This is a genomic window from Embleya hyalina (genome assembly GCF_003967355.1).
Taxonomy (GTDB): domain Bacteria; phylum Actinomycetota; class Actinomycetes; order Streptomycetales; family Streptomycetaceae; genus Embleya; species Embleya hyalina.
Window position 1 is genome coordinate 837129 of record NZ_BIFH01000013.1, and the last position, 56074, is coordinate 893202.

Consider the following 56074-nt stretch of genomic DNA (forward strand, 5'->3'; position numbering starts at 1 on the left):
GCCGGTCGTTGCCGAACGCTCCGTGCAGGCCGAGGTCCAGGGCGCTCCTGAGCAGGTGGGAGAGCAGGTACATGTTGATCCGCAGCTTGAGATCCCCGGCCTCGGCCACCCGCAGATAGGTGTCGAACTCGCGACTCGACACCTGGGCGTCACCGATCGCGGTGACGCCACCGCGCAGGAAGTCGTCCTGTGCGGCCACCAGTTGCCGCATGTGCTCGGCGGGCGCGTCGGCGAGGTGGAAGTTCGGTCCGTGATGGCCGATCTTGACCCCACCCACCCCGGTGAGCACGTTGCACGCGGCGTCCGAGATCTCCCCGGTCAACTCGCCGTCCGCGTCCCGGAAGAACTCCCCGCCCTCGGGATTCGGGATGTCGCGGGTCACGCCGTGGACGGCGAAGGTGTGGCTGTTCACCACGCCGCCGTGGCCCGAGGCGTTCATGACGTACACCTCGCGGTCGACGGCGACCCGGTCCAGCTCGAACCGGGTCGGATGCCGCCGCTCGCGCAGATTCCGGTGCTCGTAGCCGTAGCCGCGTACCGGAAGGCCGCGCGGTGTGCGGGCCGCCGCCTCACGGAGCAGCGCCACCATCGCCGGGATGTCGGCGGCCCGGTCCGGGCCGCAGTCGACCCAGGTCATCAACTGGCCGTGCATCAGCGGATGCGCGTGCGCGTCGACGAACCCGGGGACGACGACCCCGGAGAGCCGCCGTCGGTGCGCCACGGCGCCGAATCCCAGCTCGGCGAGGTGGGCCCGGCACTGCTCGACGGTACCGACCGCGACGATGTCGGGCCCAACGACCGCCAGCGCCTCGACGACGGGATGTCCGGCCTCCATGGTGTGGATACGGTCGGCGGTCACGATGACGGGCTCGAACGAGCGCACATCGGGGTGGAACGTGTTCGGCTTGCGCATGGAATATGTCCTGGGTGTGTGTACGGGGTCGAGGTCAGGCGCCGCGTGGGGCGATGGGTTCGGGCCGCGCCCGGCGGACCGGGACCCAGTCCGGCTGGTTGCCGTCGACGACGTAGGACGGCTGCGGGACGAACCGCGCGACGGCCACCGAGAGCAGGAACGAGGAGCCGAGTGCCACCGCGATGCTGATGTCGGTGCCGCCGACGAGGGAGGCGAACGGTCCGACGAAGTGGCCGGGCAGGCTGACGAACATCAGCGACAGCGCCGCGGAGATCAGGTACGAGGCCGTGGTCGGCACGTTCCAGCCGTGCCGGTACCAGTAGACGCCGCCCCGCTGACGGCGGTTGAAGACGTGCAGGTCGTCGACGGCGTACCAGCCGCCCCGCGTGACATAGCCGACGATCATGACGACCATCCAGGGCACGGTGCAGATGACGACCAGGGTGGAGAGCGTGGAGACGGTGCCGACCATTTCGAAGGCGAACTTGCCGACGAAGATCAACACCGTGGCAAGCGCGGCGATCACCAGCGTCGACGCGACCCGGCCGAGCCGGGGCACGATGCTGGAGAAGTCCAGGCCGGTGCCGTACAGCAGGCTGGTACCGGTGGACAGGCCCCCGGCGACGGCGATCACGCCCAGCGGCAGGAAGAACCAGCTCGGGGCCAGGGCGATCAGACCGCCCACGTAGTCACCCGAGGCGATCGTGTCCGGTTGCCGCGTGGCGATCGCGCTCGCCGTGAACAGGCCGAAGCCGAAGGCCACCAGGGGAGCCACACCCGCGCCGAACACGGCCCCCATCAACCTGCGCGAGGGGACGTTCTTCGACACGTAGCGGGAGTAGTCGCCGAGGAACGCGCCGAAGGAGATCGGGCAGGACATCGCGATCAACACCGAACCGATGAAGGCGCCCAGGAACGACGGGTCCGACCAGCGATCCGCGCCGGACCCGAAAGAACCTCCGACGCCGCCGTCGAACCCGGGGGCGTAGGCCGCCACGCCCAGGACGAACAGAACGCCGACGACCGCGGGGACGATCCGGTTCAGCATGACCAGCAGGCGGTAGCCGAAGACGCAGATCGTGATGGTCATCAGCGTCAGCAGCGCGTACGAGACCGCCGTCAGCCACGTCGACGGTTCCGCACCGGTCAGCCGGGACACGGTGCCCGCCAGCGCGTCGCCCGCGGTCCACACGGCCAGCGCCAGGAAGGTGAAGGCGGTCAGCAGCGACAGGAACGATCCGATGATCCGGCCGTGCACACCGAAGTGCGCGGACGACGCGACGGCGTTGTTCGTGCCGGTCTGACGGCCGAACAGCACCATCGGCGCGAGCACGAGGGAGCCGAGCAGCACCCCCGCGCACACGGCCACGAGCCCGTCGGCGAAGCTCAGCCCGAGCAGGACGGGAAAGCTGCCGAGCAGGGCGGTCGAGATGCTGTTCGCACCCCCGAAGACCACCGAGAAGACGTCCTTCGGCCTCGACCAGCGTTCGTCGTCGGGAACGGTGTCGATGCCGCGCGACTCGACGGTCAGCGTGGCGGGAGTGGCGGGCGCGGGCGGGACAGGCCCGGGCGTCCGCGCCGCGTGCTCTTGCAGCATGGCACCACGTCTTTCTGGGACTTTCCGATCTGGGGAAGATCGGCACAGGGTACGCACGGGTCGCGGCGCGCGACAACGGCGATATATTCGCCGGAACACCAGGTCATGGCGTTCTTGTACGCCCAGCCCATCAAAATGGAACGACTGGGGTGCACAGCCACCCCGCGACTGATTTTTCGTTCAAGGATCGAACCGAAGAATCCTTGGGATTCCCGACGGAAGGCGCGTCGATGTTGTCGGACGCCGAACTGGACACCCGCCTCTTCGGCCTGCTCCGCGAGGACGGCAGGGCCGGATACACCCACCTGGGACAACTCATCGGCGTACCGAGGGCGCGGGTCGCCGACCGGGTACGCGCGCTGCTCGCCTCCGCGGACCTGCAGATCGTCACGTCCGTCGACCCGGCGATCCTCGGCGTGCGCACCATCGCCCATCTCTCCCTCACCCTCGACGTGGCGGTGCTCCCCTTCCTCGACGCACTGCGCCCCGCACCCGAGGTGGTGCTGGCGTCGGCGGTCGCCGGTCGCTTCGACGCCGTCGTCGAGGTCCGGGTGCCGACGCCGGAACATCTCGCCGAGACGCTCCGCCGCATCCGCGCGAAGCCGGGAGTTCGCACGGTGGAGGCGCTCATGTACCTCGGCGCCTCGCGCGGCTACCGGCACGTGCGCCCGGCCGGGCCGCCTCCCGTGGTCGACGATCTCGATCTGGCCCTCATCGAACTGCTGCGCCGCGACGGCCGTCGCTCGTATCGCGAACTCGCCGAGGAGGTGGGGCGGTCCGCCGGAGCCGTCCGCACCCGTGTCCGGGCACTCCTGGACCGGGGGGCCATCCGCATCGAGGCGATCACCGGAACCGCCGACAGCTCCGGCCGGCTGGCCGGTGTCGGTCTCCGACTCGGCGACGCCGACCCGGAGGAGGTGGTCGACCGCCTCGCCCTGCTGCCCGGCACCCACTTCGCGGTGCCCACGCTCGGCCGGTTCGACGTGGTCGCCACCATCCGCGGCGATTCGGCACGCCTTCTCCAGGCGCGCCTCGACGAACTGCGGTGCACCACCGGGGTCCGTGCGATCGAGTCCTGGATCCACCTCGACGTACGCAAGGAACGCTACGAATGGCCGGTCGAGCCGTGAAGAACATTCGGGACAAGTCCCGAACGGATATGCAGCCGAAGCCTTTCACCGAAGACTCTTCGGATTGTTTTCGCGCATTTTCTCGACGAAACGGCATCACGGCCTCGTCCGCGAAGCATGATCCGATCGCCGGACTCGTACCCGGAAGCTAGACTTCCGCCCCACCGTCCCAACATCCCGACATCCTGGAGGAGTCATGTCGCTGTGTGCCCGTGCCGCCGTGCACCGCGGAGGTGCCGCGGTGACCGTCGAGACCGTCGAGGTCGGCGACCCGCGTGCCGGGGAAGTCCGGGTCCGGGTCCGCGCATCCGGCATCTGTGGATCGGACCGCCATGTCCTGGACGGCGAGTGGCATGTCCCCTCGCCGACGGTGATGGGCCACGAGGGTGCCGGTGTCGTCGAAACGGTCGGCCCGGGTGTCACTCACCTGACCCCCGGCGATCACGTCGTCCTGGTCTGGAACCAGGGCTGCGAACGCTGCTCCGACTGCCTGTCCGGCCGGCCCTGGGCATGTCGCCGGCTGCGTTCCAACGACTGCCTGATGCCGGACGGCACCACCCGGTTGCGTCAGGGCGACTCGGAGCTGTTCGCCTACATCGCGGTCGGATCGCTCAGCGAATACGTCGTGGTACCGGCCTCGGCGGCGATCAAGGTGCCCGAGGAACTGCCTTTCGAGGTCGGGGCGCTGATCGGCTGTTCGGTCGCCACCGGCGTCGGCGCCGTCCTGAACAACGCGCGGGTCGGCGCGGGTGACTCGGCCGTGGTGATCGGCTGCGGCGGCGTCGGGCTCTCGGTCGTGATGGGACTGCGGCTGGCCGGAGCGGAGAAGATCGTCGCCGTGGACGTCTCCGAGGAGAAACTCGAACTCGCCCGCTCACTCGGCGCGACGCACACCGTCCTCGCCGGCGACGACAGCGTCCGACGCGTCGTCGAACTGACCGGCGGTGGCGCCGACCACTGTTTCGAGGCGATCGGTAATCCCCGTACGATCGCGCAGGTTCCCTCCTACCTCGCCCCGGCCGGGACCGGCGTCTTCGTCGGTATGCCGCCGGAAGGCACCCGGGTCGGCTTCGACGTCCTGGACCTGTGCTACGGCGGCAAGACCCTGATCGCGTCCAACTACGGAGGCTGCGTCCCGGCCCGCGACTTTCCCCGATACGCGGCGCTCTACCTGGCCGGACGGCTGCCGGTGGACCGTCTCGTCACGGAACGGATCGAACTCGACGAGGTCAACGCCGCCTTCGAGCGCATGCGCGGCGGCGAGGGCGCACGCAACGTCGTTCTCCTCTGAGCCTCCGTCCGGGTACGGACGCACGGATCACGAAGTCGCCGTCATCGGGGCGCGGGTGCGTCGTCGTGCCGCGGGGCGGGCAGCCGCACGCGCACGACGAGCCCGCCGCCCCGGGGCGACGGGCGTCACGCCCGGTACCTCCGGCACCGGGTCGAATACGACGCGGTGTGGGGGAATTCGGCGCCGTCTTCTACGACTTCATCGGCGGGGACGAGGGCCGGAACACGATGCCGCGCGAACATGCCGTGCTTCGGACCCGCGGGGATGACCATTCCGCCCGGCGAACGTCGGCGTGTGCACCGTATGCATGCGATACACCTGCCACGCCCGCGCCCCCGCGGATCGCGCGCCGGCGCGATCGTCGCGGCCCGTGTCGAACCGGTGTGCGGCCGGACCGTGTTGCCGTTGTGCCCCGTCGTCGGTCGTCGACCCGCCCGGTACGTCCACATTGGCTGTGGGGCGCGTTCCTGGGTGATTCGCGCGGGGCGCGTGCGCTCGTGCGCGGCGTGCGAACGTCCGCGTTCGGCGTGTATTTCCCGCAGCGGGCGGGCGGAACGCTTCCATCGATCCGGCACCCGGAGTGTTCAAACCAACCCGATGGGTAGCCAAGGTATGTGGTGCTGTTTTCGGCCACATCGAGGTCCTTCACCGAACTCCCCCGCCCGGCCCGCCACATGGCGGTCGGCAAGGGGAGTGGCATGGACCATACCGCCCATGAGCGACGGAGAACGGAGCGAGGCATGCTCGAATCGCCTGCCAACCGGCTGTCCGACACGGGAGATTCCGGCCACGCGGTGGTGCGCCGGCTCTCGTGGATGGAGTCGTACGTGAAGACCGGGTTCCACGTCGAGTTCACCGGCCCGAACGGCGCCGGCCCGGACACCCGACGCCGCGCCCGGGTCGTGGACGTCGAACGGCCCGCCGGTGACAAGCCGGCCGTGGGGTGCGCGCCGACCGGGAACGACATGACGGAGACGGACGTGTGCACCCTCTTCCCGTGGAACGGGGGCCTGTTCGTCGGTCGCGTGACGTGTGCCTCCCGGGGCCCCGTGACCCGTGGTCGACGCGACCGCGGTCAGGAGCGGGTACGTGGTCACCCCGACTGGCATCACCGACGAGCGCTGCGTACGCGCGTCGGCGACGGGAAGCACGAGACGCACGCGACCGAGGCCCCGGCGGCCACGCCCGCAAGGATCAACGCGGCATGTCGCTCGGGGACATGCCGACCGTGGTCGAAGGCCGAAGAGCCCCGAAGGGTGAGGGAGAGGACGCGCCGATCCCCGACGAGACGTCCCGGTACGTCGGGCGAATCGGGTGAATCGGGCGAGTCGGGTGAGTCGGGCGAGCGACAAGAGCGCTGACCGCGCGGGGTCGCACAGGTTCCCGTCATCGCCACGGCCCCGTCCGGGAGTTCATCACACCGGGCACATCGACGGCCGCGCCCGTCGCCCCGGGTGGCCGCCGTTCCTGCCTCGACCCGCCCACGACGATCACGTGCACGACCATTCTCCGAGCGTCCGGACGCCTTTGCGTCCGGGATCGCCGACATCCATCCCGCGTTCGAAGACCGCCGACGGCACAGTCGGCAACACCCTTCCGGATCATGATCACCCTCAAGCGCGCACCCCAGGTACCCCCGACCCGCCTCGCGACCGTCAACGGCACGGGCGGGTGGAGGTGTTGCCGGTCGGAGTGGGCGACGCCTCCCACCGGGGATGGACCGACCGGGGACCGCCCGGGGGAGGACCGCGACAGTGCGGGCGAGCCCGGGCACGCCGCCGAACCGCCCCTCGAACGCGGCGGCGACGGCCCGAACGACATCGGGATCGAGCCCGGTACACCGCTGCCGCCCGCCGCCGATGCCGACCGCGTCCGTGCCCGCGACTGCGCCCGTGACCCGGAGCGGGCCCCGGCCGCCGGCCGCGATCCGCGCACCGGCGAGCAACCGGCCGCCCGCGAAGAGGAATCGGATCCGCGCGGCAGGCTCCCCGCACGCGCGTTCGTCGGCGCGATGCGCACGGCCGGTGCCCTCCCGGCCGGGCCGCTCGGCCACGACACCGCACCCACCCCACGCCTGCGGCGATGCGCCCGGCTCGGACGCGGCTCGGCCCGCGAGAGCGACGCCCACGACATCCCGGTGAAGACACCCGGCGCACCCGCCCGAGCGGCCGACGCGAGCCCGGACACGACGTATCGGGCCGAGCCGGCGACCGAGACACACCGGTCGCCCGGCGCGAAGGTGACCGCCGGCAACCCCAGCTTCCACGGCGCTTCCGAATGCCCGCGGCCGGGCCCGGGGTTCGGTCGTGCGCGGCGCGCGCACCACCGCCGTGACCGCCGGGAACCCGCACACCGAGACCGGGATCGCCAACCGCGCCCCCACCCCGTGGCGGACGGCCCCGGACAGCGGCGAGGCGGGTGCCGACGTCGATACCTCGATCGTGGACGAGGCCGCGGCCTGCTCGGCGGCGAGGCCGTGCGTGCCCGGGCCGACGCCGACCGGGAACGAGCCCGGGCCACGCGCGAGGAGGCCGAACAGCGCGCGGCCGTGCGCGCCGATCGGCAGCGTCGGGACGAACAGCGGCGACATCGCCGGCCGCCGACGCCCGCCGGGCGAAACGCGACAGCGAGGCCACGGGAATCACCACAGGAAACGCGATCAGGTATGGCGATACACAAGGCCGAGGCAGCAGAAAGGGCAACTCCGGCGCCCGAGAAGTCGATCGGGGTTGTCCACGACGAAATTCCCCGTACAGGCCGCCCGTTCGGCCGGGTGCGCCAAGTCCGGCCGACGGCGATCGGACCGGGGATCGGGGCATCGTCTCCAGCGAGGAAGGGCCGGGCGACGCCCGGCGCGACGACAGCGCGGGAGACCCCCCGGACGACTGCGAGGCTCGCCGGCCCGAATGGCGGGCACCGCCCACCGCCCTACTCCACAACCCCCCTCGACAACCGCCGTACCCGCCGCCGCCGCGACCGCCGGAACATCCGGTGGACCGGACCGGCGACGAGGCCGCCATGCCCGAAAGGTAGCGTCCCGTGCAGGCCTCCAACCCCTTCCCCCCTCTAGGTCTCGGGGCCGGTTCGCTGGTCGCCGCGCTCGCCGGTGTACCCACGTGGATGGCCGTGGGCTTCCTTGTCCTGGCCGTCCTGTGGATCCTGGCCGCCGCCATCCCGGCCTTCACCGCCTGGACCAACACGCGGAGTCGCTGCGCGGACCGCCGGCGCCACTTCACCGCGCTGGAGAACGCCGCCGGCTCCCTCAGCCCCCAGGAACGTGCCGCCGCGATCACCGAGGCGATCCGGATCCAGGACGCCCCCGAGCCCCCGACACCCGAGCAGCCACCGTCGACGGCGGGCGACCGGACGAACCCCTGAAGAAGGCGCCCCGAGCGGGAAGGCCCGACGCGACGGCCACGGGTCCGTCGATGCGGCTACGGCTTCGTTCGGGGCATGTTCGGTTCGCCGTGCCGGACGGCGATGGTCGTGCCGAAGTCGTGGGCGGTGTTGTTGTGTTCGTAGTGGATCGGTCGCCGATCGATCGGCAGCGCGTCGGCGATCTCGCGGGTGAGTCGGGCGAGTTCCTCGCGACCGGCGGAGTCCCGGCGGAGCAGTTCGGTCAGTTCCACGGACCAGAGGGCCGGCAGTGCTCGCCGCACCTCGTCCCGGACCGTCGCGCCACGCACCAGGGCGGCGCCGCGAGACCTCCACCGCCGACGATCTGTGGCACGCCGCGCACGGTAGGCCGCTGCTCCTGCTGCGCGCGGCCGGATCATGCTGCCCAGGCCGGGGACGATCGCCGATCTGCTGCCGCCGCTGCTCGACCGGCTCGACGCGGCGGCGACGAACGCCCTGCGGCTGCCGGCGAGTCTGGGCGACGCCGAGATGGGCGCCGCGCACATCGGCGCCCTGGTCGGGCTGCCGGATCCGGTCGGTCTGTGTGATCGACTCGCCGAACCGGGTCTGGTCGAGGCCACCGAGCACGGGTATCGCTGTGCCTCGGACGCCCTGCCGGTGCTGCGCGACCGGCACACCAGGCCCTTCCCCGTCGAGACGCTGTGCGAATACTTCGCCGGTCGGGTCGCGCTGCCGACCACCGAGCCCGCCGAAGTCGCGTGCCATGGAAGGGCGTTGGAGGTGGTGGCGGAACTGGCCGAGTGGTCCGGTCGCCCGGATCTCGCGGTCCGGCTCGCGCGGGCCGCGTCGCCGACGCCGGCCCGGTCGTTGCGGTTCGGTGTGTGGGGTCGGATCCTGAGCAGCGGCTCGCTCGCCGCCGAGCACGCGAAGGATACGAACGCCACGGCGTACTTCAAGCACGATAAGGCATCCGGGCCCTGCTGACCGGCCGTCGCATCGCCTCGGCGGCGCTGCCGGCGGAAGCAGTGCTCCTGTGGCGCCGGTTGGGTGATCTCCACGGTGCGCACGCGGCGGCGCAGGCCGGGCAGTGCGTGCCCGCCGCCGAGCAGGTGATCGCCACGCCGGCACCCGCTCCGGGCGGCGGTACGACGGCCGGCGTGCACTCCACCGGGCCCGGGAGCGTCGCCGGCGCGGGAGTCGGGGCCGGCGCGGGCACCTCGGGCCCGACCGTGCTGCTCGCGGTGGCCGCCGTCGTGGGGATCGCGGCCGTCGGGGGCGTCGCGTACGTGCAACACGAGCGGTCGTCCCGAAGCGAGCCGTCGTCCCGGACGGGGAGTACGAGTTCGGTCACGCCGAGCCCGAACGCCGAGACGTCGTCGGGCCTCGCGGGGACGTGGCGGGACGGCCGGGGCGACATCATCCGGGTCTCCGCGTCCGGCTCCGGCTCCTACGCCTTCACGGTGCAGTCCACGTGCGGCACGGAACTCGTACACGTCACCCGGTCCGGTGACTCGTACACCGGCACCGGACCGCTCTACGACATGGGCGGCGAGGCATGCCGCAAGGCCGTCGGCCGGGTGGACTTCACCATCACCCTCGCCCCGACGGGAAGACCGCCGTGGCCGTGGTCACGATGCCGGACACCCGGGTTCAGGGCAGGTCGGTGGTGTGTTACACGTGCGGGACACACACCTTGAGCCGAGTTTCGTGACTCCGGAGGAGTCGGCATGACCGATGGAGCAGGCGACCGATACTCGATCCGGATCGGCGGCGACGCCTCCGGACCGGTCGTGGCGGGCCACGACATCCACATCGAGACGGCACGATCCGAACCGTCGGCGGCCCGAGTGGACGAACCTTCGGGCGACACGCAGACGAACACCGCTGAGGACCACGCCACCGTCTACGCGGTGATGGACGGCGAGCAGCACATCCACCACCATCACCCCCGCGCCCACCCGCACGCGCACGAGGACGGTCCCGAACCGACCGGGTGACCCGTGACGAACGGTCTCGGGTGCGTCCCGGGGGGAACGGTCCCGGGTACGTTCCATCACGCCGGCGCGGACCGGCCGCGCCGCCGCGCGGCCGACCCACACCGGTGTGGTGGCGAACGGCCCCGAGGCCGTCGCCGGCGTCCCGCTCCCCACCACCGACGAACCGGCGCCCCAGCGGGGTCGGTTCGACATTCGGATGCGGGACGCCGGCGCGGTCCGTCGGGGCCGAGCGCCACGATTCGTGGCGACGCCCGCGGTTACAGGCGGGTGTTGTGGCGTGGGTCTCGGTTGGTTCGTCGGGGTGGTCGAGTGAGGGTGATCTGGCGGACGAGCTGGTGCAGGCACGCGGTCATGGCGATGGCCGGCAGGGCGGCGCCGACGATGCCGTGCAGGTTCTTGGGCGCTTCGGTGACGGCGAGTGCCATGGACAGTCCGGCGAAGGTGATGGCCACGACCCAGGAGTGCGCGGCTCTGTGGTGATGGAGGCTGGAGCGCAGGATGGACAGGCAGGCCACGATCCAGGGGCCGTGGAGGAGGATGGGCCACCAGCGGGCCAGGCCGTGTTCGGCGGGGGCGGCGTGGCGTAGCGGTTCCAGGGTGATGATCGCGCCGAGGACGCTGATCGCGGCGACCAGGACGACGGTGGCCGCGACCATGGTATGGCTGAGGCGATCGAGTACCCGTATGCCGGTCGCCGGTTGCCGGGCGGGCTTGGGGGTGGCCGGGACGCGGCGACGGTGGCCGGCGGGCACCCCGATCCCTCGCGCGCGACGTTCGTCGGCGGGGGTCGTGGGAGTACCCGGATCGGATGGTTTCGCGGGCCGGGTGAGGTCCGACCCGAGCAGCCACTCCTGCGTCGCGTCGTACGGGGAGAGCGGGTCGAGTGGCGTCCCCGTGTCGAACATCGACCACGAGTCGACCGAGCCGAGGGGTGGGGGAGCGTCGCCGTGCGGAGTAGGGAGGACGGGTGAGCGGGACAGGTCGTGTCCGGTTCCGTCGTACATGGGCCTCACTCGTTGCTGCGTGCGATGAACTGTCCGGGGGGATGGTGTCGAGGACGGCGGGCCGTCAGGACCGGCGGGTGCCCACGATGTCGTCGAGGCGGCGCGAGAACGCGGCCGCGATCAAGGCCATGGAAAGGGCGAATTGCTCCATCTCGGCGGAGCAGTGGTGGAGTCGAACACATTCTCCCGCGCGCTTGAGATGAGCATGGGGGGATCGGCTGAGGAAGGTGGCCGCTCGGGGGGTGAGTATCCACTCCCCCAAACGAAAGGAGTGTCTGTCGATCTTGGTGGGAAAGGGGAGGTCGGTGGATTCGTGAAAGGTCACATTCATCGAAACGACGAACACCGGCGGGGCGGATGTGCGCCGTAGGAGTGAAATTATGGCCGGCACTTCTGTCATTTACGATGATCGCGCGGTGTGCTGTATGCGGTTACGCGACGCATTCAAGTAAATCGCCCGTGGCGGCGCTCCGAAGACGGAACGTTCCGTCATCGGAGCGCCGCCACGGGCCGTGGAAGCGGCGTTCCTGCGACGTGGGAAGCGCGGTGGGAGGAGCGACGGCCGGCCGGGGGCCGTTCTCAAGCGGTATCGACGCTCGACGGAACGGCTTCGGTGCTCCGTGGTGATTCGGGATCCATCGTTTCCCGAACGGTATGCGCCGGTTCTCCGTGAAGAGGCGAAACACGGGCGGATCGATCCGCGTGCCACGGGTGCGATGCTCGGTGAATATCGACTCGACGGCACGCGTACTCCGATATCGCACGGTGCCGTCATGACGGCGTTCCCGTGCGGCGCCACGTCCTCGGCAGGTGCCGCGTGACTTCCGGGTCGTCCCTCTCCCCGTCGCGGTTCATCGACCGTGCATCCGTGGGATTCCGGTGAATGTTCGCGAAGGCGCTTCGGTATCCCACGAATATTCGCGCGGAATCGGACTCGGCGCTTTCGATGCCCGGGCGCGGACAGGCGTGACCTCGATCTCGACCCTACTCTCGGGAAGGGCGGCGATCGCAGCACCCGCATAGTACTGGAACCGTCTTGTTGGTTGCACAACGATCGTTATGGTTCATCCTTTCGGCGTACTGCCTCGTCCCGGACGCTCCGCACGGACCGATCCCGACGCATGAACCGAACAAGTCCTTGAGTGCTCAAGCTTCTGATATGCTTGAGCACTCAAGGAGGTCGCAATGACTGATGCGTTGGACGTTTCGCTGCGTCTCGTGCGGGCCCAGACGGCCCTGGTCAAACGGTTCGACGCGAGTCTGGGCGGGCTGCACGGGGTGAGCCTGGCCGACTTCACGACGCTGTTGCGTCTGGGGCAGGCGCCCGGCGGTCGGATGCGCCGGGTGGATCTGGCCGAGGCGCTGGGTCTGACGGCCTCCGGGGTGACCCGGGGGCTGGTGCCGCTGGAGCGGATCGGGCTGGTGACGCGCGAGACGGACGCCCGTGACGGCCGGGTGGCCTACGCGGCACTGACCGACACCGGCCGTGCGCGCCTGACGGACATGCTCGCCACGGCCGAGCAGGTCGCCGCCGAGATCTTCGCCGCGCCGCCGTGGAGCAAGGAGGACATCGGCCGGATGTCCGCGCTGCTGACGCGCCTGGGCGGCACCGGCCTGCCCGGCCACACCCCCGCCCCGTGACCCCGGCACGCGGCCCTTCCGACGGATGCCTCATCCGCGCCCTGGAGCAACCACATGAATCCGACCCCGACCCCCGCCCCGCCCCTCGTCCCGGGAGGCGCCACGGCCCACGCACCGGCGGCCATCCACACGCGGGGCCTGCGCAAGGTCTATCCGCGCGCGCAGGGCGGCCTCGTCGCCGTCGACGCCCTGGACCTGACGGTCCGGCAGGGCGAGTTCTTCGGCCTGCTCGGCACCAACGGCGCCGGCAAATCCACCACCATCGGCATGCTCACCACCCTGGTCGCGCCCAGCGCGGGGCAGGCGTGGGTCGCCGGGTACGAGGTGAGCGCCGACCCGGTCGGCGTCAAGTCCCGCATCGGTGTGGTCTCCCAGGCCAACACCCTGGACCGCGCGCTCACCGTCGCGGACAATCTCGCCTTCCGCGGCCGCTACTTCGGCATGCGCGCCCCGGCGGCCCGCCGCCGCGCGCTCGAACTGCTGGAACGGTTCGGCCTCACCGACAAGGCCGGCGCCAAGGCCCACCAGCTCTCCGGCGGCCAGGCCCGCCGCGTCATGATCGGCCGGGCCCTGATGCACCTGCCGGACGTGCTCTTCCTCGACGAACCCACCGCGGGCGTCGACCCACAGGCGCGCGACGACCTCTGGCGGATCATCGCGAACCTGCACGAGACCGGCCAGACCGCGGTGTTGACCACCCACTACCTCGACGAGGCCGAAGCCCTGTGCGGGCGCCTGGCCGTCATCGACCACGGACGCCTGCTCGCCTGCGACACCCCCGAGGCGATCAAGGCGTCCAGCGGAGCGCGGACGGTGATCACCGTCCACTACGACGGCGATGCCACCCCGGCCACCGACGCACTGCGCGGCATCCCCGGCGGCCCCCACGACATGGACGTCGACGGCCCGACCGTACGGGTTCGCACCACGCGTCCCGACGGCGTACTGGGCCACCTGCTGCGAGCCGGCGGCGCGGTCGGACTCACCGTCCGCGACGCCACCACCACACCCCCCAGCCTGCAGACCGCCTTCCTCACCCTGACCGGACGTGACTACACGCCATGACCACCGCGAACCCCCTCGTCACCCGTCCGTCGCTCTCGTCCCGCCGGGCCGCCTGGCACGCGTACCGCGCGCTGACCAGCCGCGACCTCCACGTCCTGCGCCGCAACCTGCCGGCACTGCTGATCCAAGTCGGCCTGCAACCGCTGCTGTTCACCTTCGCCTTCGCCTACGTCATGCCCGGTATCGGCACCGGACTCGGCGGCGCGACCTCGTTCTCCACGATCCTGCTGCCCGGCCTGATCGCCAGTACCCTCACACTCCAAAGCATCATGTCCGTCACCGGACCGCTCGCCGCCGAACTCGGCCCCGGTCGCGAGATCACCGACCGGGCCCTGGCGCCGCTGCCCGTCTGGGCGCTGGGCCTGCAGAAGATCACCTCCTCCGCGATCTTCGGCCTCGTCTCGACCCTGGTCGTCGTCCCGATCGTCCGGTTCGTGCACGCCCCCGGCAACGCGCCCCGAGCGCACGTCGACAGCTGGCCCCTGCTGCTGACCACCCTGGTGCTGAGCGCGCTGCTCGCCGCCGCCCTCGGGCTGCTGCTCGGAACACTCGTCGACGCCTCCGCCTTCGGACCGCTGCTCGGCCTGCTCCTGGCCGCGGCCACCATGCTGGGCTGCGTCTACTACCCGTGGACCGCGCTGCACAACATCCGATGGGTCCAGGTCCTGACCCTGGCCAACCCGCTCGTGTACATGAGCGAGGGCCTGCGCGCGAACCTCACGCCCTCCACCGGCCACATGCCCACGTGGGCCTACCTCACCGCCCTCACCCTCGGTACCGCCACCCTGGGTCACCTCGCCCTGCGCCGCTTCGCCCGGCGGGTGCGGACCTGACCGGGCGCCCGCCGCGTCGGGCGCCCGGTCACGGCGATTCGGCGCCGCAATGCGGCGGGCTGTTGACTGATTACCGGTAATCGGTAATTCTCTCTTCCGTGGGAAGCTACTCGGAAGGGGCGCGATGGGGCTGACCGAGATGATGGATCGGCCGGATCGGTTGACGGACGCCGTTCACCGGACGCTGAAGGCGGCGATCCTCGAAGGGGACCCGGCTCCGGGAATGCAGCTTTCGGTGCCCGAGCTGGCACGACGGCTGGGGGTCTCCCGAGGGTCCGTCCGCGAAGCCGTACTGCAGTTGGTAGCCGATGGCCTGGCCGAAGAGCGGCCCCGTCGAGGTGTCGTGGTGGTCCGACTCGGGCCGGCCGAGATGCGCCACATCCATCAGGTCCGTGAGGTCCTCGAGGGGCAGGCGGCACGGTTGTGCGCGGAAGCGCCCGGACCGGGACTGGTCGAGGCTCTCGAAGACGCGCTCGACGAACAACGCCTGGCCATCGCGGCGGACAGCGAATCCGGCTACACCGGCAGCGACGGCCGATTCCATGCCCTGCTCCGCGACGCGTGTGGCAATCCGATGCTCGGCGCTCTCATCGAACGGCTGCACAACCAGATGCGGCTCGCGTTGACCCGCGCGGCCGAGGCGCCCGAACACCGGAGTTGCGGACACGACGAACTCCACCAGGTACTCCGGGCGGTTCGCGACCGTGACCCGGACGCGGCCGAAACAGCGATGCGACGCCATATCCGCCGCACCAGGGCCGCTCTGGAGGCGTACGAGGAAGAAGACACCGACTCGAGGGGAAACCGCGATGAGTAGGCCGTCACCCCGGTCGGCACCCGAGGCGTCCGTGGCCGGCGCAGTGATCACCTTCGCCGATGTGCGGGCCGCGGCCGACCGCATCGCCGGTGTCGCACACCGTACGCCGGTGCTGACCTCGCGCACGCTCGACGAGAGCGTCGGTGCCACGGTGTTGCTGAAGGCGGAGAACCTGCAGCGGGCGGGCGCCTTCAAGTTCCGCGGCGCCTACAACCGGATCTCCACCCTGTCGGCCGACGAACTCGCGCGCGGCGTGTGCACGTGGTCGTCCGGCAACCACGCCCAGGCAGTCGCCCTGTCGGCGGCCCTGGTGGGGACACACGCGACCGTGTTGATGCCCGAGGACGCACCCGCCGCGAAACGGTCGGCGACCGAAGGCTACGGCGCGACCGTCGTGACATACGACCGCTACCGGGAGGACCGGGAGGTCAAGGCACGCGAACTCGCCGACGCCCGCAGGCTCGTCCCCGTTCCGGCGTTCGACGATCCGATGGTCATGGCCGGACAGGGAACCGCGGCGCTGGAGTTGATCGAGGACGCGGGCCCCGTCGACACGCTGGTTGTTCCCGTAAGCGGCGGTGGACTGATGGCCGGCTGCGCGACCGCCGCCCGGGCTCTGCTGCCCGGCGTGGAACTGATCGGTGTCGAACCCGTCGCCGGGAACGACACCGTCCGGTCGATCGCGGCGGGGAAGCGCGTGCGTATCCCCGTTCCGCACACCATCGCCGACGGCCAGCAGGTGGAGATTCCCGGAGCGCTCACCTTCGAGGTCAATCGGCGCCTCGTCGACGATTTCCTGCTGGTCGAGGACGACGAGTTGATCGCCACCATGACGCTTTTGTTCGAACGGCTGAAGACCGTCGTGGAACCCTCGGGCGCCAGTGCCTTGGCCGCGGTGCTCGGCAATCCCGCGAGGTTCGCGGGACGTCGTGTCGGAGTGATCCTCTCCGGCGGGAACGTCGGCATCGAGCGCTTCGCCTCGTTGACCGCGGGCGGACGGCCGTGAGCCCCGCCCGCCGTCGAGGCGCCGTCGAGGGCATGCCCGTCGCCGGCCGATACGACGCGGTCCTGTTCGATCTGCTCACGGCCCTCCTCGACTCGTGGTCACTGTGGAACGCGGTGGCGGGCGACGACGCGACCGGGAGCCGGTGGCGGGGTGAGTATCTGCGCCGTACATATGCCGTCGGCGATTACCGGCCCTACGAGGACCTGGTCTCCGAAGCGGCCCGGGCGCAGCGTCTCGACCCGGTACTGGCCCGGCAACTCGCGGACCGTTGGGACGAGTTGGCCCCCTGGCCGGAAGCACCCGGCGTCGTCGCCGAGTTGACGTCGACGTCCCGGCTGAGGGTCGGTGTGGTCACCAACTGTTCCGAGGACCTGGGGCGGCGGGCGGCGGCCCGACTCGGCGTCCCACTGGACGTCGTGGTCACCGCGCAGGCCGCGGGAGCCTACAAGCCGCGCCCCGAACCGTACCGACGGGCGCTCGACGAACTGGGCCTGCCTCCCGAACGGGTGCTGTTCGTGGCGGGTTCCCCCTACGACATCCCGGGAGCCGGCGGTGTCGGCATGCCCGTGTGGTGGCACAACCGTGCCCGCATGACGCGCGGCGACCTGCCCGCGCCACTCGCCGAGCACCACACTCTGACCCCACTGCTCGGCGACCTGTCCACCCCGAGCGCCGAACGTCCCGATGGAAAGGAAACCATTCCGCGATGAGCGAGTTGACCTACGCCGAGGCGCCACATCCGTACACACCCGCCGTGGCCGCGGGCGACCTGGTATTCGTCTCCGGACGACTCGGCGTCAAGGACGGCGTCTTCGTCGAAGGCGGCGTCGAGGCGGAAACCGCCCAGGCCCTGAGCAACGCCGCCCGGGAACTGGAGGCGTTCGGCCTCGACTTGAGCCATGTGGTCAAGGCGACGATATTCCTCGCCGACATCGACGACCTGCAACTCGCCAACCGTGCCTACATGCGGGCGATGCCCGAGCCGCGGCCCGCACGGTCGTGTGTCGCGGTCGCCGCGCTGCCCTTCGGTGGTCGCGTCGAGATCGACATCATCGCCTCCCGCAGCCGTCACGGCGACTGAACGGCGACGACGTCGCGGTTCGGGCAACCGGAGACGGTTGCCCCGTCCGACCCAAGCTCCCGAACCACCGCTCGACCAAGTGGGAGGTCCACATGGCCACGTTGTTCTCTCGTATCATCGCCGGGGAGTTACCCGGACGTTTCGTCTGGCAGGATCCGAAAGTCACCGCGTTCTTGACCATCGCGCCGTTGCGACCCGGTCACACCCTGGTCGTGCCCCGGCGTGAGGTCGACCGGTGGACGGACGCCGACGGGGCCCTCCTGGCGCGTTGCTTCGAGGTGGCCCAGGCCATCGGTCGGGGAGTGCAGCGGGCCTGGGACGCCCCGCGGGCCGGTCTGGTCATCGCGGGCTTCGAGGTGCCGCATCTGCACATACACGTCGCTCCCGTCTGGGACATGTCCGACTTCGAGTTCGACAAGGCGAAGCCGGAGGAGGACCCGTCGGCCCTGGACGACGCGGCGAGGAAGCTCCGCGCCGCCTTGATCGAGCTCGGCTACGAGCAGGCCCGGGACACCGGGCCGTAAACCCCCCTCGCACTGCCGCGTGGAAGCAGCGCCCCGCCGTGACGTGTTCCGGGCGTGGGTGGCCCCGCGCACGGGGCCACCCACGCCCGGACGTGCCGGTGTTCGGCGCGGTCACGACGCTCGGGGCGCGGGACCGGCCGGGCCGTCGTCCGCCGGTCGACCTACGCGACGTAGGACGCGTAGACCCAGCCCCTGATACCGGTCGCGTTGTGCTTGACGTAGTACCAGTACTGGAGATCCTGGTCGGCGACGACCAGACCCTTGCAGTAGACGGTCACCTTCGCGTTCTTCTGGAGGACACGGAGGATGGGGGAGTGGTACGTCCCCTTGGTCTTGCGCAGACTCACGTTGTTGCCGGTGATCTTCCCCGCACGGTCCCTGTTGTCGGAAACGTTGCAGAGGGGGTGGTCGACGGCTGCGGCCGTCGGGGCCAGGGCGATGCCCGCGCCCAGGAGCAGGGACACCGAGGCCGTCGCGGCGGCCACTCTGCGGCCGAACTTGCTCATCGAGGACTCCTTGGAAGCGCGCACCCGACCCGTCGCCGACTCGCGGACGTGCCGGGCACGACGTGGCGTGTCGTACGGAGCCGGCACCGAGGCGAAAGGCGGCCGATCCGGCGCCTCGAAACGGAGTGTCGCGGACGGTCCCACGCTCGGTGCCGCCCGCACATCATCGACACCCGGCCCCGCGCCTGCTAGCCGATTCGCGCGGCCGGCAGGCGCGCTTCGTCACGGAGGGCCACCACCGGGCCCCGGCGAGGCGTCCGGCGAACGTGTTGTGGAGTCAGGCGTACAGCCGCACGGAGTTCGTCGATGTGAGGTCCGTCCACAGGCCCCCGGTGCAGTTGTTGATGTCGAGGTCCCAGGCCACCTTGCCCGTGCCGTTGGACCCCGTGAATCCCTTGACTCCCGCACCGCCCGTCTGACAGTTCAGCACGGTGTATTCGCCGACGAGGTTGGCCACGTTGTAGGTGCCGTAGCGGTAGAAGTCGTACACGCGGGGGTGGTTGGGGACGTCGTCCCAGATGTCGCCCTTGTAGATGCAGACATGGCCCGGGTCGCAGACGGACGATCGCAACTGCGGGGCGGCCGAGGCGGTCGCGGTGGTCGTGGACGCGGCGGCCAGGCCGAGGACGGCGAAGAGCGCGGCCAGGGTACGGCGCCGAAGGGTCCTGCGGCCGGATCGGGGAGGGGTCGGGTCGACGTTCATGCTGGTCTCCCGGTTTTTCGTGGTCGGGAATCGGCCCGCCGGGCGGCTGCCCGTGCTCGCGGGTGCCGGGTCGGCACCCGATCACAGTGACCGCTCCGGTCGGCGTGGCGCCATCACCCAACCGAGTGGTGTGCGGGGGTGGGCGCCGCCCGCACTCGCGACTGGCTTCGTATGCCTCGGAGTTCGGTGACCCTGTCGCGTCGACGGCCGGTCGCCCGGGGATACGGCGGATCGGTGCTCGGTGCGGCGGTCACCGAGGTCGCATGCGGTTCGGTGCGGCCGGCGCCGAATCCGGGTACCTGCCGCCCGGGAGGAACCCGCCCGGCCCATCCGGGCATTCGCCCGCCCGGCCGGCACCTCTCGCGCGCCTTCATGGCGTCCTCGGTCCTGGCCGACCCCCTCGCCCGCGGGCATCGCGCCGATCCGCAGCGCGCCACCCGCGCGGGGTTCCGGGGTGGGCATGTCGACGCCGTGCTCCCACATGCGGCTCGCGAACTCGACCGCCCGGTCGCGGCGTTGGGCGTCGGCACCCCTGCCCGAGGCCACCTCTTTCGACTCGCCCGAGCCGCCGTTGTCGCCGCGCCTGTGGTCGTACCGTCGGTCGTTTGGTCACCCCCCGCCGTGACGGCGAGGGGTGCGACGACAGGTCTACGCGCCCGGGGGTTACCAGGCCATCACCCGAACCGGTTATCCGGAGGTAACGCGGGCTCGCGTACAACGGGTGGGGACCGCGCCGGGCGGCGATCGCCGTGGACGTCTCGTACGACGGCGGAAACACGTGGGAACGACCCGGATCGGGACACCTGATATGAGCAGACTGCGCGTAGCCGGCGGAAGCGGCTCCGGAGGGGCGCTGTTTCGCCGGCCGTCGGCGCGGGCCAGACTCGCGCTGATGTACGGCGGCGTGTCGCTCGTCGTCGGCGCGGTGCTGCTGGGCATCGTGTACTGGTTCGTCGACCGGCGACTGTCCGAGCGACTGCCGATGGCGCTGGCGAGGACACTGGCGGCGGACACGTCGTCCTCTCCCGCGTTCGTGAACGACTCCGGCCCGCTGAACATGGGCTCGACCCGGCCCGCGCAACGCCTGCCGGGTGTAGAGGTCCATGGCGTCGCGATCCCCGCGGACGCGGTCCGGCGGGCCGTCGACACCGGCCAGGACGTGACGATGAGTCAGTTGCTGACCGTGCTCGTCGCGGCTCTGCTGCTCCTGGCCGCGACCTCGATCCTGGTCGGCTGGTGGATGTCCGGTCGCGTACTGCGCCCGGTGCACAAGATCACCGCGACGGCCCGCCGCTTGTCCGAGCACAACCTGCACGAGCGAATCGCGATGCCCGGACCGGACGACGAACTCAAGGAACTCGCCGACACGTTCGACGGAATGCTGGATCGGCTGGAGAAGTCCTTCGACAGCCGGCGGCTGTTCGTCGCCAACGCCTCACACGAGTTGCGTACGCCGCTGACCATCCAGCGCACGGCGATCGAGATCGGCCTGGCCGATCCGCACTCGCCGACCGACGTCGTCGAGACCCGCGAGCAGTTGTTGGCGCTGAACCGGCGCACCGAACGCCTGATCGACGGCCTGCTCGACCTCGCGGTGAGCGAACGCGGCAACGTCCGGGCGTCCCCGGTCGCCCTCGACGAACTCACCGCCGACGTCCTGCGCCAGACCTTCCCGGCGGCCGAACAGGCGGGCGTACGGGTCGACGCGAACCTGACCGCCGGCGTGGTGTCCGGCGACCCGCTGCTGCTGCGCCAACTGGTCACCAACCTGGTCGAGAACGCGGTCCGCCACAACCACCCGGGCGGCTCCGTCACGGTCGCCGTCTCGGCCGGCCTGCTCCGCGTCCGCAACACCGGCCCGGTCATCCCGGCCGACCACGTCCCCGAACTCTTCGAACCCTTCCGTCGATTCCGCCCCGACCGCACCGGCTCGGCCAAGGGCTCCGGTCTGGGCCTGTCCATCGTCCAGGCGATAGTCCACGCCCACGCGGCCCTGCTCTCCGCCACCGCGAACCGGCACGGCGGCCTCACCATAGCCGTGGCCCTCCCCGGACCCTCCGGCCGCACGAACGCCCCGAACCCCTCCGTTCGACCCCCGCTCGAGAGCCGCCGGCACACCGGATTCGGGATCGGCGCGGATGACTCCGGTTCCCGGTTCGGGTGATGTCGGTGGTGGTGTGTGCCATGGCCGGGTACTCGGGCATCGATGTCCGAAGCGACGTCGCCGGCCACCGGACCCGTGCCCCGCCCCGGCACCCACCGGGCGTGCCCGCGCGCATCGCACGATCACCGCGCCACACCGCCCGCCCGTCCGCCGCACGTCGCGCGCCGGCGACGACCGAGCCGAATCGGTCGCCGTGCACCGTGCGGCGGTTCGACCACCACCAGACGCATCGGAAGGTTGCCCATGGCCGTACCCCTGCTCCTGACCCGCCGCCTGACCACCCCGATCGGCAGGCCACGCCGGCTGCCGGACCACCACTACGATCCCGCCCTGTGTGCGAACGTCGTCGCCGACGGCACCCTGCTCGTCCACGCCGCGGACCCGAATCTCGTCGCGGACTACACCTCCACCCAGGAGCCCTCGGGCCTCAAGACGGACGACTGACCCGAAGCCGTCCCGGCGGTTCGAAGACGATCTCTCGAGGCCGAGCAGGATCGGAGAAGCCCCGGTCATGGCGCGGCCCCTAGCGTGATGGTCATGGCAACCGCAGGGCGTCCGGGTCCGGTCCGGGTGCCGGGCGGGTACACATCTCTACTGTGCAAGGGGCAAGACATGAAGGCGCACGTCAGCTCGATCCTCCTCGGTGTCCGTGACATGGACCGGGCGAAGCGGTTCTACACCGAGGGGCTGGGTTGGAGGGTCGAGAACGACTACGGCGTCTCGGTGTTCTTCGCGTCGGACGGGGCCTCGCCGGTCGGTTTCTATGCCCGTGAGGGTCTGGCGGCCCAGGTGGGGACGGATCCGGAGGGCAGCGGTTTCAGCGGGCTGGTCCTGACCTACGTCGTGCGCAGCGAGGCGCGGGTCGACGAGATCATGGCGGAGGCCGTGAAGGCCGGCGCCACGATCCTCAACCCGGCCGGCGCGCTGCCGTGGGGCGGCTACGGCGGCACGTTCGCCGACCCCGACGGCTACGTCTGGAGCGTGGGCTACAGCGACCAGGGCACCGACCAGCCCTACGCGGAGTAGCCGCGACCGCTCGCCGCACGGGCGTCCGGGACGGCACGGTACGCGCCGCTGCCGTCCCGGTGTGGGATGTCCAAGCCGGGCGGTCCGGATCCGCGGTGACCTCGCCGACGAGGTCGAGGTCGAACCGGACGTCGGCAGGATCGTCGTTGACCTCCGGGTCCGCGGACGGGAGGGTGGACGACTGTGCGGACCTCCGCCCGGGAGCGTTCGCAGGCAGTGCGGCCGGCTGCCGTCTCAGGAGGTCCTGTGCCCTACGGTTACCTTGTCCCGGTCGTGCTCGTCGCGGTCGGCACGGTGTTCGCGCTGCGACCGGCACCGTGGTCGCATCCGCTCGGCCGCGCGAGTTACTTTTTCGGTCTGGCCGCGAACGAACTGCCGTTCGCGGCCTTCCTCTGGATGCTGCTCCTCCCGACGGTGTCGGCGTTCGCTCAAGGGGACATCGACTCGGCGGGTGCCTGGGCGATCGTCGCACTGGCCGCGGTGACCACGCCCGGACTCGCGATCATCGCCTGCCGCGGACTGGGAGAGCGGGGCAGGATCGAGCACGCCATGGAGGAAGGTCTGGGCGCCGAATGGCGCGCCGCCATCGACGCCGATCTGGGCAAGGGCCTTCGCCGTCGGCTCCCTCTGGCACGCGTTCTGATCCTGCCCATCTTTCGGCGTCGGTGGGATGTGCGGCGCGTCGCGAACCTCTCCTACGGCGACGCGGGCCGCCGCAACAGACTCGACGTCTACCACCACCGCTCGCGCCCGGTGGGCGGGCCCGTGCTGATCCACATGCACGGCGGCGGTTACACCGGGGGTCACAAGAACAGCCAGTCGCTTCCCCTGCTGTACCGGCTCGCCGGTCGGGGCTGGGTGACCATCAGCGCCAACTACCGGCTCAAGCCACACGTCAAGCACCCCGACCACATGATCGACCTGAAGAAGACGATCGCGTGGGCGCGGCAATACGCCCACGAGTACGGGGCCGATCCCACGACGTTGTTCATCGCGGGCAGTTCGGCGGGCGGACACATGGCCTCGATCGCCGCGCTGACCCCCAACGACCCCGAATTCCAGCCGGGTTTCGAGGACGCCGACACCTCGGTCACCGGGGCCGTCATCCTGAACGGCTTCCTGGGTCCCTACTGGGACCAGGGCCCCGAATCCTCCCCCTTGGGCCATGCCGGACCCGACGCGCCCCCCTTCTTCATCGCGCACGGCGACCTGGACCCGCAGGTCCCCGTGTCCGACATCCGAGCGATTGCCGACGAACTGCGCCGTACCTCCGACAATCCGGTCGTCTACGCCGAGTTGCGCGGTGGGAACCACGCGTTCGACCTGTACCACTCGCCCCGCTTCGAGGCCCTCGTGGACGCGATCGAGGCATTCACCGCCTGGGTGAGATCGACCCGCCTCGCGCCACCGACACACGAAGGCAACGGGCAGGCACCCCCAAGCCCCTTCACCCTTCCTCCGAGCCCCGACCGAACCCCGGCCGGCTGACCACCGACCGGGCGTCGCGTCCGCACCCGCGAACACCACCGGCCCCGGCGCGCGACGGAGCCGGGGCCGGCCCACACCGACCGCCGGTGGGTGGGGGCGTGGCGGGCACAGGAGTGCTGTGCCGGGTGGTGACGGGGTGTCAGTGGGCGGTGGTGGCGGGGGCGGCGGGGGTGTTCGCGGGGGTGTCGGCCGCGGCCGGCGGGCCGGCCTTCTTCAGTGGCACCTCGATGACGAACAAAGCGGCGAGGAACGCCACGGCGCAGGCGATCGCCGCGGCGAGGAAGATCTGGTGGGTGCCGTCGGTGACGGCTTGCAGGTAGGCGTGCCTGCCGGCGGCGGGGAGCCGGTCCAGCGCGTCGGGGTCGGCCGCGACGTCGCTTGTCGCGGCGGGTACGCGGGAGTGGAGGGAGCGGGTGAAGAGCGCGCCGAACAGGGCCACACCGAGGGAGCCGCCGAGGGTGCGGAACAGGTTGATCGAACTCATGGCCGCGCCCATGTCCCGCATGGAGACGCTGTTTTGGGCGATGGTGGAGGCCATCTGCAGGGTGAGGCCGAGTCCGATGCCGACCAGGACCATGTACAGGGCGGTCGTCCGCGACGACGTCGCGGTGTCCATGGTGGCCAGCAGGCCGAGGCCCACGGCCAGGAACGCGGTGCCCAGGACGGGGAAGATCTTGTAGCGGCCGGTGGCGGACATCACCTTGCCCGCGATCGCGGAGACGATGACGACGGGGATCATCATGGGCAGCATGAGCAGGCCGGAGTTGCCGGCCGAGGCGCCCTGCACGGTCTGTTGGAACAGCGGCAGGTAGAGTCCGCTGCCGAACATGACGACCCCGGCGACCAGGATCAGCACGACCGCGAGCGGGTAGTTGCGGTGGTCGGTGAACACGGTCGGCGGCAGCAGCGGTTCCGCGACCCGCCGCTCCACCGCGATGAACGCGGCGAGTCCGACCACGGCGATGGCGGTCGGGGTGAGGATCTGCCAGGACCCCCAGGCGTAGGTGACGCCGGCCCAGGTGGCGGCGAGCACGATCGCGCTGATGGTGACGGTCAGCAGTGCGATGCCCGCCCAGTCGATCCTCGCCTTGATGCGCTTGGCGGGTACGTGGAGTGCCAGCCACAGCCACGCCAGGGTGAGCACGCCCAGCGGCAGGTTGACGTAGAAGGCCCAGCGCCAACCGAAGTGGTTGGTGATGAACCCGCCGATCAGCGGGCCGCCGATGGTGCCGATCGCCATGATGGAGGCGCCCATGCCCTGGTACTTGCCGCGTTCGCGCGGCGGGACGAGGGCGGCGATCAGGGCGAAGGCGCCGGCGCCGATGCCGCCGGCGCCGATGCCCTGTACGACGCGGAAGACGATCAGCTGGGTCATCGACTGGGACAGGCCGCACAGTGCGGATCCGGCGACGAACACCGCGATCGAGGCCAGGTACATGGGCTTGCGGCCGACGAGGTCACCGAACTTGCCCCAGATCGGGGTCGTGACGGCGGTGACGAGGGTGTAGGCGGTGACGACCCAGGAGATGTGTTCCAGGCCGCCGAGGTCGCCGACGATCGTGGGCATCGCGGTGCCGACGACCATGTTGTCGAGCATCGACAAAAGCATCGCGAGCATCACGCCGAGCAGCACCCAGCGCACGTTCTTCGGCTCGGCGGCCGGCGTTGCGGGATCGGCGGGTGGGAGGGATGCGGACATGACCGATCGCTCCTTTCGGGCAGGGGAGGAGAGGGAGGCGGTCGGGCAGTGCCCCGCGACCGCCGTCTCAGAAGAGCACACTCGTAAAATAAGTGCAACCGATGCACTTTTGAAATTGCACAACCGAAGGGTAGGATCCGCGTATGACCGAGACCGGCGCCGCGCCCGCACCACTGGGGCGCCGTGAGCGCAAGAAGGCCGCCACCCGTCAGGCGATCGCCGACGCCGCGCTGGACCTGTTCCTGGAGCGCGGCTACGACGACGTCAGCATCCGCGAGATCGCGGACGCCGCCGACGTGTCCACCACGACGCTCTTCAAGCACTTCTCGGGCAAAGAGGCGCTGGTCTTCGACCGACAGGACGAGATGAAGGCCCACCAACTCGCCGTGGTGCGCGAACGACCCCGGGGCCAGTCCATCCCCGTCGCCCTGCGCGAGCACGCCCTGCGCTACCGCCAGATCAACCCCGACGACGAACCCGAGGCCGCCGCCTTCCTCGACCTGGTCGGCAGAACCCCGGCGCTGCTCGACTACCAGCACGCCGCGTGGCTGGAGAACACGACGGCCCTGGCCCGGATCATCGCCGAGGACAGCGGCCTCCCGGCGGACGACCCGGCCTGCACGGCCCTGGCCCACTTCGCCCTCGAAGCCCCCCGTGCCGCCCGCCACCACCAGGACAGAGCCGAAGCCATCACCCGCGCCTTCGACCTCCTGGAACAGGGCTGGCAATCCATCACATCCGGGACCCACAAGCCCTGATACGAGGTGATCGCGCCGGCGCGTTCGCCGCCGGCATCACCTTCACCCCGGCCGCCCTCGCGGCCCGCCCGTGGAGGTGGATCGGTGGGGGGATCGGGCTCGAACCGGTCGTGGGGCGAATGAGTGTCTGATAGCGTCCGGCGGGTTGGGACACCGTCTGCGGGGGCGTTGTTCGAGCGGTGCGAAGGCGCGTATCACTCGTTCACTCCGGGGGCCGTGGAATGACACACCAGGACGCGCCGGCCGTCGCCGGGATCGACGTCGCCGTCCCGAGCGTGGCGCGGGTCTACGACTATCTGCTCGGCGGCAAGGACAACTTCGCCTCCGATCGAGAGGTCGGGGATCGCCTCCTGGCCATCGCCCCCGACACCACGCGCACGGCCCCGATCCACCGCGAGTTCCTGGTGCGGGGTGTGCGCTACCTGGCCGGGATCGGCGTCACCCAGTTCGTGGACCTGGGTTCCGGGCTGCCCACGGCCGACAACACGCATCAGGCGGCCCACGCGGTGGATCCGCGATGCTCGGTCGTGTACGTCGACCACGACCCCATCGTCCTCGCCCACGGAAGGGCCATCCTGGCCGACCACCCGCGAACCGCGGTCGTGCAGGCCGACTTCCGCTCGCCCGACGACGTCGTGTCCGCGCCGGGATTCGAGCGGCTGATCGACCTTTCCAAGCCCGTGGCCTGGTTGATGCTCTCGGTCGTGCACCATCTCGGAGACGAGGAGAACCCGAACGCCCTCGTCGAGGAGTACAAGTCCCGGATGACGCCGGGCAGTCACCTGTTCCTGTCCCATTTCCTCCGGCGCCCGGGAGACGAACGCATCGATCGCCTGGAGGCCGTCATGCAGGAGAGCCTGGGCAGCGGGCGCTTCCGGACGCAGGACGAGATCGAGAAGTACTTCGACGGCATGGAGATGGTCCATCCGGGAGTCGTCTCCACCGCCCTGTGGCGCCCCACCGCGCCCGTCGCCCCCGGGGACCTGGAAACGTCGCACATCCTGATCTCGGGCGGAATGGCCCAGAAGACCTGAGCTCGGCGTCCCTCCGCGGACATCCCGGCACCGGGCACCGGGCACCCCGGCCGACCAGGATCGCCGGGGCCGCGTCGAAGGGGGCCTCGCCGGCACCGTGCGGTTCGCGCCTCCTTCCGGCCCCAACTCCCCCTCGAAGTAGTCGTACAGCCGGCGCGATGGCCGCGCGGAGCAACGAGCAAGCGCATGACTGGGCTCCGGTGGGACGGGAACGGACCGGAACGCGCCCGGGGAAGCGTGGGTCGGCGCGGACGGCCGGCCGGTCGGACCGCCGCACCACGCTCTCGCGCGTCGGTCGCGCGCCAACCGGGTGAAGTACACGAACAGCCTTCACTCGAAAGGGATGGATCGTGTGCGAGCCGTCAATTCTGAATGACGTGCCGCCCTCTTTCGGCCGCCTGCGGGTGCACTCCCGACCCGCGAACCGCCGCATCCAGCCCGGCCCGCCGCCCCGTCGCCCGTTCACCCGGCCGCCCGCCGGCGCGCGACGACGATCCCGCGACCTTCACCGTCCCGGAAGGAACCCGCAACCACCATGAGTGACGACATCGCCTACGCGAAGATCCACCCCGCGATCGGAGTGGCCCGGGTGGGCAACAGTACCCGCGACGACGGCTGGTACTACGGCCCCGAGACACCGGACCCGGATCCGATGCCGGCCGGCTCCCTCAAGGACGACACAGGCGCGTTCAAGCGCCAGGCGGCCCGCTTCCGCCTCTACGGATACGACAGCGCCGGCAAAGTGGTACGCGAACTGACGGCCACCGACGCCGGAGTCGCGATCGAGTGGGGCGTCCACGTGGCGAACCGGAAGGCCGCCTGGTACGAGTTCAGCCTCGCCCTCGACATCCCCGACATGCAGGGCCACAGCTCACCGAGGCGCAACAAGGGCATCGACCGCCCCAGCCTGGTCATCGACCCCGGTCGCAAGACCCTGCGCGCCGGCACCGGCCAGAGCGTGGAGTTCACCGGCGGCATGTTCCAGGGCATCCCCGTCCCGCTGGGCCGGATGCACACCGACGAGCACGGCCGGCTCGTGGTGCTCGGCGGCTCCGGCCGGTCCGGCGCGAAGAACAACGAGGAACTGCACTCGTTCGGCAACAACGACGGCTGGTACGACGACGTCTCGGACGGCCCGGTCACCGCCGCGCTCACCCTGGACGGCCGCCGCATCGAGGTCGAACCCGCCTGGGTCGTGGTGGGCCCGCCCAACTACGCGCCGGACATCAAGACCGTGCGCACCGTCTACGACCTGCTCCTCGACGTCTTCGTCGGCAACGGACAACTGCCCCGGCCCACCCCGGTGTCCTTCGAACACCACATCGAGCCCCTGCTGCGCCGCTTCAGCGACCTGCAGTGGGTCAACAAGGGTTTCGCCACCCACTTCGGCAGCGCCGGCCCGGAGGACTTCACCACCACCGAGCTGCGGCGGCGCCTCTCCCGGCCCGGCAACACCTACCGCGAGCTGCGCCGTCAGGTGTACACCGCCATGCGCAACTACGAGCGCGACGGACTGGCGCCGATGACCTGGCCGTGGTTCTACGGCGACGGGATGGCCAGTCGCCCCACGTCACCCCGGCAGTACATGACCCTGTCGGACCTCCAGATGGACATGCTGCTCAAGTGGTCCGACGGCGCCTTCGTCAGCACCTCCCGGAGCGGCTTCCCGCGCCACCTGGAAGAGGCGCCCCTCGCCGATCGGCCCGGGCTCCTGGACCGCGCCGCCCTCGACTTCTGCCTCGCCGACGCCTTCCACCCCGGCTGCGAGGTCACCTGGCCGATCCGGTACGCGACGATGTTCGCCGAGCCGTTCCGCATCCTGCACCGCGCCGAGGGACAGGCGGAGCCCGACTACGGTGCGGAACTCACACCCGAGAAGGTGCTGGCCGCCGACGGCCCCCTGCACGCGCAGGGCCCGGGCGACCTGACCCGGTGGATGGCCGTCCCCTGGCAGGCGGACACCGCCAGCTGCCGCTCGGGCTACGAGTCCAACGCCGGCCTGGGCCCCCGGTACGACCCCCACCTGCCGACCTTCTGGCCCGCCCGGGTCCCCAACCACGTGCTGACCGAGCGCGACTTCCGGATCGTCAACAAGGAGGGCGGCTCGACACCCTCGGAGGACGAGCGCGAGGCGGCGTTCAACAATCGGGCCTCCTGGCTGCGAGGTCTGCACGGCACCTACAAGGAGCAGTTGAAGCAGGCCGCGGCGGAGTGGCACCACTTCGGCGTGGTGGAGACGCGCCGCTACACCGTCGGCGACGACAAGTACCCGCCACACGTGCACGTCGAGTCCGTACCCGGCTTCGCCCTCGAAGGGGTGCCGGACGACCGGAACCTGGTCACCCTGCACGTACCGCGGACCGCCGACGTCGGCGCTCAGGGCGCGGCGCTGTCCGCCCTCGCCGAACACGTCGGCCTCGCCCCCGAGAACATCACCGTCGGCTACATCGACAAGCTCGACCCCTTCGGGGAGGACGCCGCCAACGGCACCGACCGCGAGGGCTCTTCGTGACGGTGCACCACGCCGACGGCCGACCGAACACCCCACCCGACCCGATCCCGTCCCCAGGAGTGTCCCCATGACCAACCCCGACGTCATCTCCTCGTCCGACGCCGCGGCCCCCCGCCACGGCCACCGGTTCCTGCTCATCGGCACCGGGACGATCTTCGCCTACCACCTCGCGCTCTACCACGTCCCCGTCCACGCCTTCCAGATGATCAACAAGTTCGGCCTGGACGCGGGCCTGCGGACGAAGTACCTCGACGACCTCGCGAGCCACGAGGACCAGCGGGTGTACTACTCCCTGTTCTCCGAGGGCCATTGGCCGCTCAAGGAGATCGTCGACGGCACCCGCGACTCGCTGCCCATGGAACTCGAGCGGGTGACCGTGGACAGCGCCGGCAATCGCACCTTCACCAAGATTCTCGACGAGACCACCGCCACCTGCCGCCCGCAGGACGTCATCCACTACCGGCCACTCGACGCGACCGACTACCCCGAATACCTCACCTACCTCGCCTTCGGCCAGGGATCCGAGGTCCACCTCGCCCACCAGCTCGCCGCCTCGCCGAACTGGGACGAGGTCATCACCGCCACACAACCCTCCGGGTTCCGGCAGAGCGACCTCGACCACGCCGCCGCCGTCACCATCCCCACCATCAAGGACCCGAAAGGCGTGGTCCAGACGAGCCCCCTGGTGAAGGGCAAGCCCTACGAGGGCGTGATCGGGACTCGCGAAGTCACCTTCACCACCGGGCGCCAAGGCTGGTGGAACCACACCAGCCTCAACACGTAACCACGAATCACGAATACCGAGCGCCCCACCGTCCGTCCCGCGCACGGTCGCGCATGGCGGACGGTGAGGTCGTCGGCGACCCGGCGCCGAGGTTCGGCGAAAGCTCGTGTACGGCACGCGAGGGTTCGACAGCATGGGGTGAGCACCCATCGGACCGGAGGGGGACCACGTGGGCAGATGTCAGAAGTCGACGGTACGCGGCAAGGGCGGCACGACGTGCGGCAAACCGACCGCATCGGGCAAGCGCTACTGCGCCCAACACATGGGAGGCAAGCGCCCCGGCGGGTCACGGAAGAGGAAGGCCGCCGCCAATGACGGCTGCGGGGGAATGCTGCTCCTGATGCTCACCGCGCTGCTGCTCGTCGTCCTCGGCATCGTGATGTGACCCACCCACCCGCCTCGGCCGCGGCATCCGCGCCGCCCCGGAGCCGTGTCGGACGAATGTCCGTTCCCGCGGGAGCGGCGTCGCTTCGCCTTCCACGGTCGTGTCTGCGCTAGCGTGCAATTCATGTCTTTCACCATGGATTGTCGTGAAATGGGGCTCTGTTGATTGATTCGACGGACACCGAGCTGGACAGGCACCGTGAGGGCAACGCCGACGCGGCCGTCCTGGGGGACGTGAAGGCACGGATGGCCGAGGCCGGGGTGGAGTACGTCTACTACCAGGTCGTCACGCTGTCCGGGCGCGTGGTCGGCAAGGTGGTCCCGGCCGCCCACCTGGGGCGCATCGTGGAGAACGGGATCCGGGCGCACCCCGGCTTCATCGGGGATCTCCAGGTCGACCGGCGCGGCGACATCCTGTCGGGCGACGCCGAGCGCGGCGAGGTGGTCATGCTTCCGGACCCGGACACCTTCGGCGTGCTGCCCTGGGACACGCGCACGGGATTCTTCTTCTGCCGCATGTACGAGCCGCCGCACGCCCCGGGGGAAGCGGCCGGCCGGCCGGTGCCGTTGGACGTGCGCGGCAATCTGCGCCGTGTCCACGACGGGTTCCACGATCGCACCGGGCTGCGGATGCGCAGCGGCTGCGAGCCCGAGGTCACCTGGTCGGTCCCCGGTGTCGCGACGTCGCACCGACCGGGAACGGCCCATCCGTTGCTGCACATCGAGCAGATGGAGCGGCTGCGGCCGGTGTACCAGAAGGTGATCGGGTACGGCCGCGCGCTCGGGCTCGACATGAGCGAGGGCAACTGCGAGGGCCCGGGACAACTCGAACTCAACTGGATGTTCGATCTCGTCGAACACACCGCCGACCGGCTGATCCTGCACCGGCAGATCTGCCGCCGAGTGGCCCGCGAACTGGGCGTGGCGGTGAGTTTCATGCCCAAACCGGCGAACGACGAACTCGGCAACGGCTGCCACCACAACATCAGCCTGTGGGAGGGGGAGCGGAACATCCTGGTCGACCCGAACGCCGCCGGGCTGCATCTCACACCGCGGGGACGGCACGCACTCGGCGGCATCCTCGCCCACACGGCGGCGAGCACCGCGGTGATGGCACCGACGGTGAACTCCTACAAACGGCTGTGCGACGAGGGCGGATTCGCTCCCGTGCGGGTCGACTGGGGCCTCGACAACAAGACTTGCGCGGTGCGCCTGCCCGACAACGGACGGCTGGAGATCAAGACGCCCGATGCGATGGTCAACCCGTACCTCTCCCACGCCGTGCTCATCGCCGCGATCGAGGACGGCTTGAAGAACGGCATCGACCCCGGCCCGCCCCGCGATCGCGAAACGACCGGCCCGACGCCCTTCGGGGCGCTTCCCACGACCCTGAAGGAGGCACTGGACCGGTTCGCCGACGACCCGGTCGTCGCCCGGGGCCTCGGCTCGGAGTCGGCCGACCTGTTCCTGCGTCTGAAGACACTGGAGTGGGAGCGTTTCTGCTGTGCGGTCACCGACTGGGAGCACGCCATGTACGGCGAGGAGGGCTGCTGACGGACGCTCGCACATCCGCCTCCAGACGCCCGACCAGGGCGTTCGCGAGGCGGTCGGCGGCCGGCCGGCTGTGCTCCAGGAACAGGGACGGTTCGATGAGTTCGCACTCCAGCAGCAACGGCAGGTCGTCCGGCCCGCGCACCAGGTCCACGCGTACGTACAAGGGGGTCCCGAAGCGTCGCGAGACGGACTTCACCACCGCCTCGGCGCAGGCGAGTTCGGCCGGCTCCGGGGTCCGGGGTTCCACCGCGGCCGTGGTGAACAGCCCCTCCTCGGCGGTCTCCGCACCGAGGCGCAGCACGGCGCCGCGCCGAACGGTATGGCTGTACGCGCCGTCCACGAACATCAGCGAGGTCTCTCCGTGGACGTCGACGGAGTGCAGGTAGGGCTGGGTGAGCACGGTGCGGCCCTGGCGATGGAGTACCTCCACCTGGGCGCGGGCTCGCGCCTGTTCGGCCGGTCCGGAGCCGTAGCGGGCGGTGTCCCGGGCGCTGCACGAGATGGACGGTTTGACCACGTACTCGTCCGCCGCGGGCGGGACCCACCGGTGGCCGGGGTACGTCCACGTACCGGGCACGATGGGCACACCGTCCTCGCCGAGGTCGTTCATGTAGCGCTTGTCGCTGTTCCAGCCGACCATCGCGAGCGGGTTGAACAGTCGTACGGCGCCGGTCGTCTTCGCGGCCCAGGCCAGGAACTCCTCGTAGCGCAGGGGATAGTCCCATGTCGAGTGCAGCACGACCGCGTCGAATCGTCTCCAGATCACCCACGCGTCCCATGCCACGGGCACCACCTGTACGCCGAGCCGCTCCAACGCGGCCATCGTGTGGGGGAGATCCTTGTCCGGCTCGTCGAGATCGCATGTCGCGAGGGCTACGCGCAGCATGACGCTCCTTCCTGGTGCACTCGAAAGACGCCGATTTCCGCGACCGGCCACGGCGCCGTCTCGGGCGCCGGGGGCACACGGGAGGGTGAACCTCCCGAGTCGGGACGCCGTTCGGCGTTTCGTCGGCGCGGTCGCCGTCGGCGGATGAGGCGACCGCAGGTCACCGGGTTTCGTCGACCGCGCGGCCGAGGATGTCCAGGCCCTCGCACAGTTCGTCGGGAGAGATGGTGAGCGGCGGCAGCAGTTTGACGACCTCGCTCCGGGTGCCGGACGTCTCCAGCAGCAGGCCGAGTGCGAAGGCCCGCGAACAGACCTTGGCGGCCCGGGTCTCGTCGGCGAACTCCAACCCCCAGACGAGGCCGCGCCCACGGGATTTCGCATCGCCGCCGACCGTTTCGTCGACGCGAGTCCGCAGGAATTCCTCGACCCTCTCGCCGTGGGTCCGCGTCTGCTTCTCCATGCGATCGTCCGTCCAGTACGCGTCCAGGGCCGCGGTGGCGGTGACGAAGGCGGGGTTGTTGCCGCGGAAGGTGCCGTTGTGCTCACCGGGCTCCCAGATGTCCAACTCGGCCGTGAACAGGCAGAGCGACATCGGCAGCCCGTATCCGCTGATGGACTTCGACACGGTGACGATGTCCGGGACGATGCCGGCCTCCTCGAAGGAGAAGAACCCGCCCGTGCGGCCGCAGCCCATCTGGATGTCGTCGACGATCATCAGCATGCCGTGCCGCCGGCACAGGTCCCGGAGCGCGCGCAGCCACTCGGCGCGGGCCACGTTGACACCGCCCTCGCCCTGCACGGTCTCCACGATCACCGCCGCCGGCAGGTCCAGGCCCGAGCCGCGGTCCTCCAGAAGGTGCTCGAACCAGAGGAAATCGGGGATCGTGTCGTCGAAGTAGTGGTCGAACGGCATCGGCGCACCGTGCACCAGTGGGACACCGGCACCGGCCCGCTTGAACGCGTTGCCGGTCACGGCGAGCGCTCCGAGCGACATGCCGTGGAAGGAGTTGGTGAAGGAGACGACACACTCGCGTCCCTTGACCTTTCGGGCGAGCTTCAGCGCCGCCTCGACGGCGTTGGCGCCGGTCGGCCCCGGGAACATCACCTTGTACGGCAGGTCGCGAGGCCGCAGGACCACGTCCTCGAAGGTCTCCAGGAAGGCGCGTTTGGCCGTGGTGGCCATGTCCAGGCCGTGCGTGATGCCGTCACGCTCGAGGTAGTCGATCAGCGCGCGTTTGAGCACCGGGTCGTTGTGGCCGTAGTTGAGAGAGCCGGCACCGGCGAAGAAGTCGAGGTACGAGCGGCCGTCCTCGTCCGTGAGTCGAGCGCCCTGTGCGCGATCGAATACGGCGGGCCAGGTGCGGCAGTAGCTCCGCACTTCCGACTCCAACGTCTCGAAAACGCTCATGATGGGCCACCTTCCGTCTACCCACACACCATGCGCGGGCGAAGGCCCGTCGGGTGTGTGGGTGGGAATGAACCGGCGTGTGGCCGCGGCGGCGATCGACACGCACGGGCACCCCTCAGCCTGGTACCAGCCGGTTGCCGACGCCCGCCGTGTTACCCCATGCGGGTGACGCGCCCACCCGGGCCGGCGACAGACGCCGGGCGGCGCGCGGACGCGGCACCCGGTCCCGAACGGCGCGCGCGCCACTCCGCATGCTCACGCTTCCGGTCGACCGGCCTCGTCCCGGAGGTCGCGTTGGTACCAGGTTCCCGGCTTGCCGCCGAGGTCGGCAGGGTCGGTTGCTCCGACCGGGACGAACCCGGTCTTGGTGAGCACCCTCCGTGACGCGGCGTTGGCAAGGGAGGTGGCTGCCCGCAGGGTGTGCAGTCCGTACCGCTCCCTCGCCAGGCGGCACAACTCCCCGACGGCCGCCGTTGCCACGCCGCGGCCGGCGACGTGCCGTGCGACCCGGTAACCGAGTTCGGCGGTGCCGTCGTCGAGGTCGTACAGGTTGAACCGGCCCAGGACCGAGCCGTCGTCGGCGAGGAGTACGTGGAAGACGCAGACGCCGGCCTCCTGTTCGGCCAGTAAGGCGGCGTGCCGGTCGGCGAACCGTTCGTAGTATTCGTCACCACGATCGGAGACCGAGGCGGCGAAGTAGGAACGGTTCGCCGACTCGAAGGCCAGGACCGCGGGGGCGTGGTCGGCCTCCAGCCGCTTCAGCTCGGGCACCGCGCAACTCTACCCGCACGGCGTGCCGCGGCCGTCCGGCAGGAAGGGGTCGAGGTTTCGTCGCAGAACGGCCTTGGGAGCGGCGCCCGTCCACGCTTTCACAGGGGCGCCGTCGACGTAGACGACGAAGGCCGGGATGGAGGAGACCGCGTGCCGGTTCGACAGGACGGGCTCCTCGTCGACGTTGATCTTGACGACGTCCAGGGCACCCGCATGCTCGGTGGCCAATTCCTCGACGACGGGCGTGATCCTGATGCACGGCCCGCACCACGGGGCCCAGAACTGCACCAGGACCGGACGCTCCGCCTGAAGTACGCGGACGGGAAAGCTCTGTTCGGTGACGCTGTCCACGGGTCCGCCGGGTCCTGCCGACATGGTGACTCTCTCCTTGTGGGTGTGGTTCTCGTTCGGGGTGCGACCGCCGATGCGCGGGGACGATGTGGCGGCGGACGCCCGGAGGTCAATCGCGGACGGCGGCCCGCGGGGCCGGTCGCGGGACGTCCCGAGGCGGGCGAGTCGAGGTGCCGTGGTTCTCCACGGCGCGCTCGATGTCCTCCGCCGCGAGGTCGTGGTCGAGGGCGAACCCGGCCGCCGCGCCCTGCCCCGCGGCGGTGATCACGAGCGCCTTCGGGTCGGCGACGTTGCCGACCGCCCACACTCCGAACGCGCTGGTGCGGCCCGTGTCGTCCGTGCTCACCCGGCCGTTCGCGTCGCGCTCGCAGCCCAGGCCGGTGAGCAGGGTGTCGCGGGGCACCATCTCCGGGAAGAGGAAGACCGCGCCGCGGGGGAAGACATGGCCCTCGGCGAGTTCGACGCCGCGCACCCGGTCGGCTTCCACCACCACGCGCTTGACGGTTCCCTCGGCGATGGTGATGTCGCGCGCGGCCAGTTGTCGGCGCTCGTCCGCGTCGAGATCCAGGGTGTGCGCGAAGAGGACGACATCGGGCGACCACTGCCGCAACAGCAGGGCGTGCCGTACCGCGCCCGGGTGCGTGCCCAACACCGCGATGGGCCGGTCGCGTACCTCGTACCCGTGGCAGTAGGGGCAGAACAACACGTCCTTGCCCCACCGCTCCCGCACTCCCGGGATCGCCGGAAGCTCGTCCCGCAGACCGGTGGCCATCACCACCCGCCGGGCCCTGAGCCCCGCCCCGCCGTCCAGTCGGACGAAGAATCCGGGATCGATCTGATCCACCCGGCATGCGAACAGGTCCACCCCGTAGCCGGCCACCTCGGCGCGACCCACTGCCGGCAGTTCCGTCGGGGACATCCCGTCCCGGGACAGGAAACCGTGCATGTGCGGGGCCGGGGCGTTGCGCGGGTTCCCGGCGTCGACCACCGCGACCCGGCGCCGGGCCCGGCCCAGAACCAGTGCGGCGCTCAGCCCCGCCGCGCCCCCACCCACGATCACCACGTCGTACACGTCACCGTCGGCGGTGTTTCGTCCCTCGTTCGTCGTGTCGCTCACGGCGATCACCTCCGCCCAGAGCGTGCGCCCCCGGTCGCTCCGCCGGCAAAAATCTTTGCCGTTCCCGCAAAGGGCGCTGCCGTCGGAGCTCCCCGGGTGCGCCGATTTCGCGAGGAGAAGGCTTCGTATCTCCTGGTCATGGCATCGCCTCCGGCTTTCCCATCGCCGCGCGGGATTTGCCGAACCGGCAACTTTCGTTGCCCTCCTCGGCGATGGTTCGATGGAATGCGAGGCATGGACACGTCCCCGTCGATCGCCATCACGTTGGCACAGGTCGGCCCGCGACTTCGCCGCATCCGTATCCGGCGCGGCCTGACCCTGTCCGCACTGGGGGAGGCAACGGGAATCTCCGTCAGCACCCTGTCCAGGTTGGAATCCGGGCATCGCCGCGCGAGCCTCGAAGTGTTGTTGCCGATCGCGCAGGCGTACCGGTTGCCCTTGGACGAACTCGTCGGGACGCCCGAGTCGGGCACGTCCCGGATTCACGTCGGGGCCCGTGTGCGCCACGGCAGGGCCCGCTTTCCGCTCACCGATCGCCCGAGCCCCCTCCAGGCGTGGAAGTCGGTCATCCCGGCCGCACAGAACCGGCCCGAGCCGTGCACGCACGAGGGCCACGAGTGGCTGTACGTCCTGTCGGGACGGGTACGACTCGTCCTGGGCGATCGCGATCTGGTCCTGGAGCCGGGCGAGGCGGTCGAGTTCGACACCCGCGTGCCCCACTGGTTCGGCCCCGTCGGCGACTCGGCCGTGGAGATCCTCAACCTCTTCGGCGCCCGGGGCGAACGTGTACACGTCCGCACCGGCCCCCGTTCCCGTTGACCCCGACGGGCGCCGCGGGCTCGGAAAACGAGTCCCGCGGCCGAGTCGGGACCGCCCGCGCCCACCGCACGCGGCAGGTGTGGGTCTCACCGGTGGACTACCGCCGCGGCAGCGCCTCGCGGAAGTTCGTGGTGATCCACGCCGGCACCGTGATCGCGGTGCCCACCACCACCGCGTGCGCACCGGCGGTGATCGCCGCCGCCGCGTCGGCGGGGCGGTGATAGCGCCCCTCCGCGATCACCGGGACGGTGATCCGCGCGGCGAGCCTCTCCACCAGGACCAGGTCCGGACCGGGGGTCCGAGTCCTGCCGGGGGTGTAGCCGGCCAGTGTCGTCGCCACCGCGTCCGCGCCGGCGGCCTCCGCGGCCAGCGCCTCGTCCTCGGTGGACACGTCCGCGAGAACCAGCGCCCCGGCCGCGTGGACCGCGCGCACCGCGTCGGCGAACGTGCTGCCGTCGGGCCGGACACGGGCGGTGCCGTCGATCGCGACGATCGACGCCCCCGCCGCCGCCACCGCCACGGCGTGGTCGACGCTCGGCGTGATGTAGACGTCCGTGTCGCCGTCCTTCCACAACCCGATCACCGGCACGTCCACGGCCGCGCACACCGCTTCGACGTCGGGGAGGCCGCCGATGCCGCCGCAGCGGATCCCGGCCGCGCCTCCCTCCACCGCGGCGCGTGCGATCGCCGCCATGATCGCCGGGCCGCGCAGCGGGTCGTCCGCACGGTGCACCTGGACCGAGACGATCAGCGCGCCGCGCAACGGCTCAAGAAGGTGATGCATCGTCATATCCGTTTCGCTCGGCAAGAGTTGTGGTTCCCTCCGGGTTCGTCGACGGCATCGTCGGGTCCGGGTACGGCGGAAACGGGGTCGCGCCCTCGCACCGGGTCCGCCAGGTCCTCGGGCAGCAGGGCCGCACCGACCAGGGGCGCGTCCAGGCCCAGACCCGCCGTCAGCACCGGGATCGTGCGCAGCGGCGGCAGGACCTCGGCGCGCAGGGCGTCGGCGAGCGGATCGGTGAACAGCGGGCCGATACCGCTCACCCCGCCGCCCAGGACCAGGGCCCGCGGGTCGAGCGCGCTCACCAGCCCGCCGAGGGTGCGGCCCAGGGCGACCGCGGCCCCCGTGATCACCGCGCCGGCGCGGGCCTCCCCGGCGTGCGCGCGGCGGGCGATCTCCCGCAGGTCCGGTCCGGGCGCGCCGTACGCCGCCTCGATCGCGGGCCCGGACGCGACCGCCTCCAGATGCCCGGTGCGTCCGCAGCCGCACCGGCGTGCCGAGACCGGGCCGGCCACGCTCAGGTGGCCCAACTCGCCCGTGACCCCGCGGGCGCCGCGGACGATCCGGCCGCCGAGGGCGAGGGCGCCGCCCACGCCGGTGCCGACCGACACGTACAACACCGCGTCGTTGCCGATCGCCGCGCCGCGCCGGAGTTCGCCCAGGGCCAGCACGTTGACGTCGTTGTCCACCAGGGTCCGCAGACCGGTGGCCGACTCCACCGTGCCGCCCACGGGTGTGCCCGCCCAGCCGGGGAGCAGATCGGTCGCGAAACGCACGGTCCCGGTGCGCACGTCCACCGCGCCGGGCGCGCCGATGCCCACGCAGGCGGCGGCCGGGGCGAGTTCGCGCACCAGGTCGATCACCGTCGCGAGCACGCGGTCCGCGCCCGCCGCGGCCGGGGTCGCGCGCACGCGCCGGTCGGTGACCCCGCCGTCGCGGTGCACGAGCCCGACGGCGATCTTCGTCCCGCCGATGTCGACCCCGATCCGGGGCCATCCGGGATCCGTCATGTCGCGAGCAGGCCGGCCCGGACGAGGTGGGCGCGCACGTCGGCGATCTCGGCCGCGTTCAGGGGAATCTGCGGGGCGGCGGTCGCGGGACAGTCGATCAGGCCGAGCAGGTGCAGCGCGGCCTTGAACGCGCCCAGCGCCGACGATCCGCGCCCCATACGCTCCGGCGCTCCGGCGTCGACGAGGCCGAACAGCGCGATCAGGCGCTCCTGTTCGGTCTTGGCCGCGTCCCAGTCACCGGCCGCGGTCAGGTCCCGCAGGCGGACGTAGCCGTGCGGGTCGACGTTGCCCAGACCCGGGACCACGCCGTGGGCGCCCATGCGGAAGGCGGTGTCCACGGTCAACTCCGAACCGGTGAGCACCGTGAAGTCCGCGACGTCGGCGGTCTCCAGGAGCAACCGGCGCAGTGCGCCCTCGTCGCCGCTGGAGTCCTTGACCGCCCGGATCACCCCGTCTCGGGCCAGCGTCGCCAGGTGTGCGACGCCGAGTTTGGTGTGCACCGACACCGGCAGGTCGTAGGCGATCACGGGCAGGTCGGAGGCGGCGCGCAACATGCGAAAGTGCGTGTCGATCTCGGCCGGGTGGGTGCGGGTGTAGAAGGGGGCGGTGGCCACCACGCCGTCCGCGCCGCATTTCTCGGCGACGCGGATGTGTTCGGTCACCCGCGGCGTGGTGGTGTCGATCACTCCGGCGACCACGGGCACCCGGCCGGCGACGGTGTTCACCGCGATCTCCAGCACCCGGGCCCGGTGCGCGTCGGTGAGGAACGCGACCTCGCTGGTGGAACCGAGCACGAACAGGCCGTCCACACCGGCGTCGAGCAGGTGCGCGATCAGTCGTTCGAGCGAGGGGGCGTCGACCTCCGACTCGGGGGTCAGCGGGGTGCAGACGGGGGGTACGACGCCGCGAAGTGCGGTCGACGGGGCCATGCGGTTCAGAGCTCCTGGCGGTGAAGGGAAGACGGGAACGAACAACGGAAGACGGGGACGGGGAGGGGCGGCCGCGGGTCGCGCGGACCGATGGCGGAACCCGGCGGGGGCGGCGAGGGGTCACACGGGGTGGTGGCACCGGAAGTGGTGCCCGGATTCCGCTTCGTGCGGTTCGGGCATCGTTTCGGCGCAGATGTCGGTGCTCCGGTGGCACCGGGTCCGGAAGGGGCATCCGCTCGGCGGGTCGACGGCGGAGGGCAGGGGTCCGGTCAGGGTGATCCGCTCGGTCGCGTCGAGCATGCCGGGCGTGGCCGAGAACAGGGCGACCGTGTAGGGGTGGCGTGGGGTGGTGGTGATCCGCGCGGTCGGGCCCTCCTCGACGACGCGGCCCAGATACATGACGGCGATCCGGTCGGCGAGGTAGCGCACGGTCTGGATGTCGTGCGAGATGAACACCAGGCCCAGGCCGAGTCGGTCCTTGAGGTCGCGGAGCAGGTTGAGGATCTGTGCGCGCACGGACACGTCGAGCGCGGAGGTGGGTTCGTCGGCGACGATCACCTCGGGCTCCAGGACCAGCGCGGGCGATGGCCACGCGCTGGCGTTGTCCGCCGGACAGTTGTCCGGGCAGCGCCTCGGCCGCGCTCGCGGGCAGGCCGACCAGGTTCAGCACCTCGCGGACCCGGGCCTCGCGCTGATCCCCGGTGCCGCGCGCGTGCACGTCGAGGGGGTCGCGCAGGATGCGTCGTACGGTCAGGCGTCGGTTCAGTGCGGTGGAGGCGTCCTGGAAGACCATGCCCACCGCACCGCCGAACTCGCTGCCGCGACGCCCGGCGGGCATCGTCCACAGGTCGTCGTCACGAAAGCGCACATGGCCGGCGGTGGGCTTTTGCAGTCCCACCAGCACGCGGGCCAGCGTGGACTTGCCGCAGCCCGATTCGCCGACGATGCCCAGCACTTCGCCGCGGTGTACCGATACGCGCGCGCCGGTCAGGGCGTGCAGGTGCGCCCGGGAGAAGAGCCCGGCGCCGGCGACGGCGTGGGTGACGTCCACGTCGTGCGCCGAGAGCACGGCGGGCCCGGCCGGTGTCGCGGGATCGAGGCCGGTCGCGGATGCGGGTGTGGTCCGGTTCATCGGATGCCTCCGGTCGTGGCGCGGGCCGGGTGGTGGCAGGCGGCGGCGTGGGCGTGCGCGTCGCCGGTCAGGGCCGGTCGCACGTCGCGGCAGTGCGCGTCGGCCGCCGGGCAACGTTCGGCGAAGCGGCAACCCGGGGCGAAGTCGGCCGGTGACGGCACCACGCCGGGTATCTGGTGCAGGCGTTCCTCGCCGGCCTCCAGGGACAGCACCGATCCCAGCAGGCCGCGGGCGTAGTGGTGGCGGGGGTCGCGCACCAGTTCCGCGGTGCGGCCGGTCTCGACCACGTGGCCGCCGTACATGACCACGATCCGGTCCGCCATCGAGGACACCAGGGCCAGGTCGTGCGAGACCAGGACCAGGGCGAACCCGAGTTCGTCACGCAGCCGGGTCAACAGGTCCACGACCTGGGCCTGCACCGTCACGTCCAGCGCGGTGGTCGGTTCGTCGGCGAGGATCAGTCGTGGGTCGCGGGAGAGGGCCATCGCGATCAGCACGCGCTGTCGCTGTCCGCCGGAGAGCTGGTGCGGATGACTGCGCAGGGTTCGGTCGGCGTCCAGGCCGACCAGTTCGAGCAGTTCGGCGGGGGTGCGGGTGCCGCCGCGCGCGGTGAGCTGGCGCAGTTGCGCCTTGATGGTCAGGCCGGGATTGAGCGAGCTGAGCGCGTCCTGGTAGATCATGGCCATCTCGTGGCCCAGGAGCGGGCGGCGTTCGCGCGGGGTCATCGCGAGCAGGTCGCGGCCGGCGAAGCGCACCTCCCCGTCGGTTTCGGCGCCCCTGGGGAGCAGGCCCATCACGGCCAGGCTGGTGAGACTCTTGCCGCAGCCGCTCTCGCCGACCAGGCCCACGGTCTCCCCGGGGCGTACGTCGAAGCCGACGTCCTCGACGACGCGTACGCCGCCGTGCCGGTCGGGAAAGCGCACGGACAACCCGCGCACCGACAGCAGCGGTGGCGCGTCGGGGACCTCGCGGGTCGGCAACCGGTCGGCCGCCTCGGCCAGGCGCGCGTCGAGCAGGGCCTGCGCGGCGGCGTCGAACGGCACGGCGCGGGCGGATTCGCGCTCGGTCTCGATCGGGTCCCGGGCGGTCTTTCCGGCGGGCGCGGCCCAGGCGTCCGAGATGCCCTCGGCGAGCACGTTCAGGGCGAGCACGGTGAGCAGGATCATCAGGCCGGGGAAGAAGGTGGCCCACCAGCCTCCGGTGAGGACGAGGGTGCGGCCGTAGGCGATCACCGATCCCCACGAGGGGTCGGGGTCCGGTACGCCGGCGCCGATGAAGGACAGGCTCGCCTCGAAGACGATGGCGTCGGCGACCAGGACGGTGGCGAAGACCAGGATGGGCGCGGCGCAGTTGACCGCGACGTGTCGGATCAGGATGTGCGGGCGGCGGGCACCGATCACGCGTTCGGCCGCGACGTAGTCCTCGCCGTACTGCGCGAGCACGTTGGCGCGCACGACCCGGGCCAGCGAGGGGGTGTACAGGAACGCGATCGAGCAGATCAGCACGTTCAGCGAGCTGCCGAAGACGGCGACGAACACCGCGGCCAGGGCCACGTTGGGAAAGGCCATGACCACGTCGAGCATGCGCATGACGCTCTCGTCGACCAGGCGTCGCGAGGTGGCGGCGACGGCGCCGAGCAGGCATCCGAGCACGAGGGCCAGGGCGGTGGCGCCCAGGCCGATGGCGAGCGACCAGCGGGCGCCGACCAGCAGGCGGGAGAACACGTCGCGCCCGGCCCGGTCGGTGCCGAACCAGTGTTCGGCGGAGGGCCCCCGGGCGGGGACGCCGGTGGCGAGCGGGTCGTGCGGGGCGATCCACGGTCCCAGCAGGGCGGCCAGGCACAGCAGCGCGAGCGCGCCCACGCACACGCGGGCGGGTACGGACAACCGGCGCCATCGCACGCCGGGGCGCGAGAGTCGGGCGACCAGTTCGGGGCGCATCATCAGGCCTCCCTGGTGCGGGGGTTGGCGAACAGGCAGGCGAGGTCGACGATCAGGTTGACCAGGACGAACGCGACCGCGATCACGAGGACGGTGCCCTGGACGACGGCCACGTCGCCGGAGGTGACGCCGTTGAGGATGAGCGTGCCGAGTCCGGGGAGACCGAAGATGGTCTCGATCACCACCGCGCCGCCCAGCGCGTATCCGGCGCGCAGACCGAGCACGGTCAGCGGGGTGACCAGGGCGTTGCGCAACACGTTGCGGCCCACGATCACCAGGGGCGGCAGGCCGTTTCCGGCGGCGGTGCGTACGTAGTCGCGATCGAGTTCCTCGACCATGGAGGTGCGGACGATCCGGGTCAGGGACGCGCCGACCGGCACGGCGATGGCGACGGCCGGCAGGAACAGGCTTCGCAGCCAGGCGCCCACGCCGTCGGCCGGGTTGACGTAGCCGCCGGTGGGAAACCAGCCCAGGCGCAGCGCGAATTGCTGGATGAGCAGGATGCCGAGCCAGAACGAGGGCGTGGCCACGCCGGCGATCGACAACACCCGGATGACGTGGTCGGGCCGTCGGTCGCGGAAGACGGCCGCGGTGACGCCGAGCACCAACGCGCCCAGTGACGCGAACAGCATGCCCAGGAACGTCAGTTGCAGGGTCAGGGGAAGCGCGGTGAAGATCGCGTCCGAGACCGGCTTGCTCGGTGGGGAGGTGACGCCGAGGTCGCCGTGCAGGAGGTCGCCCAGGAAGGCGAGGTAGCGCACCACGATCGGGTCGTCGAGTCCGTGGTCGGCGGCGTAGGCATCGCGCGCCGCGTCGGAGGCGCCTTCGCCCAGGGCGTTGTAGGCGGGGTCGGTGGGTGAGAAACGCAGGACCACGAAGACGAACAACGTGATCCCCAATAGGAGGGGTGGAAGGGTGAGCAGGCGTCTGCCGGCCATACGCAGGATCGTGGTCATGGGCTCTCGGGGGCGGAGGAACCGGTCCGCTCGCAGGGGAGGGCGCGAGCGGGCCGGACGAGGGGCGGGAACCGGGGCCGGGCGGCTCAGGTGGGTCCGGCGTCCAGGAAGGACAGGCCGGTGGTGGGCAGCGGCCGAAAGCCGGTGAGCGCCTTGTCGTTCCAGGCGGTGGCGAGCTTGCGATGGAAGACGGGGTAGAGCGGGACCTGTGCGGCGGCCAGATCGATCGCCTGCCCCCACAGTTGTTTGCGCTTGACGGTGTCGGCCTCGGCGGCTGCCGCGTCCAGGAGGGTCCGGGCCTGTCGGCCCTCGGGGGTCTGCGCCCACATGTGCCGCTTGTCGGCCCACAGACCCACGTACCACCAGCGCATCAGCAGGTCGACGTCGTTGCCGAAGACCGAGGGATCGCCGGGGGCGGCCATCACCTGATACTCGCCGTTGTCGATCTTGTTCTTGTACTGGCCGCCGGACTGGCCGATGTCGAGCGTGGTGCGCACGCCGATCCCGTCCCAGCTCTCCTTGATCAGCGGGGCGATGTCCTTGACCCACGCGGTGTCGGTGAGCACCAGGGTGAGGTCGAGCCCGCTCACGCCGGCCTCGGCGAGCAGGCTTTTGGCCCTGGCCGGGTCGTAGCCGTAGACGGTGGCCGCGCGGCGGTAGTCGGGGTGCGTTTCCTGGAGGAAGCTGCTCGCGGGGGTGGCGTTGCCGAGCAGGCCGGTGGCGATCAGCTTTTCCTTGTCCAGGCCCCAGTGCAGCGCCTGGCGCACGCGCACGTCGTCGAAGGGCTTGCGGCGCAGGTTGAACATCAGGAACAGCAGGCCGAAGCTCTGTACGGAGTCGGCCCGGTGGGCCTTCTTGACCTGGGCGTAGTTGATGTAGGGGACGTCCTCGACGACCTGGACGCGGTCGGAGTCCAGTGCGGTGACCCGGGCGGAGGCGTCGGCGAGCAGCAGCCAGTTCATCGTTGCGGCGCGCGCCGGCTTGGGGCCGTTGTAGGCGGTGTGCTCGGCGAAGACGATCCGGTCGTCCTTGGTCGCGGACACCATGCGGTACGGGCCCGAGCCCACCGGGAGGGCGTCGAAGCGCTGCCGGTCCCTGGTCACCACGGCCTTGGGGACGATCTTGACCACGGATATGCGCTCGCCGAACAACGCGAACGCGAACGCGAGAGCGAACTCCACCGTGTCGGCGTCGACGACGCGCACCTCGCGCAGGAACGGCAGGAACTGGCTGATCAGGGAGTTGTTCGCCGGGTCCAGGACACGTTGGAAGCTGAAGGCGACGTCCTCGGCGGTGACGGGCGAGCCGTCGTGGAAGGTGGCACCCGGTCGCACCTTGGCCCGCCATGTCGTGGCGTCCACCTGCTGCGGCATCGCCGCCGCGAGCGCGGCATAGGGGCTGCGGGTGACCGGATCGAGGTCGACCAGCCCCTCGAAGACGTGCATGTTTGCCGCCACCGGGAGCGCGCCGGACGCGCTCATCGGGTCGAAGCCGGTGCTCAGGGTGTAGGAGAGGCCGGCGTTGATGGACTTCTTGGCGCCGCCCTTGCCTCCCGAACTCCCGTTGCCGGTGTTCGTCGACTCGGGGCCGCACGCGGCGAGGGAGGTGCCGATGGCGGCGGCCGCGCCGAGTGCGCCGGTGAAGCGCAGGAACTGTCGGCGGCCCAGGGCCGGGGCGGGTGAACGCGACTCGAACACGGCGCCTCCTTCTTGTCCGGTGATGCGGGAACTCGGGCAAATCTATGGGGATCGTGCAGAACAATCGTCGAACAATGGACATCGGATGTGGAACGAGGGACGTCCTACCTCTAGACTCGGGTGAGATTAGGAGGCCATCCGTGACCGGGTCAAGAGGCAGAGGCGAACCGATGCGACGACCACGCCGCGCGACCGGCGTGGACGAGTCGACGGGTGAGGCGACGGGTGCGTCGATGAGTAGGGTGACGTCCAGGGACGTTCGGCGATGGGGGACGCGATGACGGTGCGCAACCGGCGCAACAACGGCGTACAGGAGCGGATCAAGGAGCTGATCCTGGAGCGCGGCCTGGACGCGGGCGATCCCATGCCCACCGAGACCGATCTCATGGAACTCCTCGGCGTCAGCCGCAACTCCGTGCGCGAGGCGCTGAAAGCCCTTCAGGCCGTGGGCATCGTGGAGATCCGGCACGGCTTCGGGACCTACGTGGGCCGCATGTCCCTCGGCGCACTCGTGGACGAACTGTCCTTCCACGGCCGCCTTTCCCAGGCCTCCGGCGCACGGAGCATCACCGAACTGGTCGCGGTGCGCGAGGCGCTGGAGGCGGGCCTGATCGGACAGGTCGTCGAGATCGCCGACGACACCGACCTGGCGGATCTGCGCTCGGTGGCCGATCTGATGGCGGCCGAGGCGGCCCACGGCGAGGTGTCGCCGCTGACCGACCGCCGGTTTCACGAGACGCTGTATCGCCCGCTGGGCAACGATCTGATGCTGCGTCTGCTCGCGGCGTTCTGGGACGCGTACGACCGGCTCGCCGCCGACCTGCCGCCGATCGGCGAGTCCGCCTCGGAGGTCGCGGCGCAACACCGCGAGGTCTACGACGCGGTCGCCGCGCGCGACGCCGAGCGTGCGCGCCGCGCGGTCACGGTGCACTTCACCGGCATCCGGGGCCGCGCACCGGGCCCCGTTCCGACTCCGTAGCCGGCGCGTGCCACGGGGCGGCGGCGATCCACCGTGGCGGTGGGCGGGATCCGCGTGTCCCTCGCATTCGGGCGCACCGGCGGCAACCGCCTGGTTACACAGTGCGTCTCTTTGGATACAGGGGGTGTCGACGGTGGTCGTCGGGGCCACCGTCGGCCGATCTCGAGGAGACATCTCCATGCGCCGCATCGCAGCAACCTGCGTCACCTTGGCAGCCGCCGCGACCCTCGCCCTGACCCAGACCCTCCCCGCCTACGCCGCGACCGGCACGCTGTACATCAATCGAGCCGAGTACACCGACCCGAGCGGCTGCCTCAACTCCGACGCCCCGGATCCACTGGTGTACAACCGGACCGACCAGGTCGCCACGGTCTACCTCTTCGCGAACTGCACCGGCCTGATCACCGGGAGCGTGTGGCCGGAGGCGTACAGCCAGGTCGTCGGGTCCAGCATCTCCATTCCCTGACCCGCACCTCGCTCGCCGTTTCGACGGCCGGGGGCGGTCCCGTGACATCGACGGGCCCGCCCCCGATCGCCCGGATATCGCGGGGTCGGCCGTGGGTCAGTCGAGGAGGGTGGGGTCGGCGGCGAGTTCGGCGCGGACGCTTGCCTCCCAGAAGCCCCGGAAGCCGTTTCCGTCGCCGGTGCGGGTGCGGGCGAACCAGGCCTCGGGGAGGGAACCGGTGGTGGGGCCGCCGGCGGCGCGGACCATCCAGGCGTTGCGGCAGCGGGTCTCCAGGGCGACGGCGCGTTGGTGGACGGCCCGCACGGTGACGCCGAGTACGAACACGCCGTGTCCGGCGAGCAGCGCGAGTTCCCCGTCGCCCATCGCGGCGACGGTCTTGGCGGCGGCGGAGCCGTTGTCGACGGCGCCCTGGTACTCGTCGACCAGGACGAGGTCGCCGCCACCGCCGATGCTGGAACTCTGGTCGTACGCGGGCGGGATCTCCCCCATGTCGGCCCACACGGTGCCGTAGCGCGGGTGGTTGTGCATGGCGACCTGGACGTCGGGGCGGAGCCTGTGCAGTTCGAGGTGCAGCGGGATGCCGAGCGGGACGGGCCACTCGCCTTCGACGACGTTGCCGTCCAGGTCGATGCGGATGATGTCGCGCGGGCGGATCTCGTTCCAGGTGAGCAGCCACGGGTTGCACAGCAGGGTGCCGTCGCCGAGGTTGTAGGTGATGTGCCCGGCGAGGTGGTCGTCGTAGCCCTCGCGCCACAGCGTGCGTGCGAGCAGCACGATCTCCTGGGCCGGGGTGAGGTCGGGCATGAGCGTCCGGGCCGTCGGCACGAATGTCATGGGATGCCTTCCTGAGGGAGGACGCGGCGGCCCGTCGGGTCCGTCGCGGGCGGGTCTGTCGGGGCGGCGGCGTCAGGCGTCCAGGGGCAGTACGACCTCGGGCAGGGGGTGCCGGTACAGCTTCGCGGCGTTCCCGCTGCACATCATCCGCAGCTCGTGCGCCGGGATGTCGCCCCAGTACCGCGCGATGACGTCCTGGGTGTGCGGCCAAGTGCCGTCCCCGTGGGGGTAGTCGGTCTCCAGCATGATGTGGTCGACGCCGATGACGTGCCGCAGCGCGATCGTGGAGGGGTCGTCGAGGGTGCAGAACCAGAAGTTGCGGCGCAGTACGTCGGCGGGGCGCTCGTCCCAGCCCAGGCCGTAGCCGGACCGGTCGACGATGTTGTCGAGGCGGTCGATGAGCATGGGTACCCAGCCGATGCCGCCCTCGCTCATGGCGATCTTCAGGTCGGGGTGCTCGACCGGGTAGCCGGACCACAACCATTCACTGCACGCGCCGAGCGAGAGCTGGCCGAACATGGTCGCGCCGATCTGCAGCGCGGGACCGCCCGGCGGGATCGGATGCATGCCCGAACTGCCCACGTGGAGCGAGACGACGGTGCCCGTCTCGACGCAGGCGCGGATGATGGGGTCCCAGTGGCCGCGGTCCCACAGCGACGGGAGGCCGATCGCGTGCGGGCGCTCGGGGAAGGTCACCGAGGTGAAGCCGCGGGCCGCGTTGCGTTCGATCTCGGCGACCGCCTCGGCCGGGTCCGACAGGTAGGCGATGCCGCCCGGGATGATCCGCTCGGGGTAGGCGCGGTACCACTCCTCGTACATCCAGTCGTTCCACGCGCGCACACACGCCTTGCCGACCTCGACGTCCTTCGCGTGCGCGAACACCCGGCCGCAGAACCCGGTGATCTGCGACGGGAAGTTGAGCATGGCCCGGATCCCGCCCAGGTCCATGTCCTCGACCCGGGCGTGCACGTCGTAGCAGCCGGCCCGCATCTGGTCGAAGCGGAACGGTTCGAGGCCGACGGTCTCGGGGCGGCGCCCGGCGACGGCGTTCATGCCGACCTGCGAGTAGCGCTTGCCCTCGAACTCCCAGACCTGCGCGCCGTTCGCGTTCTCGACGATGCGCGGGCCGCGTGCGCGCAGCGACGCGGGCAGGTGGGTCTCGAACAGGTGGGGTGGTTCGACGACGTGGTCGTCCACCGAGATCACCGTGTAGCGGACCTCGGCGGGCTCGGGGTCGGGCAGGAACAGCTCGGGGTCGAGTTCGGGGGACGGCGACCGGCTCGGCTGCGGCATGGGATTCCTTTCCGCCTGGCGATTCGAAGTCGTATCTCTCAGCGATACGATGTGTTGCAAGGCGACCTTCGGGTTCGGACTATAGGAGCCGGAGCCCGCGATGTGAAGGCCGGCGGCGAACGGTCACCGAGCCCGCCGGGCGCCGTTTCCCGGACATGCGCGGGGGCGTACGAGAGCGGCGGGGGCGGTTGGAGCGGCGTCCGTGTCGTGTCGCCGAGCGATACGGTGGGCGGCGGTGTCGTCCCGGTCGAGGAGCGTGTCGATGAGCGTCAAACCCCTCCAGAGCGTGCGGCGTGCCCTGGAAGTCCTGGAGGCGGTCGCCGAGCACCAGCCGGTGGGGGTGGGCGAGCTGTCCCGGCTGCTGGACACCGACAAGAGCGCGGTCCAGCGCGCCCTGGTCACCCTGCACGCGGTCGGCTGGATCAGGCCCGCCGGCGGCGGCCCGACCGCGTGGGAGTTGTCCAGCAGGCCCCTGGTCCTGGCGGGGCTGGCCCGCAGGCCCTCCGATCTGGCGGCCCGCGCCCGGCCGATCCTGGAGGAACTGGCGCGCGCTACCGGCGAGACGGCGACACTCGCCCTGCCGGACGCGGGTCTGATCATCGCCGTGGACGTCGTGGAGAGCAGCCACCAGCTGCGTGCGGCGCCGCGCCTGGGATCGGTGCTCCCACCGGGCGGCAGCGCGGCCGGCATCGCCCTGTTCAGCGCGATGGACGCCGACGAGATCGCCCGCTACGGCGTCGATCCCCACGACCCGGTCCTGGCCGCGGCCATGGCGCGCACCCGCGAACGCGGCTGGTCGCTCAACGCCGGCGCGGTCACCACCCAGATCACCACCGTCGGCGCGGTCGTCCTCGACGACCTCGGCCGCGCCGCCGCGGCGCTGGTCATCAGCGCCCCGACGGGCCGACTCACCCCCGATCGCCAGGAGACCGCCGGAGCACTGGTCGCCGCCGCCACCCGCCTCGGCAACCACCACGACCGCCGACCCTGACCCCCGTTCGCGGCGTCACCACGAACGTCGTCACCGTCCGTGGATGGTCGCGCGGCCCGGTGCCGCGGTCGGCCGGAAGACGACGAGCGGGGTTTCCGCCGTGTTCGTGACGATCCACGGATGTGAGACATAGGTCTGCTGGATGTAGGACATGCCCGGATCGAGCCGCATGTAGAAGACGCGGTGGCCCTGGTAGTCGAGCCAGTGGATCCGGACGGCCTCGCCGCGCCGGTTGACGAACTCGATCCGGGTGGAGATGGCATCGTCCGTGGACCGAAGGGTTCGCTCTTCCGCCGGTGGCCGCGGCGGGAGCGGGGCCCAATCGCTCGGAGGCCGGTCCTCCGGCGGGGGCGTCGATCGCAGGAGGTCGCCGGTGAGCGCACGGAGGGTGTCGCTCGTGGAGGCCGCGGACGCGGGCCGGCAGGTGGGGTCCTTGGTCAGCAGTTCCAGGACCAGCCATTCGAGCTCGGCGGGGATGTCGGGCCGGAGCTCGGTGACGCGGGGCGGGGGCTGGGTGAGGTGCTGGAGCATCAGGTGGGGAAGTGACGCGCCCGGGAAGGGCGGCCGTCCGACGAGCAGCGCGTGCAGGGTGGCGCCGAAGGAGTACAGGTCGGTGGCCGGACCTACGTCCTTGCCCTCGTACTGCTCGGGTGCCATGTAGGTGGGGGTGCCGAGCACGCTGCCGGGCGCGGTGAGGCCGATGGTGGCGTCGGTGTAACGGGCGATCCCGAAGTCGCAGGCAGCCCGGTCGGACCGGCCTCCATCAGCGTCCGGAAGTCGGTGCCGGCCGGCAACTCCATCACGAAGAACGGGTGCCCCCGATGTTCGCCGATGTCGTGCACGACGGTGATGCCGACATGCTGCAACCGGACGCCCGTACGCGCTTCCCGCCGTAGCCGAGCGGTCAACCCGGGGTCCGCGTCCACGATCTTCACCGCGACGGGGCGGTCCAGCTCCCGGTCGTGCGCCGACCACACCTCGCCCATGCCGCCCCGGCCGATCAGTACCTCGAGCAGATACTTGCCGTCCAGTAACTCCCCCCGGCGCACCGTCAACCCCTTCCCGCACCACGCACACGCTCACGCTACCGGCTCCTACTCGCCCCGGGTGGTGGGCTTCGGTCGGCGGAGGGTCAGGTTGGTGTGGGGGCCAGGGGTGTGAAGGGTTGCTCGGTCCAGATGGTCTTGCCCTTTCGGCCGTGGCGGCTTCCCCACCGGCTGGTGAGCTGCGCGACGAGGAACAGGCCACGCCCGCCCTCGTCGCTCCAGCGGGCCCGGCGCAGGCGCGGTTGGGTGTTGCTGGGGTCGGTGACCTCGCAGACGAGCGAGGTCTCGCGGATCAGTCTCAGCCCGATCGGGCCGCCCGCGTACCGCACGGCGTTGGTGACCAGTTCGCTGACGATCAGCTCCGTGGTGAAGGTCAGGTCCTCGAGGTCCCAGGCGGCGAGTTGTGCGGCGACGACACCGCGGGCGTCGGCCACGGCGGCCGGGTCCGCCGGGAACTCCCAACTCGCGGTGTGCTCCTTCGGCACCGCCCGTACGCGGGCCAGGAGCAGCGCGACGTCGTCGCGCGGGGGCTCGCCGTCGAAGTCGGCGAGGAGCTCGCGCCCCGTGTCCGCCAGGGGACGGCCGGGTTCGTACGAGGCCGACAGACTCTCCACCAGCCGGCGAAGGCCGCCGTCCGGGTCGGTGTCGTGGCGTTCGATCAGGCCGTCGGTGTACAGGGCCAGGACGCTGCCCGGCTCGATGTCGACGACGACCGTCTCGAACGGGAGCCCGCCCACGCCCAGGGGCGGTCCCGGAGCGACGTCGACCGCTTCGGCGACGGCGCCCGGCGTGACGAGGACGGGCGGCGGATGACCGGCACTGGCCAGAGCGCAGCGCCGGGCCACCGGGTCGTATTCGGCGTACAGGCAGGTCGCGACGAACGGGTCCGGGCCTCTGCCGAACTGCTGGACCAGGTCGTCCAGGTGGGTGAGGAGTTCGGTGGGGTCGAGTTCGAGGTCGGCGAGCGTACGGACGGCCGTGCGCAGCCGACCCATGGTGGCGGTGGCGTACAGGCCGTGTCCCGCCACGTCGCCGACCACGAGGGCGACCCGGAAGGAGGGCAGTGGGACGACGTCGTACCAGTCGGCGCCGATTCCGGCCCCGCTGCTTGTGGGAAGGTACAGGCCCGTCGTCTCGGCCGCCGGCGTGTCGGTCGCGGGCTCCGGGAGCAGGCGCTGCTGGAGCGCGAGCACCGATCGGTGTTCGCGGGTGTAGCGGCGGGCGTTGTCGACGCCCAGGGCCGCTCGGGAGGCGATCTCGGTCAGGAGGTCGGCGTCCTCCGCGTCGAACGGGTCCGGTTGGTCCGTGCGCCAGACGATGACGGTGCCGAGGACCAGTCCGCGTGCGAACAGCGGGGCCCACATCGCCGAGTGGAGGGAATCGGGAAGGCGCCTCGGCTCCTGGAAGACGGTGCTCACCTTCGCCACGTCGAAAACGGCCGCCCGGCCGTGTCGGATGTCCCGCAGCGCGCGCGTGGCCAGCATGGGTGGCATGGTCTGGCCCGGCTGTACGAGATGGGCGGGCCAGGTTCCGGTGGCCGAGGCCACCGCTGTCCGGCGCAGGTGTGGGTCTCCTCCGCCGTGGATCTTCGGCGGCTCGTCCCCGTCGAGCACGCCGTCGGCGAGTTCGACGGCGGCGAGGTCGCCCAGGGCGGGGACGAGGACGTCCGCCAAGTCCTGCGCGGTGCGCGCCGCGTCGAGCGAGCCGCCGACCCGGACGGCGGCCTCGTGCAACAGATCCCGATCGCGGCGGGCCCGGAGGGTGGGCCCGCCCGGGGCCGCCCCGGTCGTGGGAGTGGGATCGGCGGGGACGAGCAGGACGAGGTGCTCGCCGGAGGGCTCCAGCGGCAGCACCCGCAGCGTCGCGTCGACGGGGGCCCCGACCCGGCGGGCGAAGCGTGCCCGGCCCTCGGCCGGGACGCCGGCGTCGGCGTGCGCCTCCCGGCCGCCGTCGGCGAGCAGGGACGCGAACGGGCGGCCGCATACCTGTTCGGCGGTCCGGTCCAGCAGTTCGGCGGCGGCCCCGGACCAGCGCAGCACGTGACCGTGGTCGTCCACTACGACGGCTGCGAAGGCGAACGTAGGTGCCGCGTCACCGGCGGCGGACCCGACCATGTGGCTCCTTGGTTTCGTTGCCCGCTGCCCCAACGGTACGTCCGCCGGACGGGTCCGCGCTTCTCGGAACCGGCCTTGCCGACGTCGCTCCCGCGCACGACCGGTCCCGACCGGGCGCCGCGGTCCGACGTCACCCTCGTGGGACCGTGCACATGGTCTTTCAGGATCCCCACGCGAGCCTCGACCCGACGCGAGGCGTGTCGTGTCGTCGGGCCTACTCGGCGGCTTTCGCGGCCAGTTCGTAGCAGCGGATGCGTGCGTCGGCGTCGTGGACGGAGGCGTACAGCATCAGTTCGTCCGCGCCGGTCCGCGCCACGATCTCCGCGAACCGCCGCCGTACGGTCGTGACCGTGCCGCGTGCCTGTGCCGCACCGGTGGCCTCCACCCGGGCGCGGGTCTGCTCCGGGATCTCGTGGACGGCCGCCTCCTCCGGGGACGGCAGCGCCGACGAGTCCTGCCTGGATCGCGCGACGTCGGTCGGGCGGGCCAGGCGCGCGGCCTCCGCCTCGCTGTCCGCCACGACGGTCTCGACCGCGACCATCACGTGCGGCCGGTCCGCCCACCGGGACGGCGTGAACAGTTCCCGGTAACGCGCTGCCGTGGCGATGGTCCGGTCCGGCCGGATGTGGTGCGCCAGCGCGATCGGCAGTCCCAGTCGCGCCGCCAGTTCCGCACTGGCCGGGCTGGACGCGAGCAGCCACGGGCGGGCACCGCCCCCGTCCGGTTGCCGGCCCGCGATCAGCCGCACGCCGCCGTCACCGGAGAGGTGACGCAGCACGGCGGCCACGTCCTCGCCGTACTCCGTCTCCGTGCCCGGTTCGGCGCCCCGGCGCAACGCCCGCACGATCGACCCGTCGAAGGTACCCGGTCCGCGGCCCATGCCCATGTCGATGCGATCCGGATGCAGCGCCGCCAGCGTGGCGAACTGTTCCGCGAGCGCCAGCGGCGCGTGGTTGGGCACCAGGACACCGCCGGACCCGAGTCGGATCCTGCTGGTCCGTGCGGCGAAGTGCGCGATCAGAACCGCGGGCACCACGCTCGCGGAAAGCTCGGTTCCGTGATGCTCGGCGAACCAGATCCGCCGGTATCCGAGATCGTCCAGACGACTCACGGTTCGACTGGTCGCCGCGAGCGATTCGGCGGTGGTGCGTCCCCGCTCCGCGATCACGAGATCCAACGCGGACAGAGAGATTGGCATGAGGTGAGTCCCTGTTTCCTGCCGACCGGGCCGAGCGGACGGGTTCGTGTGGGTGGTTCCCGGGGTGGAGGTGTGCGGCCGGTTCGGCCGCACACCTCGTGGGAGGGTCAGTCCTGGGTGTATTCGGCCGCGACGTCGATGATCCAGGTGACGCCGAAGCGGTCGGCGAGCATGCCGAAGGCGGGTGCCCACTGGGCGGGACCGAATGCCTCGATCACGGTCGCGTCCTTGGCGAGGCCCTCCCAGACGGGGGTGACCTCGTCGACGTTGTCGCCGCGGACGGACAGGAAGAACGGTTCCCGGGTGATGGTGGTGCCGTTCTCCCGGCGCGTGGTGGGGGTGCCGGGGGTGGCCGGTGCGTGCTCGCCGGGCACGTCGTAGGCCATGACCCGGAAGCCGTTGTCGGCGACGACCTGGCCGAACACGACGTTGGTCGCGCCGGGCAGTTCGGCGGGCATTCCGAAGTCGGCGTAGGTGGCGACGGTGAG

General features: G+C 71.1%; 52 protein-coding genes and 1 pseudogene (2 of these 53 only partly in view). 27 read left to right on the forward strand and 26 right to left on the reverse strand.

Translation table 11 applies throughout. The annotated features are described in order from the left end of the window. A protein-coding gene (locus tag EMA17_RS03580) for an amidohydrolase (RefSeq protein ID WP_126635360.1) crosses the window boundary here: on the reverse strand, window positions 1-913 show its 5' portion. The gene continues 764 nt to the left of window position 1, outside the view; only the first 913 of its 1677 coding nucleotides appear in the window; the start codon lies at window positions 911-913; its stop codon lies beyond the left edge, outside the window. 34 nt (window positions 914-947) lie between these two features. Continuing rightward, window positions 948-2510 carry a purine-cytosine permease family protein gene (locus EMA17_RS03585; protein WP_126635361.1) on the reverse strand — a complete coding sequence of 521 codons (1563 nt, stop codon included), beginning with the start codon at window positions 2508-2510 and terminating at the stop codon, window positions 948-950. Window positions 2511-2740: 230 nt separating this feature from the next. On the opposite strand from EMA17_RS03585, the gene EMA17_RS03590 reads away from it, so the two are divergent. The 3 genes from EMA17_RS03590 (at window position 2741) to EMA17_RS03600 (ending at window position 8309) form a co-directional block, all read left to right on the forward strand. Then, window positions 2741-3640, forward strand: a complete 900-nt coding sequence (locus tag EMA17_RS03590; protein WP_126635362.1) for an Lrp/AsnC family transcriptional regulator — start codon at window positions 2741-2743, stop codon at window positions 3638-3640. 241 nt (window positions 3641-3881) lie between these two features. Continuing rightward, window positions 3882-4931, forward strand: a complete 1050-nt coding sequence (locus EMA17_RS03595; RefSeq protein ID WP_218042611.1) for a zinc-binding dehydrogenase — start codon at window positions 3882-3884, stop codon at window positions 4929-4931. Between the two features lie 3126 nt (window positions 4932-8057). After that, complete coding sequence (locus tag EMA17_RS03600; RefSeq protein ID WP_126635364.1) at window positions 8058-8309, forward strand: hypothetical protein; 252 nt, start codon at window positions 8058-8060, stop codon at window positions 8307-8309. A 56-nt stretch (window positions 8310-8365) separates the two neighbouring features. On the opposite strand, the gene EMA17_RS03605 is transcribed toward EMA17_RS03600, so the two are convergent. Beyond that, a complete protein-coding gene (locus EMA17_RS03605; protein WP_126635365.1) occupies window positions 8366-8617 on the reverse strand; it encodes a hypothetical protein in 252 nt (83 codons plus the stop codon). Window positions 8618-8705: 88 nt separating this feature from the next. Between EMA17_RS03605 and EMA17_RS03610 the strand changes: the two genes are divergently transcribed. Both EMA17_RS03610 and EMA17_RS03615 read left to right on the forward strand, forming a co-directional pair. Beyond that, complete coding sequence (locus tag EMA17_RS03610) at window positions 8706-9272, forward strand: hypothetical protein (RefSeq protein ID WP_126635366.1); 567 nt, start codon at window positions 8706-8708, stop codon at window positions 9270-9272. A 743-nt stretch (window positions 9273-10015) separates the two neighbouring features. Next, the gene (locus tag EMA17_RS03615; RefSeq protein WP_126635367.1) at window positions 10016-10285 is read left to right on the forward strand and encodes a hypothetical protein; all 270 of its coding nucleotides are present in this window, start codon (window positions 10016-10018) and stop codon (window positions 10283-10285) included. 257 nt (window positions 10286-10542) lie between these two features. Here the strand turns inward: EMA17_RS03615 and EMA17_RS53770 are convergent, their stop codons facing one another. Beyond that, entirely contained in the window at window positions 10543-11289 is a 747-nt protein-coding gene (locus EMA17_RS53770; RefSeq protein WP_246126417.1) for a DUF2637 domain-containing protein, read from the reverse strand. 1185 nt (window positions 11290-12474) lie between these two features. On the opposite strand from EMA17_RS53770, the gene EMA17_RS03625 reads away from it, so the two are divergent. The 8 genes from EMA17_RS03625 (at window position 12475) to EMA17_RS03660 (ending at window position 18256) form a co-directional block, all read left to right on the forward strand. Further along, the gene (locus EMA17_RS03625; RefSeq protein ID WP_126635368.1) at window positions 12475-12930 is read left to right on the forward strand and encodes a MarR family winged helix-turn-helix transcriptional regulator; all 456 of its coding nucleotides are present in this window, start codon (window positions 12475-12477) and stop codon (window positions 12928-12930) included. Window positions 12931-12984: 54 nt separating this feature from the next. Further along, window positions 12985-13995, forward strand: coding sequence for an ABC transporter ATP-binding protein (locus EMA17_RS03630; protein ID WP_126635369.1), 1011 nt, complete (start codon window positions 12985-12987; stop codon window positions 13993-13995). Further along, complete coding sequence (locus tag EMA17_RS03635; protein ID WP_126635370.1) at window positions 13992-14828, forward strand: ABC transporter permease; 837 nt, start codon at window positions 13992-13994, stop codon at window positions 14826-14828. The genes EMA17_RS03630 and EMA17_RS03635 overlap by 4 nt, the downstream gene beginning before the upstream one ends. 124 nt (window positions 14829-14952) lie before the next feature. After that, the gene (locus tag EMA17_RS03640) at window positions 14953-15645 is read left to right on the forward strand and encodes a GntR family transcriptional regulator (protein ID WP_126635371.1); all 693 of its coding nucleotides are present in this window, start codon (window positions 14953-14955) and stop codon (window positions 15643-15645) included. Further along, complete coding sequence (locus tag EMA17_RS03645; RefSeq protein WP_126635372.1) at window positions 15638-16651, forward strand: pyridoxal-phosphate dependent enzyme; 1014 nt, start codon at window positions 15638-15640, stop codon at window positions 16649-16651. The genes EMA17_RS03640 and EMA17_RS03645 overlap by 8 nt, the downstream gene beginning before the upstream one ends. Further along, window positions 16648-17361, forward strand: coding sequence for an HAD-IA family hydrolase (locus tag EMA17_RS03650; RefSeq protein WP_218042613.1), 714 nt, complete (start codon window positions 16648-16650; stop codon window positions 17359-17361). The genes EMA17_RS03645 and EMA17_RS03650 overlap by 4 nt, the downstream gene beginning before the upstream one ends. Then, window positions 17358-17732, forward strand: a complete 375-nt coding sequence (locus EMA17_RS03655) for a RidA family protein (RefSeq protein WP_126635373.1) — start codon at window positions 17358-17360, stop codon at window positions 17730-17732. Before EMA17_RS03650 ends, EMA17_RS03655 begins: the two co-directional genes overlap by 4 nt. A 92-nt stretch (window positions 17733-17824) precedes the next feature. Continuing rightward, entirely contained in the window at window positions 17825-18256 is a 432-nt protein-coding gene (locus EMA17_RS03660) for an HIT family protein (protein WP_126635374.1), read from the forward strand. 161 nt (window positions 18257-18417) lie between these two features. On the opposite strand, the gene EMA17_RS03665 is transcribed toward EMA17_RS03660, so the two are convergent. Then, the gene (locus tag EMA17_RS03665) at window positions 18418-18762 is read right to left on the reverse strand and encodes an SH3 domain-containing protein (RefSeq protein WP_126635375.1); all 345 of its coding nucleotides are present in this window, start codon (window positions 18760-18762) and stop codon (window positions 18418-18420) included. Window positions 18763-19039: 277 nt separating this feature from the next. Continuing rightward, window positions 19040-19465 (reverse strand): hypothetical protein, encoded by a 426-nt coding sequence (locus EMA17_RS03670; RefSeq protein WP_126635376.1) that lies wholly within the window; start codon window positions 19463-19465, stop codon window positions 19040-19042. A gap of 808 nt (window positions 19466-20273) precedes the next feature. Between EMA17_RS03670 and EMA17_RS03675 the strand changes: the two genes are divergently transcribed. The 4 genes from EMA17_RS03675 to EMA17_RS03690 all read left to right on the forward strand — a co-directional run bounded on the left by EMA17_RS03675 (window position 20274) and on the right by EMA17_RS03690 (window position 24143). Beyond that, on the forward strand, window positions 20274-21629 hold the full coding sequence (locus tag EMA17_RS03675) for a HAMP domain-containing sensor histidine kinase (RefSeq protein ID WP_246126418.1): 1356 nt from the start codon (window positions 20274-20276) through the stop codon (window positions 21627-21629). Between the two features lie 243 nt (window positions 21630-21872). Beyond that, window positions 21873-22073: a hypothetical protein gene (locus EMA17_RS03680; RefSeq protein WP_126635377.1), complete on the forward strand. Its 201-nt coding sequence runs from the start codon at window positions 21873-21875 to the stop codon at window positions 22071-22073. Window positions 22074-22241: 168 nt separating this feature from the next. Continuing rightward, window positions 22242-22655 (forward strand): VOC family protein, encoded by a 414-nt coding sequence (locus EMA17_RS03685; protein ID WP_126635378.1) that lies wholly within the window; start codon window positions 22242-22244, stop codon window positions 22653-22655. Between the two features lie 246 nt (window positions 22656-22901). Continuing rightward, complete coding sequence (locus EMA17_RS03690) at window positions 22902-24143, forward strand: alpha/beta hydrolase (protein ID WP_126635379.1); 1242 nt, start codon at window positions 22902-22904, stop codon at window positions 24141-24143. 139 nt (window positions 24144-24282) lie between these two features. On the opposite strand, the gene EMA17_RS03695 is transcribed toward EMA17_RS03690, so the two are convergent. Next, window positions 24283-25842 (reverse strand): MDR family MFS transporter, encoded by a 1560-nt coding sequence (locus EMA17_RS03695; protein WP_126635380.1) that lies wholly within the window; start codon window positions 25840-25842, stop codon window positions 24283-24285. A gap of 143 nt (window positions 25843-25985) precedes the next feature. On the opposite strand from EMA17_RS03695, the gene EMA17_RS03700 reads away from it, so the two are divergent. The 6 genes from EMA17_RS03700 (at window position 25986) to EMA17_RS03725 (ending at window position 32868) form a co-directional block, all read left to right on the forward strand. Then, a complete protein-coding gene (locus tag EMA17_RS03700) occupies window positions 25986-26600 on the forward strand; it encodes a TetR/AcrR family transcriptional regulator (protein WP_126635381.1) in 615 nt (204 codons plus the stop codon). A 221-nt stretch (window positions 26601-26821) separates the two neighbouring features. Beyond that, on the forward strand, window positions 26822-27634 hold the full coding sequence (locus EMA17_RS03705) for an SAM-dependent methyltransferase (protein ID WP_126635382.1): 813 nt from the start codon (window positions 26822-26824) through the stop codon (window positions 27632-27634). A gap of 535 nt (window positions 27635-28169) precedes the next feature. Next, window positions 28170-30146 carry a LodA/GoxA family CTQ-dependent oxidase gene (locus EMA17_RS03710; protein ID WP_126635383.1) on the forward strand — a complete coding sequence of 659 codons (1977 nt, stop codon included), beginning with the start codon at window positions 28170-28172 and terminating at the stop codon, window positions 30144-30146. A 67-nt stretch (window positions 30147-30213) separates the two neighbouring features. Then, window positions 30214-30930 carry a hypothetical protein gene (locus EMA17_RS03715; protein WP_126635384.1) on the forward strand — a complete coding sequence of 239 codons (717 nt, stop codon included), beginning with the start codon at window positions 30214-30216 and terminating at the stop codon, window positions 30928-30930. Between the two features lie 169 nt (window positions 30931-31099). After that, a complete protein-coding gene (locus EMA17_RS03720) occupies window positions 31100-31315 on the forward strand; it encodes a hypothetical protein (protein WP_126635385.1) in 216 nt (71 codons plus the stop codon). Window positions 31316-31476: 161 nt separating this feature from the next. After that, window positions 31477-32868: a glutamine synthetase family protein gene (locus EMA17_RS03725; protein ID WP_246126419.1), complete on the forward strand. Its 1392-nt coding sequence runs from the start codon at window positions 31477-31479 to the stop codon at window positions 32866-32868. Here EMA17_RS03725 and EMA17_RS03730 read toward each other — a convergent pair. The 5 genes from EMA17_RS03730 to EMA17_RS03750 all read right to left on the reverse strand — a co-directional run bounded on the left by EMA17_RS03730 (window position 32825) and on the right by EMA17_RS03750 (window position 37401). Then, window positions 32825-33754 (reverse strand): ATP-grasp domain-containing protein, encoded by a 930-nt coding sequence (locus EMA17_RS03730; RefSeq protein WP_126635386.1) that lies wholly within the window; start codon window positions 33752-33754, stop codon window positions 32825-32827. The two genes, EMA17_RS03725 and EMA17_RS03730, sit on opposite strands and share 44 nt — an antisense overlap. 160 nt (window positions 33755-33914) lie before the next feature. After that, window positions 33915-35162 carry a diaminobutyrate--2-oxoglutarate transaminase gene (gene ectB / locus EMA17_RS03735; RefSeq protein ID WP_126635387.1) on the reverse strand — a complete coding sequence of 416 codons (1248 nt, stop codon included), beginning with the start codon at window positions 35160-35162 and terminating at the stop codon, window positions 33915-33917. A gap of 255 nt (window positions 35163-35417) precedes the next feature. Continuing rightward, on the reverse strand, window positions 35418-35933 hold the full coding sequence (locus tag EMA17_RS03740; protein ID WP_126635388.1) for a GNAT family N-acetyltransferase: 516 nt from the start codon (window positions 35931-35933) through the stop codon (window positions 35418-35420). A 9-nt stretch (window positions 35934-35942) separates the two neighbouring features. Next, window positions 35943-36308 (reverse strand): thioredoxin family protein, encoded by a 366-nt coding sequence (locus EMA17_RS03745; protein ID WP_126635389.1) that lies wholly within the window; start codon window positions 36306-36308, stop codon window positions 35943-35945. A gap of 85 nt (window positions 36309-36393) precedes the next feature. After that, on the reverse strand, window positions 36394-37401 hold the full coding sequence (locus EMA17_RS03750; protein ID WP_371862953.1) for an NAD(P)/FAD-dependent oxidoreductase: 1008 nt from the start codon (window positions 37399-37401) through the stop codon (window positions 36394-36396). Window positions 37402-37635: 234 nt separating this feature from the next. Between EMA17_RS03750 and EMA17_RS03755 the strand changes: the two genes are divergently transcribed. Next, complete coding sequence (locus tag EMA17_RS03755; protein WP_126635391.1) at window positions 37636-38220, forward strand: helix-turn-helix domain-containing protein; 585 nt, start codon at window positions 37636-37638, stop codon at window positions 38218-38220. Window positions 38221-38317: 97 nt separating this feature from the next. Here the strand turns inward: EMA17_RS03755 and EMA17_RS03760 are convergent, their stop codons facing one another. The 7 genes and pseudogenes from EMA17_RS03760 to EMA17_RS03790 all read right to left on the reverse strand — a co-directional run bounded on the left by EMA17_RS03760 (window position 38318) and on the right by EMA17_RS03790 (window position 46665). Continuing rightward, window positions 38318-39010, reverse strand: coding sequence for an N-acetylmannosamine-6-phosphate 2-epimerase (locus tag EMA17_RS03760; protein WP_218042616.1), 693 nt, complete (start codon window positions 39008-39010; stop codon window positions 38318-38320). Continuing rightward, window positions 39007-40011, reverse strand: coding sequence for an ROK family protein (locus tag EMA17_RS03765; protein WP_126635393.1), 1005 nt, complete (start codon window positions 40009-40011; stop codon window positions 39007-39009). The genes EMA17_RS03760 and EMA17_RS03765 overlap by 4 nt, the downstream gene beginning before the upstream one ends. Then, on the reverse strand, window positions 40008-40940 hold the full coding sequence (locus EMA17_RS03770) for a dihydrodipicolinate synthase family protein (RefSeq protein ID WP_126635394.1): 933 nt from the start codon (window positions 40938-40940) through the stop codon (window positions 40008-40010). Before EMA17_RS03770 ends, EMA17_RS03765 begins: the two co-directional genes overlap by 4 nt. A 120-nt stretch (window positions 40941-41060) precedes the next feature. After that, window positions 41061-42072: pseudogene (locus EMA17_RS03775) on the reverse strand (oligopeptide/dipeptide ABC transporter ATP-binding protein). After that, window positions 42069-44015 carry a dipeptide/oligopeptide/nickel ABC transporter permease/ATP-binding protein gene (locus EMA17_RS03780; protein ID WP_126635395.1) on the reverse strand — a complete coding sequence of 649 codons (1947 nt, stop codon included), beginning with the start codon at window positions 44013-44015 and terminating at the stop codon, window positions 42069-42071. The pseudogene EMA17_RS03775 and the gene EMA17_RS03780 overlap by 4 nt, the downstream one beginning before the upstream one ends. Further along, the gene (locus tag EMA17_RS03785; protein WP_126635396.1) at window positions 44015-44968 is read right to left on the reverse strand and encodes an ABC transporter permease; all 954 of its coding nucleotides are present in this window, start codon (window positions 44966-44968) and stop codon (window positions 44015-44017) included. Before EMA17_RS03785 ends, EMA17_RS03780 begins: the two co-directional genes overlap by 1 nt. A gap of 86 nt (window positions 44969-45054) precedes the next feature. Continuing rightward, window positions 45055-46665, reverse strand: coding sequence for an ABC transporter substrate-binding protein (locus EMA17_RS03790; RefSeq protein ID WP_246126420.1), 1611 nt, complete (start codon window positions 46663-46665; stop codon window positions 45055-45057). Window positions 46666-46930: 265 nt separating this feature from the next. Between EMA17_RS03790 and EMA17_RS03795 the strand changes: the two genes are divergently transcribed. Both EMA17_RS03795 and EMA17_RS03800 read left to right on the forward strand, forming a co-directional pair. Then, on the forward strand, window positions 46931-47644 hold the full coding sequence (locus EMA17_RS03795; RefSeq protein WP_246126421.1) for a FadR/GntR family transcriptional regulator: 714 nt from the start codon (window positions 46931-46933) through the stop codon (window positions 47642-47644). Between the two features lie 178 nt (window positions 47645-47822). Beyond that, window positions 47823-48110: a hypothetical protein gene (locus tag EMA17_RS03800; protein ID WP_126635397.1), complete on the forward strand. Its 288-nt coding sequence runs from the start codon at window positions 47823-47825 to the stop codon at window positions 48108-48110. Window positions 48111-48206: 96 nt separating this feature from the next. Here EMA17_RS03800 and EMA17_RS03805 read toward each other — a convergent pair whose 3' ends face one another. Continuing rightward, entirely contained in the window at window positions 48207-48944 is a 738-nt protein-coding gene (locus EMA17_RS03805; protein ID WP_126635398.1) for a class II aldolase/adducin family protein, read from the reverse strand. A gap of 72 nt (window positions 48945-49016) precedes the next feature. Next, window positions 49017-50237 carry an amidohydrolase family protein gene (locus tag EMA17_RS03810; protein ID WP_126635399.1) on the reverse strand — a complete coding sequence of 407 codons (1221 nt, stop codon included), beginning with the start codon at window positions 50235-50237 and terminating at the stop codon, window positions 49017-49019. A 262-nt stretch (window positions 50238-50499) separates the two neighbouring features. Here EMA17_RS03810 and EMA17_RS03815 point away from each other — a divergent pair, with 262 nt between their 5' ends. Next, window positions 50500-51228 (forward strand): IclR family transcriptional regulator, encoded by a 729-nt coding sequence (locus tag EMA17_RS03815; protein WP_126635400.1) that lies wholly within the window; start codon window positions 50500-50502, stop codon window positions 51226-51228. Between the two features lie 30 nt (window positions 51229-51258). Here EMA17_RS03815 and EMA17_RS51595 read toward each other — a convergent pair whose 3' ends face one another. The 5 genes from EMA17_RS51595 to EMA17_RS03840 form a co-directional block, all read right to left on the reverse strand. Next, complete coding sequence (locus tag EMA17_RS51595) at window positions 51259-51906, reverse strand: protein kinase domain-containing protein (RefSeq protein WP_246126422.1); 648 nt, start codon at window positions 51904-51906, stop codon at window positions 51259-51261. Next, a complete protein-coding gene (locus tag EMA17_RS53775; RefSeq protein ID WP_126635401.1) occupies window positions 51852-52277 on the reverse strand; it encodes a protein kinase family protein in 426 nt (141 codons plus the stop codon). The genes EMA17_RS51595 and EMA17_RS53775 overlap by 55 nt, the downstream gene beginning before the upstream one ends. An 83-nt stretch (window positions 52278-52360) precedes the next feature. Beyond that, window positions 52361-54388 (reverse strand): SpoIIE family protein phosphatase, encoded by a 2028-nt coding sequence (locus EMA17_RS03830; RefSeq protein WP_126635402.1) that lies wholly within the window; start codon window positions 54386-54388, stop codon window positions 52361-52363. Window positions 54389-54602: 214 nt separating this feature from the next. After that, entirely contained in the window at window positions 54603-55586 is a 984-nt protein-coding gene (locus tag EMA17_RS03835; protein ID WP_126635403.1) for an MsnO8 family LLM class oxidoreductase, read from the reverse strand. A 107-nt stretch (window positions 55587-55693) separates the two neighbouring features. After that, window positions 55694-56074, reverse strand: the 3' portion of a protein-coding gene (locus EMA17_RS03840) for a VOC family protein (RefSeq protein WP_126635404.1). It continues 87 nt past the right edge of the window; 381 of the gene's 468 nt are visible here — the last part of the coding sequence; the start codon falls outside the window, past its right edge — the gene reads right to left on this strand; the stop codon is at window positions 55694-55696.

Excerpts from the sequence above, each read along its gene's own strand:
- EMA17_RS03585 (WP_126635361.1), bottom strand. The coding sequence starts at position 2,510 with ATGCTGCAAGAGCACGCGGCGCGGACGCCCGGGCCTGTCCCGCCCGCG.
- EMA17_RS03590 (WP_126635362.1), top strand. The coding sequence starts at position 2,741 with ATGTTGTCGGACGCCGAACTGGACACCCGCCTCTTCGGCCTGCTCCGC.
- EMA17_RS03610 (WP_126635366.1), top strand. The coding sequence starts at position 8,706 with ATGCTGCCCAGGCCGGGGACGATCGCCGATCTGCTGCCGCCGCTGCTC.
- EMA17_RS03615 (WP_126635367.1), top strand. The coding sequence starts at position 10,016 with ATGACCGATGGAGCAGGCGACCGATACTCGATCCGGATCGGCGGCGAC.
- EMA17_RS53770 (WP_246126417.1), bottom strand. The coding sequence starts at position 11,289 with ATGTACGACGGAACCGGACACGACCTGTCCCGCTCACCCGTCCTCCCT.
- EMA17_RS03625 (WP_126635368.1), top strand. The coding sequence starts at position 12,475 with ATGACTGATGCGTTGGACGTTTCGCTGCGTCTCGTGCGGGCCCAGACG.
- EMA17_RS03630 (WP_126635369.1), top strand. The coding sequence starts at position 12,985 with ATGAATCCGACCCCGACCCCCGCCCCGCCCCTCGTCCCGGGAGGCGCC.
- EMA17_RS03635 (WP_126635370.1), top strand. The coding sequence starts at position 13,992 with ATGACCACCGCGAACCCCCTCGTCACCCGTCCGTCGCTCTCGTCCCGC.
- EMA17_RS03640 (WP_126635371.1), top strand. The coding sequence starts at position 14,953 with ATGGGGCTGACCGAGATGATGGATCGGCCGGATCGGTTGACGGACGCC.
- EMA17_RS03645 (WP_126635372.1), top strand. The coding sequence starts at position 15,638 with ATGAGTAGGCCGTCACCCCGGTCGGCACCCGAGGCGTCCGTGGCCGGC.
- EMA17_RS03655 (WP_126635373.1), top strand. The coding sequence starts at position 17,358 with ATGAGCGAGTTGACCTACGCCGAGGCGCCACATCCGTACACACCCGCC.
- EMA17_RS03660 (WP_126635374.1), top strand. The coding sequence starts at position 17,825 with ATGGCCACGTTGTTCTCTCGTATCATCGCCGGGGAGTTACCCGGACGT.
- EMA17_RS03665 (WP_126635375.1), bottom strand. The coding sequence starts at position 18,762 with ATGAGCAAGTTCGGCCGCAGAGTGGCCGCCGCGACGGCCTCGGTGTCC.
- EMA17_RS03670 (WP_126635376.1), bottom strand. The coding sequence starts at position 19,465 with ATGAACGTCGACCCGACCCCTCCCCGATCCGGCCGCAGGACCCTTCGG.
- EMA17_RS03675 (WP_246126418.1), top strand. The coding sequence starts at position 20,274 with ATGAGCAGACTGCGCGTAGCCGGCGGAAGCGGCTCCGGAGGGGCGCTG.
- EMA17_RS03680 (WP_126635377.1), top strand. The coding sequence starts at position 21,873 with ATGGCCGTACCCCTGCTCCTGACCCGCCGCCTGACCACCCCGATCGGC.
- EMA17_RS03685 (WP_126635378.1), top strand. The coding sequence starts at position 22,242 with ATGAAGGCGCACGTCAGCTCGATCCTCCTCGGTGTCCGTGACATGGAC.
- EMA17_RS03695 (WP_126635380.1), bottom strand. The coding sequence starts at position 25,842 with ATGTCCGCATCCCTCCCACCCGCCGATCCCGCAACGCCGGCCGCCGAG.
- EMA17_RS03700 (WP_126635381.1), top strand. The coding sequence starts at position 25,986 with ATGACCGAGACCGGCGCCGCGCCCGCACCACTGGGGCGCCGTGAGCGC.
- EMA17_RS03705 (WP_126635382.1), top strand. The coding sequence starts at position 26,822 with ATGACACACCAGGACGCGCCGGCCGTCGCCGGGATCGACGTCGCCGTC.
- EMA17_RS03710 (WP_126635383.1), top strand. The coding sequence starts at position 28,170 with ATGAGTGACGACATCGCCTACGCGAAGATCCACCCCGCGATCGGAGTG.
- EMA17_RS03715 (WP_126635384.1), top strand. The coding sequence starts at position 30,214 with ATGACCAACCCCGACGTCATCTCCTCGTCCGACGCCGCGGCCCCCCGC.
- EMA17_RS03730 (WP_126635386.1), bottom strand. The coding sequence starts at position 33,754 with ATGCTGCGCGTAGCCCTCGCGACATGCGATCTCGACGAGCCGGACAAG.
- ectB (WP_126635387.1), bottom strand. The coding sequence starts at position 35,162 with ATGAGCGTTTTCGAGACGTTGGAGTCGGAAGTGCGGAGCTACTGCCGC.
- EMA17_RS03745 (WP_126635389.1), bottom strand. The coding sequence starts at position 36,308 with ATGTCGGCAGGACCCGGCGGACCCGTGGACAGCGTCACCGAACAGAGC.
- EMA17_RS03755 (WP_126635391.1), top strand. The coding sequence starts at position 37,636 with ATGGACACGTCCCCGTCGATCGCCATCACGTTGGCACAGGTCGGCCCG.
- EMA17_RS03760 (WP_218042616.1), bottom strand. The coding sequence starts at position 39,010 with ATGACGATGCATCACCTTCTTGAGCCGTTGCGCGGCGCGCTGATCGTC.
- EMA17_RS03765 (WP_126635393.1), bottom strand. The coding sequence starts at position 40,011 with ATGACGGATCCCGGATGGCCCCGGATCGGGGTCGACATCGGCGGGACG.
- EMA17_RS03770 (WP_126635394.1), bottom strand. The coding sequence starts at position 40,940 with ATGGCCCCGTCGACCGCACTTCGCGGCGTCGTACCCCCCGTCTGCACC.
- EMA17_RS03780 (WP_126635395.1), bottom strand. The coding sequence starts at position 44,015 with ATGATGCGCCCCGAACTGGTCGCCCGACTCTCGCGCCCCGGCGTGCGA.
- EMA17_RS03785 (WP_126635396.1), bottom strand. The coding sequence starts at position 44,968 with ATGACCACGATCCTGCGTATGGCCGGCAGACGCCTGCTCACCCTTCCA.
- EMA17_RS03795 (WP_246126421.1), top strand. The coding sequence starts at position 46,931 with ATGGGGGACGCGATGACGGTGCGCAACCGGCGCAACAACGGCGTACAG.
- EMA17_RS03800 (WP_126635397.1), top strand. The coding sequence starts at position 47,823 with ATGCGCCGCATCGCAGCAACCTGCGTCACCTTGGCAGCCGCCGCGACC.
- EMA17_RS03805 (WP_126635398.1), bottom strand. The coding sequence starts at position 48,944 with ATGACATTCGTGCCGACGGCCCGGACGCTCATGCCCGACCTCACCCCG.
- EMA17_RS03810 (WP_126635399.1), bottom strand. The coding sequence starts at position 50,237 with ATGCCGCAGCCGAGCCGGTCGCCGTCCCCCGAACTCGACCCCGAGCTG.
- EMA17_RS03815 (WP_126635400.1), top strand. The coding sequence starts at position 50,500 with ATGAGCGTCAAACCCCTCCAGAGCGTGCGGCGTGCCCTGGAAGTCCTG.
- EMA17_RS03830 (WP_126635402.1), bottom strand. The coding sequence starts at position 54,388 with ATGGTCGGGTCCGCCGCCGGTGACGCGGCACCTACGTTCGCCTTCGCA.
- EMA17_RS03835 (WP_126635403.1), bottom strand. The coding sequence starts at position 55,586 with ATGCCAATCTCTCTGTCCGCGTTGGATCTCGTGATCGCGGAGCGGGGA.